General features: G+C 43.1%; 45 protein-coding genes (2 of these 45 cut by a window edge). 29 read left to right on the forward strand and 16 right to left on the reverse strand.

Annotated features, from left to right (window positions below):
- On the forward strand, nucleotides 1-1,282 hold the 3' end of the coding sequence (locus DW862_RS00735) for a response regulator (protein WP_083444151.1). 2,654 nt of this gene lie to the left of the window's left edge; only the last 1,282 of its 3,936 coding nucleotides appear in the window; its start codon lies off the left edge, out of view; its stop codon occupies nucleotides 1,280-1,282.
- 33 nt (nucleotides 1,283-1,315) lie between these two features.
- Here the strand turns inward: DW862_RS00735 and radC are convergent, their stop codons facing one another.
- Nucleotides 1,316-2,011 (reverse strand): DNA repair protein RadC, encoded by a 696-nt coding sequence (radC, locus tag DW862_RS00740; protein ID WP_004299741.1) that lies wholly within the window; start codon nucleotides 2,009-2,011, stop codon nucleotides 1,316-1,318.
- A gap of 144 nt (nucleotides 2,012-2,155) precedes the next feature.
- Between radC and DW862_RS00745 the strand changes: the two genes are divergently transcribed.
- On the forward strand, nucleotides 2,156-4,171 hold the full coding sequence (locus tag DW862_RS00745) for a family 20 glycosylhydrolase (protein ID WP_120067095.1): 2,016 nt from the start codon (nucleotides 2,156-2,158) through the stop codon (nucleotides 4,169-4,171).
- Between the two features lie 123 nt (nucleotides 4,172-4,294).
- Here DW862_RS00745 and DW862_RS00750 read toward each other — a convergent pair whose 3' ends face one another.
- From DW862_RS00750 to pta, 3 genes are all read right to left on the reverse strand, one after another.
- Nucleotides 4,295-5,284, reverse strand: coding sequence for a glycosyltransferase family 2 protein (locus tag DW862_RS00750; RefSeq protein ID WP_087317012.1), 990 nt, complete (start codon nucleotides 5,282-5,284; stop codon nucleotides 4,295-4,297).
- A 101-nt stretch (nucleotides 5,285-5,385) separates the two neighbouring features.
- Nucleotides 5,386-6,585 (reverse strand): acetate kinase, encoded by a 1,200-nt coding sequence (locus DW862_RS00755; RefSeq protein WP_087317015.1) that lies wholly within the window; start codon nucleotides 6,583-6,585, stop codon nucleotides 5,386-5,388.
- A gap of 40 nt (nucleotides 6,586-6,625) precedes the next feature.
- Nucleotides 6,626-7,645, reverse strand: coding sequence for a phosphate acetyltransferase (gene pta / locus DW862_RS00760; RefSeq protein WP_008024419.1), 1,020 nt, complete (start codon nucleotides 7,643-7,645; stop codon nucleotides 6,626-6,628).
- Between the two features lie 197 nt (nucleotides 7,646-7,842).
- On the opposite strand from pta, the gene DW862_RS00765 reads away from it, so the two are divergent.
- The 4 genes from DW862_RS00765 to DW862_RS00780 are packed head-to-tail and all read left to right on the forward strand — an operon-like array spanning nucleotide 7,843 to nucleotide 10,982.
- Entirely contained in the window at nucleotides 7,843-8,286 is a 444-nt protein-coding gene (locus tag DW862_RS00765; protein WP_008024417.1) for a CidA/LrgA family protein, read from the forward strand.
- Entirely contained in the window at nucleotides 8,283-8,978 is a 696-nt protein-coding gene (locus tag DW862_RS00770; protein ID WP_117683201.1) for an LrgB family protein, read from the forward strand. Before DW862_RS00765 ends, DW862_RS00770 begins: the two co-directional genes overlap by 4 nt.
- Before the next feature lie 56 nt (nucleotides 8,979-9,034).
- On the forward strand, nucleotides 9,035-9,952 hold the full coding sequence (locus DW862_RS00775) for a DUF2156 domain-containing protein (protein WP_004305058.1): 918 nt from the start codon (nucleotides 9,035-9,037) through the stop codon (nucleotides 9,950-9,952).
- 13 nt (nucleotides 9,953-9,965) lie between these two features.
- Nucleotides 9,966-10,982, forward strand: a complete 1,017-nt coding sequence (locus DW862_RS00780) for a GNAT family N-acetyltransferase (protein ID WP_120067096.1) — start codon at nucleotides 9,966-9,968, stop codon at nucleotides 10,980-10,982.
- 64 nt (nucleotides 10,983-11,046) lie between these two features.
- Here the strand turns inward: DW862_RS00780 and DW862_RS00785 are convergent, their stop codons facing one another.
- The 8 genes from DW862_RS00785 to folP form a co-directional block, all read right to left on the reverse strand.
- The gene (locus DW862_RS00785; protein ID WP_120067097.1) at nucleotides 11,047-12,342 is read right to left on the reverse strand and encodes a BNR repeat-containing protein; all 1,296 of its coding nucleotides are present in this window, start codon (nucleotides 12,340-12,342) and stop codon (nucleotides 11,047-11,049) included.
- A gap of 14 nt (nucleotides 12,343-12,356) precedes the next feature.
- The gene (locus tag DW862_RS00790) at nucleotides 12,357-13,397 is read right to left on the reverse strand and encodes a glycoside hydrolase family 43 protein (RefSeq protein WP_117809409.1); all 1,041 of its coding nucleotides are present in this window, start codon (nucleotides 13,395-13,397) and stop codon (nucleotides 12,357-12,359) included.
- A 1,065-nt stretch (nucleotides 13,398-14,462) separates the two neighbouring features.
- Nucleotides 14,463-16,412 (reverse strand): glycoside hydrolase family 97 protein, encoded by a 1,950-nt coding sequence (locus DW862_RS00795; protein ID WP_120067146.1) that lies wholly within the window; start codon nucleotides 16,410-16,412, stop codon nucleotides 14,463-14,465.
- 36 nt (nucleotides 16,413-16,448) lie between these two features.
- Nucleotides 16,449-18,914 (reverse strand): alpha-L-arabinofuranosidase C-terminal domain-containing protein, encoded by a 2,466-nt coding sequence (locus DW862_RS00800; protein ID WP_120067098.1) that lies wholly within the window; start codon nucleotides 18,912-18,914, stop codon nucleotides 16,449-16,451.
- Between the two features lie 376 nt (nucleotides 18,915-19,290).
- Entirely contained in the window at nucleotides 19,291-20,268 is a 978-nt protein-coding gene (locus DW862_RS00805) for a glycoside hydrolase family 43 protein (protein ID WP_165861862.1), read from the reverse strand.
- 23 nt (nucleotides 20,269-20,291) lie between these two features.
- Nucleotides 20,292-22,628 carry a beta-galactosidase gene (locus DW862_RS00810; protein ID WP_120067099.1) on the reverse strand — a complete coding sequence of 779 codons (2,337 nt, stop codon included), beginning with the start codon at nucleotides 22,626-22,628 and terminating at the stop codon, nucleotides 20,292-20,294.
- 307 nt (nucleotides 22,629-22,935) lie between these two features.
- Complete coding sequence (gene cdaA, locus DW862_RS00815) at nucleotides 22,936-23,700, reverse strand: diadenylate cyclase CdaA (protein ID WP_004299718.1); 765 nt, start codon at nucleotides 23,698-23,700, stop codon at nucleotides 22,936-22,938.
- Nucleotides 23,701-23,711: 11 nt separating this feature from the next.
- Nucleotides 23,712-24,578, reverse strand: coding sequence for a dihydropteroate synthase (gene folP / locus DW862_RS00820; RefSeq protein WP_181981035.1), 867 nt, complete (start codon nucleotides 24,576-24,578; stop codon nucleotides 23,712-23,714).
- A gap of 117 nt (nucleotides 24,579-24,695) precedes the next feature.
- Here folP and DW862_RS00825 point away from each other — a divergent pair, with 117 nt between their 5' ends.
- Nucleotides 24,696-26,711 carry a HAMP domain-containing sensor histidine kinase gene (locus DW862_RS00825; protein ID WP_120067100.1) on the forward strand — a complete coding sequence of 672 codons (2,016 nt, stop codon included), beginning with the start codon at nucleotides 24,696-24,698 and terminating at the stop codon, nucleotides 26,709-26,711.
- A 77-nt stretch (nucleotides 26,712-26,788) separates the two neighbouring features.
- The gene (gene murF / locus DW862_RS00830) at nucleotides 26,789-28,084 is read left to right on the forward strand and encodes a UDP-N-acetylmuramoyl-tripeptide--D-alanyl-D-alanine ligase (protein ID WP_118196118.1); all 1,296 of its coding nucleotides are present in this window, start codon (nucleotides 26,789-26,791) and stop codon (nucleotides 28,082-28,084) included.
- Between the two features lie 95 nt (nucleotides 28,085-28,179).
- Here the strand turns inward: murF and DW862_RS00835 are convergent, their stop codons facing one another.
- Entirely contained in the window at nucleotides 28,180-28,605 is a 426-nt protein-coding gene (locus tag DW862_RS00835; RefSeq protein ID WP_055235245.1) for a VanZ family protein, read from the reverse strand.
- Between the two features lie 103 nt (nucleotides 28,606-28,708).
- On the opposite strand from DW862_RS00835, the gene DW862_RS00840 reads away from it, so the two are divergent.
- Nucleotides 28,709-30,079, forward strand: a complete 1,371-nt coding sequence (locus DW862_RS00840; RefSeq protein WP_118218317.1) for a sodium-dependent transporter — start codon at nucleotides 28,709-28,711, stop codon at nucleotides 30,077-30,079.
- Entirely contained in the window at nucleotides 30,079-30,999 is a 921-nt protein-coding gene (locus DW862_RS00845; protein WP_120067101.1) for a helix-hairpin-helix domain-containing protein, read from the forward strand. The genes DW862_RS00840 and DW862_RS00845 overlap by 1 nt, the downstream gene beginning before the upstream one ends.
- A gap of 178 nt (nucleotides 31,000-31,177) precedes the next feature.
- Here the strand turns inward: DW862_RS00845 and DW862_RS00850 are convergent, their stop codons facing one another.
- From DW862_RS00850 to DW862_RS00860, 3 genes are read right to left on the reverse strand one after another with little or no spacing between them, the layout of a single operon-like run.
- Complete coding sequence (locus tag DW862_RS00850) at nucleotides 31,178-31,834, reverse strand: ABC transporter ATP-binding protein (protein WP_074707102.1); 657 nt, start codon at nucleotides 31,832-31,834, stop codon at nucleotides 31,178-31,180.
- 8 nt (nucleotides 31,835-31,842) lie between these two features.
- A complete protein-coding gene (locus DW862_RS00855) occupies nucleotides 31,843-32,577 on the reverse strand; it encodes a ThiF family adenylyltransferase (RefSeq protein ID WP_120067102.1) in 735 nt (244 codons plus the stop codon).
- Nucleotides 32,559-34,694, reverse strand: coding sequence for a cation:proton antiporter (locus tag DW862_RS00860; RefSeq protein WP_118407375.1), 2,136 nt, complete (start codon nucleotides 34,692-34,694; stop codon nucleotides 32,559-32,561). Before DW862_RS00860 ends, DW862_RS00855 begins: the two co-directional genes overlap by 19 nt.
- Nucleotides 34,695-35,066: 372 nt before the next feature.
- Between DW862_RS00860 and DW862_RS00865 the strand changes: the two genes are divergently transcribed.
- The 19 genes from DW862_RS00865 to murQ all read left to right on the forward strand — a co-directional run.
- Nucleotides 35,067-35,360 (forward strand): nucleotidyltransferase family protein, encoded by a 294-nt coding sequence (locus DW862_RS00865; RefSeq protein WP_009039799.1) that lies wholly within the window; start codon nucleotides 35,067-35,069, stop codon nucleotides 35,358-35,360.
- Entirely contained in the window at nucleotides 35,344-35,730 is a 387-nt protein-coding gene (locus DW862_RS00870) for a DUF86 domain-containing protein (RefSeq protein ID WP_009039798.1), read from the forward strand. Before DW862_RS00865 ends, DW862_RS00870 begins: the two co-directional genes overlap by 17 nt.
- A 177-nt stretch (nucleotides 35,731-35,907) precedes the next feature.
- Nucleotides 35,908-36,915, forward strand: a complete 1,008-nt coding sequence (locus DW862_RS00875; protein ID WP_008642977.1) for an aspartate-semialdehyde dehydrogenase — start codon at nucleotides 35,908-35,910, stop codon at nucleotides 36,913-36,915.
- 241 nt (nucleotides 36,916-37,156) lie between these two features.
- Nucleotides 37,157-39,994, forward strand: a complete 2,838-nt coding sequence (locus tag DW862_RS00880; protein ID WP_120067103.1) for a TonB-dependent receptor — start codon at nucleotides 37,157-37,159, stop codon at nucleotides 39,992-39,994.
- A 4-nt stretch (nucleotides 39,995-39,998) separates the two neighbouring features.
- On the forward strand, nucleotides 39,999-41,231 hold the full coding sequence (locus DW862_RS00885) for a DUF4876 domain-containing protein (protein ID WP_118407423.1): 1,233 nt from the start codon (nucleotides 39,999-40,001) through the stop codon (nucleotides 41,229-41,231).
- On the forward strand, nucleotides 41,224-42,735 hold the full coding sequence (locus DW862_RS00890; protein WP_074909671.1) for a DUF6850 family outer membrane beta-barrel protein: 1,512 nt from the start codon (nucleotides 41,224-41,226) through the stop codon (nucleotides 42,733-42,735). Before DW862_RS00885 ends, DW862_RS00890 begins: the two co-directional genes overlap by 8 nt.
- Nucleotides 42,736-42,793: 58 nt before the next feature.
- A complete protein-coding gene (locus tag DW862_RS00895; RefSeq protein WP_120067104.1) occupies nucleotides 42,794-44,416 on the forward strand; it encodes a fimbrillin family protein in 1,623 nt (540 codons plus the stop codon).
- Nucleotides 44,417-44,531: 115 nt separating this feature from the next.
- Nucleotides 44,532-45,119, forward strand: a complete 588-nt coding sequence (locus DW862_RS00900) for a hypothetical protein (RefSeq protein ID WP_120067105.1) — start codon at nucleotides 44,532-44,534, stop codon at nucleotides 45,117-45,119.
- On the forward strand, nucleotides 45,106-45,672 hold the full coding sequence (locus DW862_RS00905; RefSeq protein ID WP_008770373.1) for a PepSY-associated TM helix domain-containing protein: 567 nt from the start codon (nucleotides 45,106-45,108) through the stop codon (nucleotides 45,670-45,672). The genes DW862_RS00900 and DW862_RS00905 overlap by 14 nt, the downstream gene beginning before the upstream one ends.
- A 23-nt stretch (nucleotides 45,673-45,695) precedes the next feature.
- On the forward strand, nucleotides 45,696-46,583 hold the full coding sequence (locus DW862_RS00910) for an ABC transporter ATP-binding protein (protein WP_004314891.1): 888 nt from the start codon (nucleotides 45,696-45,698) through the stop codon (nucleotides 46,581-46,583).
- A gap of 70 nt (nucleotides 46,584-46,653) precedes the next feature.
- On the forward strand, nucleotides 46,654-47,322 hold the full coding sequence (locus DW862_RS00915) for a hypothetical protein (protein ID WP_049701735.1): 669 nt from the start codon (nucleotides 46,654-46,656) through the stop codon (nucleotides 47,320-47,322).
- Between the two features lie 41 nt (nucleotides 47,323-47,363).
- Complete coding sequence (locus DW862_RS00920; RefSeq protein WP_087317051.1) at nucleotides 47,364-48,398, forward strand: DUF4857 domain-containing protein; 1,035 nt, start codon at nucleotides 47,364-47,366, stop codon at nucleotides 48,396-48,398.
- A 259-nt stretch (nucleotides 48,399-48,657) separates the two neighbouring features.
- Nucleotides 48,658-49,932, forward strand: a complete 1,275-nt coding sequence (locus tag DW862_RS00925; RefSeq protein ID WP_087321564.1) for a hypothetical protein — start codon at nucleotides 48,658-48,660, stop codon at nucleotides 49,930-49,932.
- Nucleotides 49,933-50,024: 92 nt separating this feature from the next.
- Complete coding sequence (locus tag DW862_RS00930; protein ID WP_120067106.1) at nucleotides 50,025-51,518, forward strand: sodium:solute symporter; 1,494 nt, start codon at nucleotides 50,025-50,027, stop codon at nucleotides 51,516-51,518.
- Nucleotides 51,518-53,983 (forward strand): DUF4922 domain-containing protein, encoded by a 2,466-nt coding sequence (locus DW862_RS00935; protein WP_120067107.1) that lies wholly within the window; start codon nucleotides 51,518-51,520, stop codon nucleotides 53,981-53,983. Before DW862_RS00930 ends, DW862_RS00935 begins: the two co-directional genes overlap by 1 nt.
- Nucleotides 53,980-55,338: a SpoIID/LytB domain-containing protein gene (locus DW862_RS00940; RefSeq protein WP_120067108.1), complete on the forward strand. Its 1,359-nt coding sequence runs from the start codon at nucleotides 53,980-53,982 to the stop codon at nucleotides 55,336-55,338. Before DW862_RS00935 ends, DW862_RS00940 begins: the two co-directional genes overlap by 4 nt.
- 14 nt (nucleotides 55,339-55,352) lie before the next feature.
- The gene (locus DW862_RS00945; RefSeq protein WP_022199305.1) at nucleotides 55,353-56,636 is read left to right on the forward strand and encodes an MFS transporter; all 1,284 of its coding nucleotides are present in this window, start codon (nucleotides 55,353-55,355) and stop codon (nucleotides 56,634-56,636) included.
- 13 nt (nucleotides 56,637-56,649) lie between these two features.
- Entirely contained in the window at nucleotides 56,650-57,486 is an 837-nt protein-coding gene (locus DW862_RS00950; protein ID WP_120067109.1) for an ATPase, read from the forward strand.
- Nucleotides 57,487-57,526: 40 nt separating this feature from the next.
- Nucleotides 57,527-57,671, forward strand: partial view of an N-acetylmuramic acid 6-phosphate etherase gene (gene murQ, locus DW862_RS00955; protein WP_008642957.1) — the 5' portion only. It continues 671 nt past the right edge of the window; the window shows 145 of its 816 coding nt (coding positions 1-145); the start codon lies at nucleotides 57,527-57,529; its stop codon lies beyond the right edge, outside the window.

The following is a 57,671-nucleotide window of genomic DNA, read 5'->3' on the forward strand; positions in this document are numbered from 1 at the left end:
TTTTACGGACGAGGGAGCTGCCCAGGAAGTGCAAATAGATTATCAGCTCGACGACAGCATAAAAGAGGTGGTATTTGACAAGGGTATGTGTACAATCGTAGTCACAAACTTATTGACGAACGCACTGAAACACAGTCCTAAAAACACAACCGTCACTATCCGTACCAGCAAAAATGACTCATACGTCCGTGTTTCCGTTTTGGATCAGGGAGAAGGTATGCAAGAGGAAGACATGGAGAAAGTATTCATCCGTTTCTATCAAGGCAAGCAGGAAATTGGCGGTAGCGGAGTCGGACTTTCATACGCCAAGATGCTGGTAGAATTGCATAAAGGTAAAATCGGAGCCATGAACAACGAAGCGGGAGGAGCCACTTTCTTCTTCGACTTGCCTTTGGGATTGGAGTCAGGCGAAGTCATCTGCCAGCCGAAACCTTACATCAATGAATTGATTACACCGGACGTAGATCATGAGATCAACGCTCCCGAGACACTCGACTTCTCTACGCAGAATTACACAGTGCTATTGGTAGACGACAATCATAACCTGACAGATTTCCTCTCCAAAGAATTGAAATCCTTATTCAAAGCAATTTATATAGCACATGATGGCCGGGAAGCTTTCGAAATAGCGCAAAAGCAAGTTCCGGATATTATAGTGAGCGATGTGATGATGCCGGTTATGAATGGATACGAACTGTGCAAAGCGGTAAAAGAGAATATCGGCATCAGTCATATTCCTGTGATTCTGCTCACGGCACGCAATGATGAACAGAGCCGACTGTATGGGTATAAAATCGGGGCGGACGCTTATCTGGGAAAACCTTTTGAGATAGACACTCTTGTTAAGATTATACAGAACCGGCTATACAACCGGGAGCAAACGAAAGAGCACTATCAACATATAGGCAACTTCCCTCAACCGCTGGAGAGTACTTTCAGCCAGGCGGATGAAACGTTCTTGTTAAAGTTTAACAAGCTCATTTCCGAGAATATCAGCAATCCGTCTTTAGATATTCCTTTTATCTGCAGAGAGATCGGAATGAGTAAAACATCTCTTTACAACAAGTTGAAGGCTATCACCGATATGGGGGCAAATGACTATATCAACAAATTCAGGTTGGAGCAAGCCATTACTCTGATAAAAACCACCGATCTGACATTTACTGAAATATCAGATCAGATAGGTTTCACTACTTTACGTTATTTCAGTACTGCATTCAAACAGTACACAGGCTTGACGCCCACGCAGTATAAAAATGAATGCAGGAGTGAGAATAAATAAGATATTCTCACTTAAATAAGGTAGTATTACTAATTAGAGTAGGCCCTCATCTGCAAAGCTGAAAAATCCGTCTTCACAAACGATGACGTGATCTATCAGACGGATATTCATCGTTTCCGCCGCTTTATGGATATGCTCTGTCAAACTCCTGTCCGGTTGGCTGGGATGAATATTTCCCGAAGGATGGTTATGCACCACCGCGATTTGTGTAGCTCTTTGCAGCAATGCTTCCCGGAGAATGGTGCGCACATCGGTATAAGTTCCGTCTATGCCACCAGTACTTATACGTACCTTATCAATTAGTTTGGTTGCCTGGTTCAATAGGAGCACCCAGAATTCTTCCTGTTCCAAGTCACACATGATCGGTTGGAAAATATCATAGATATCTTTTGAGCAAGTGATTCGAAGTCTCTCTTTGGTTTCTTGCAGCTTTCTTCGTTTGCCTAATTCCAAGGCTGCCATCACTGTAATGCTCTTTGCGGGGCCCATACCTTTGAAAGAGGAATAGTCACACACTTCCCATTTTGCCAATGAATTCAGATTGTTATCACAAGACAGGAGCAGGCGTCTCATCAATTCGACAGCACTTTCTTCCGTATTTCCGGAGCCAATCAATATAGCGAGTAGTTCGGCATCACTCAATGCGGCTGCTCCCTTCTCCATCATTTTTTCCCGTGGGCGGTCTTCCAGTGCCCACTGGTTGATGGATAGTTTGTGTTTACTTTCCATTATTAATCAAATTAAGTCACAAAGATACTCCTATATAACTGAAAAAATGAATTTTGGAAGCTATAAGTCTATTTTTAGAATCCCTTTACTTCCAAATATCGTAGTTTTGCGCTATCAAGATTAATATATAAACATCTAATAAATATGAAAAAGAGAATAAGCATCTTATCCATCTTACTACTATTAGGAATGACAGTATACGCTCAAACGGATATCCCGCAGGTGATTCCCTCCTTACAACATTGGAATGGGGCAAAAGGCAAACTGACACTACCGGAAACAGGAAAGATTATAATCGCTCCGGAAGCAGAAAGCCTGTTGAAAGAAACTGCGGAAATAATGGCAAAAGACTTAAAAGATATGTTCGGCTGGAATTATCAGGTAACCTCCGGAAAACCGAAAAATCATTCTATCTATCTGTCAGTGAAAAAAACGCCTTCATCATTGGGAGAAGAAAGCTATGAACTGGATATACGCAACCATGTAACCATCGAAGCCTCCACCGTAAAAGGAGTATTCTGGGGAACTCGCACACTGTTGCAAATGATCCATAACCAGCCTTTTGGACTCATGAAAGGAAAAGCATTGGATTATCCGCAGTATGCTCACCGCGGACTGATGATTGACGTAGCCAGGAAATTTTTCACAATGGACTATTTGCAGGATTACGTAAAAATTCTCTCGTTCTATAAAATGAATGAACTGCAAATACATCTGAATGATAATGGTTTCGTTGAGTTTTTCGATAATGACTGGAACAAAACATACGCCGCCTTCAGATTGGAAAGCGACCGTTTTCCGGGACTCACATCCAAAGATGGTTCCTACACCAAAGAAGAATTCCGCAACTTCCAGCAAATGGCCGCACGATATGGAATCAATATCATCCCAGAAATTGATGTTCCGGCACACTCACTCGCTTTCACTCATTACAATCCGATACTGGCAGCCGACAAAAAAGAATATGGTATGGATCATCTCGACCTCTATAAAAAAGAGGTATATGATTTCCTTGATACTTTGTTTGACGAATATCTCTCGGGAGATCACCCGGTATTTGTCGGACCGGACGTACATATCGGCACTGATGAGTACAACCTCAAAGAAGCGGAACAATTCCGCTATTTCACTGAATACTATCTGAAGTATATCACCAAATATGGAAAAAATCCGCGATTATGGGGAAGTCTGAAACACATGAAAGGAAATACCCCCGTAAATCTGAAAGGAAAAACGGTCAATGCATGGAATTATAGCTGGCTAGACTTAGAAACCGCACTGCAGGAAGGAGCCAAAGCGATTAATACATGCGATGCATTTCTATATATCGTACCAGCCGTGAATTACTACCATAACTTTCTGGATCATCAATGGATATATGAGAGTTGGTCACCACGAATGATGCAAGAGGGAGAAATGATAGAGCAGTCTACTAATTTATTAGGAGCCATGTTTGCTGTATGGAACGACCGTGTCGGAAATGGAATCAGCCAACAGGATGTACATATACGCACCTTTCCTGCCATGCAGGTTATGAGCGAGAAACTTTGGAAAGGAGAAAACACAAGAAACATACCGTTTGAAACCTTCGAAACGTGGTGCAGGACAACACCGGAAGCACCGGGCGTAAATCTACAGGCCAGCATAGATGACAGAAAAGACCTAACGCTTTCCGGCCAGGAAATTATCCTGCAAGGTAACGACTCGGTTCTTACCTCTATACCCGAAATCGGTTATCCATATAGTGTGGAATTTGAAATCTACGCAGATCCAAAGCCCAATATCAATGCGGTCTTATTCAAAGGTCCCCATTCTGTTTTCACCGCGAACTGGCAAAATACGGGTAAATTCGCATTCTCGCGCGACGGCTATGAATTCATCTTCCATTCCTATCGTTTGCCTGTGGAAAAATGGACAAAGGTTCGTGTAGAGGGAGATGCCAAAGGGACCTCACTTTACATAAACGGAGAGCTACAAGAACGTTTGGAAGGACGAATCGGTGTAGTTTACAATCAGAAAAGCCTGCGTAAAGACAGCATTTGGTATCAGGAAACACTTATCTTCCCATTGAAACAGATAGGCGACAAATTGCTGGGGTTTAAGGGAAGAATAAGAAATGTGATTTGCACTCCACTAAATGAAAAAAGATATAGCCTATAAAAATTTCTTCGATTGCATCCATTACTTTTTTTCCATGAAAGTATAACTTGTCTGACACCCGGGTGTCAGACAACATTCCTTTTAAACAAAAATAGGAATGGTAATAGGCAAATAAAAAATGGATTACTTATAAAAATTCTTTTGGAAAGCCTCAAACTCATCCTTCCCTCTGATACAACGCTGCCACCATGCGCGCCAAAAGCCTGTACCATAGCCGATAAGCTGTATAAATGCGGCGGCAATGGAATAAACGCCAATAGACAGACTTTTATTCTGAATAGTAGAATCAATGCATACGAGTAATGCATAGAGAATGATAGGCGTGAAACTGAAGAGGCAGAAGAGGCTTCCTAATAATAGAAGCGCCACTCCCAATGTAAATACGGCTGGAAGCAAATGCACCAGTTTCAGAGAATCCGGATATTTCTTATAAAGATTAATACGGGCAATGCCGGAGTTATGCACCTGCTTGAAGAATTTTTTCAAGTCAGTCCGACGTTTATGATATACCCAGGCATCAGGAAAAAGACGACAAGTGTACCCATTCTTAAAGATACGGATACTGAAATCAATATCCTCCCCAAAACGCATCTTTGAAAAACCTCCCAAAGCCTCGTACACTGCCCGGCGAACTCCCATATTAAAACTACGGGGATAGAATTTGTCCATCTTCTTTTTTCCGCCACGGATACCTCCGGTCGTGAAGAAAGAGGTCATGGAATAGTTAATTGCCTTCTGAATATCAGTGAAAGAATCGTGTGCACGGTCGGGGCCACCAAAAGCATCGGCAGGAGAAGTGGTGAGCTCCTTCTCTACCGCATCGAAGTAGCCTTCGGGAAGGATGACATCAGAATCCAATATAATAAGGTATTCGCCTTCGCTACGTTCTGCTCCGTAATTACGGGTTTGTCCCGGACCGGAATTGGGTTTAGAGAAATATTTTATATTCAACCGATCTGCATACCGGTCTACTACTCCTTTACAGGGAATGGAAGAACCATCTTCAACAACAACAACCTCAAAACCCTTAAAGTGTTGTACAGTAAGACTTTGCAATAATTCATCCACTTCATCGGGACGATTATAAACGGGAATTATGACGGAGTAACGCATATCAAAAACGGGATATAACTATTTGATATGCAAAGTAAGACAAAAAAAAGATGGACTCGAAATCGAGTCCATCTTTTTTTTGTATATCAGCAATAAAATTATTACTTATTCAGGATATCCATTGTATCCGATGCGATCAACAGTTCTTCATCTGTTGGGATCACTACTACTTTCACTTTAGAAGCAGGAGTAGAAATGATTGCTTCTTCACCGCGAACCTTAGCATTTACTTCGTTATCAAGTTCGATACCCATGAATTCCATATCCTTACAAACTTCACGACGACATTCCATCTGGTTCTCACCTACACCACCAGTAAACAGGATAATATCCACACCGCCCAATGCAGCAGCATAAGCACCGATATATTTCTTAATACGGTAATAGTACATCTTCTCTGCAAGGATAGCTTTCTCATTGCCAGCCGCACAAGCAGCCAAGAGTTCACGCATATCGCTTGATACACCCGAAATGCCCAGTACACCGCTCTTCTTGTTCAACAGATTGGAAACACCGGTTGTGTTCAAGCCTTCTTTTTCCATGATAAATGTTACTGCACCGGCATCAATATCACCGCTACGAGTACCCATCATCAAGCCTTCCAATGGAGTCAAGCCCATAGTAGTATCCATACATTTACCATCTTTGATAGCAGCGATAGAACCACCGTTACCAATGTGGCAAGTGATAATTTTCTGTCCTACCGGATTTACACCCAAGAATTCACATACACGTTTTGACACATAACGATGAGAAGTTCCGTGGAAGCCATAACGACGTACACCATACTTTTCATACAGTTCGTGAGGAATAGCATACATGTAAGCATAATCCGGCATTGTCTGATGGAAAGCCGTATCGAATACACCTACCTGCGGAATGTTAGGAAGAATAGCAGAAACTGCATTTACCCCTTTCAAGTTAGCCGGATTGTGCAACGGAGCCAGATCATTGCAAGCTGTAAAGGCTTCCAATACCTCCTTGTTCAGCAATACAGATTCGCTGAAACGCTCGCCTCCGTGTACCATACGGTGACCTACGGCATTGATTTCATCCAAAGATTTGATAGCGCCATATTCGGGGTGAATCAACGTATTCAGGATAAACTCAACTCCTACTGTATGTTCAGGAATATCTTTTTCCAGAATTTTCTTTTCACCATTCGGCAAAGTCAGTTTCAAGAAAGATCCTTTCAGACCGATTTTTTCGATACCACCTTGCGCAATCACTTCTTTGCTGGTCATATCGAACAATTTATATTTAATAGATGAACTTCCGCAGTTCAATACCAGAATTTTCATGTCGTTGTCAATTTAATACTTACTACCTTATATCTAATACTTATTTATTTGCCTTTGCAGCAATAGCCTGGTTAGCCGTGATAGCAATCATGCGATATACATCTTCGATAGAACAACCACGAGACAAGTCGTTTACCGGACAAGCGATACCCTGAAGGATCGGGCCGACAGCGTCAGCATGTCCCAGACGTTGAACTAACTTATAAGAGATATTACCAACTTCCAGACTCGGAACAATCAATACGTTTGCTTCGCCAGCCACAGGAGAACCCGGAGCCTTGCTTGCACCGACTTCCGGAACAAGAGCAGCATCAGCCTGCATTTCACCATCCAGATCAAGCGTAGGAGCCATCTCCTTTGCAATCTTAGTAGCTTCTACCACTTTATCAACTACTTCGTGTTTTGCAGAACCCTTGGTAGAGAAGCTCAACAGAGCCACTTTCGGATTTTCAATACCGGCAACGGCTTTCGCAGTTTGAGCAGTACAAATAGCAATCTGTGCCAGCTGATTAGCGTCCGGAACCGGAGTTACGGCAACGTCACCCATGACCAAAATGCCATTCTTTCCGTATTCAGGAGCATGAGTCAGAAGCAACATAGCACCGGATACGCAAGTGATTCCCGGAGCAGTCTTGATAATCTGCAAAGCAGGACGCAATACATTACCAGTAGTGTTGCGGGCACCAGCCAACTGACCGTCAGCATCACCGCTCTTAATCATTAAACAACCATAGAACAAAGGATCGCTCGTCAATTTGCGGGCTTCTTCGATAGTCATCCCCTTCTTTTTACGAAGTTCACACAACAACTGCGCATATTCTTCGTGTTTCGGAGAAGTTTCAGGATCAATGATAGTAGCTTTACCGATGTTTCCCAATCCCCATTTTGTAGCAAGTTCATTAATTTCTGCCGGTTTACCCAGTAAAATTAGATCGGCTACTTCGTCTGTCAAAATCATATTGGCAGCTTTCAATGTGCGTTCTTCAGTTCCTTCCGGAAGAACAATACGTTGGCGATTTGCTTTCGCACGCGCCACGATTTGGTTGATTAAATTGAGCATAGATATATTGAATATTATTATAAAACGTCCTTACAATTTGTAATTTGCGGTGCAAAAGTACTCAATTTTGCAATATCCACATTACAATTTCGGCTATTTTTCTCTCCCAAGTCTAAAATATTATAATATTTAACACTGTACTCCTATTTTTCATACCTTTGCAGTGTTTTCAAACAAAATCAATAGGTTATTAGTATATGATACGTCAGTGCGCCATTTTATTTGGCTGTTTGGCTTTGGGTGAATTAATAGTTTATCTTACGGGTATCAAGCTCCCCTCCAGCATCATCGGTATGCTGCTGCTCACCCTCTTTTTAAAATTAGGTTGGATTAAACTACACTGGGTACAGGGATTGTCCGACTTTCTGGTTGCCAACTTAGGATTCTTTTTCGTTCCGCCCGGTGTGGCTCTTATGCTATACTTTGATGTTATTGCGGCAGAGTTCTGGCCGATAGTAACAGCGACCATTGTCAGCACCGCGCTTGTACTTGTCGTTACGGGATGGGTACATCAAATCGTCCGCAAGTTCAGGCTGGCACGTCAGATTAAGCTGGCGCGCAAACTTCATCTGACGGATTTCCATCTGTCGGAGAAACTGCACCTTAAAGATAAAATCAACTTAACGAATAAAGACAAATGAGTTTCTTAGAGAATAATTTCTTCCTGCTGGCTATCACCTTCGGGATTTTCTTCTTTGCCAAATTGCTTCAGAAGAAAACAGGACTGGTATTATTAAATCCTATATTGCTGACCATCGCCCTATTAATCATCTTCCTTAAAATGACAAATATCTCATACGAGACCTATAATAAAGGAGGACATCTGATCGAGTTCTGGCTCCGCCCGGCTGTTGTTGCTTTAGGCGTACCTTTATATCTTCAATTGGAGATGATAAAAAAGCAGTTATTGCCAATCCTTCTGTCTCAACTGGCAGGCTGCATTGTCGGAGTTATTTCAGTAGTGCTGATTGCGAAGTTTATGGGAGCTTCCCAAGAAGTAATCCTGTCTCTGGCTCCCAAATCGGTTACGACTCCGATTGCGATGGAAGTAACCAAAGCCATTGGCGGTATTCCGTCACTGACGGCGGCAGTTGTTGTGGCAGTAGGTTTATTAGGAGCAATCTGTGGTTTTAAGACCATGAAAATCATGCGTGTAGGCAGTCCGATCGCCCAAGGGCTTTCGATGGGGACAGCCGCTCATGCTGTCGGAACTTCCACCGCAATGGATATCAGCAGTAAATATGGAGCATACGCCAGTCTGGGACTGACACTGAATGGAATCTTCACTGCACTACTCACACCTACGCTCCTTCGATTATTAGGTGTCTTGTAAAAACAAAATCTCTTGATTTTCCGTTATATAAAGAGTTAAACGCAAAAAGCAATTTTATGATTCCATTTAAAGATATCACATTAGCAGACAAAGACACAATCACCTCATTCACGATGAAAAGTGATCGCCGCAATTGCGATCTTTCATTCTCCAATCTTTGCAGCTGGAGGTTCTTATATGACACTCAATTCGCAGTGGTCGACAACTTTCTGGTATTCAAGTTCTGGGCGGGAGAACAACTTGCTTATATGATGCCCGTAGGCACAGGAGATTTGAAAGCAGTATTGTGGGAACTGATAGAAGATGCCCGCAAAGAGAACCAGCATTTCTGTATGCTGGGAGTGTGCAGCAATATGCGCGCTGATCTCGAAGCTATCCTTCCGGAACAGTTCACTTTCACAGAAGACCGCGACTATGCGGATTATATTTATTTGAGAAGTGATCTATCTACGCTGAAAGGGAAGAAATTCCAGGCGAAAAGAAATCATATCAACCGGTTCCGCAACACTTATCCGGATTACGAATACACACCGATTACCCCGGACCGTATTCAGGAATGTCTGGATCTGGAAGCAGAGTGGTGTAAAGTGAATAACTGTGACCAACAGGAGGGGACAGGCAACGAACGTCGCGCCCTGATTTATGCTCTCCACAACTTCGAGGCACTCGGACTGACGGGAGGTATCTTGCATGTGAACGGTAAAATTGTCGCATTCACATTCGGTATGCCTATCAATCATGAAACATTCGGCGTACATGTAGAAAAAGCGGATACCAGTATTGAAGGTGCGTATGCCATGATTAATTATGAATTTGCCAACCGGATTCCCGAACAATATATCTATATCAACCGGGAAGAGGATTTAGGTATTGAGGGTTTACGCAAAGCCAAACTGTCTTACCAGCCGGCAACGATTCTGGAAAAATATATGGCTTGCCTCAAAGAGCATCCCATGAATATGGTAAAATGGTAAATCCATTATAAATATGATGATAAAGGAGCAAGTAAAAGCATTGTGGAAAATCTGTTTTGACGATAGTGAAGAATTCGTTGAAATGTACTTCAGACTGCGCTATAAAACAGAGGTGAATGTCGCCATCCAAAGTGGCGATGAGGTAATCTCTGCGCTTCAGATGCTTCCTTATCCGATGACTTTCGGCGGAGAAACAGTGCAGACTTCCTATATTTCAGGAGCCTGTACGCATCCCGATTTCCGAAGCAAAGGGGTTATGAGAGAGCTCTTATCACAGTCTTTCGCCCGGATGCTGCGGAATGGAGTATATTTCAGTACATTGATACCGGCAGAGCCCTGGTTGTTCGACTATTATGCCCGCATGGGATATGCTTCCGTATTCAAGTATTCAACTAAAGAGATCGTTTTGCCGGAGTTTATTCCTGCTAAAGAGATAGCGGTCAGTGTGGTATCAGAGTTTCAGGAAGAGATCTATTCTTATTTGAATAAGAAGCTTTCCGAACGGGCTTGCTGTATTCAGCACACGCTGGAAGACTTTCAGGTTATTATGACTGATCTTGCCATCAGCGGAGGATACTTATTTGTAGCCAGACAAGAAAACGAAATCAAGGGGGTGACTATTATATATAAAGGAGACAAACATATCATTATCAATGAGCTTTGCGCTGAAGATAAAGATGTGGAATATAGCCTATTGCATGCTATCAGGCAACACACCGGATATAAGTGCATGGTTCAACTCTTACCTCCCGAAGATCAACAGCCTCAACATCCGTTGGGCATGGCACGTATCATCAATGCCAAAGAAGTGCTACAAATCTATGCCGCAGCTTTTCCCGAAGATGAAATGCAACTGGAATTATCGGATAAACAACTGTCGGTAAATAACGGTTATTATTATCTGTGTAAAGGGAAGTGCATGTATAGTACCGAGCGACTGCCCGGTACACATATACAGATGAATATTAGTGAACTAACAGGTAGAATACTCCAGCCGTTAAAGCCATATATGAGCTTGATGATGAATTAAGACACGAATTACACCACCTAGGAAGAGTACGAAAAAAAGAGTTGCAGATAATTCCTTCATATCTTTACTTATTTATATTCATATCTGTTTCTAATACATATACCATTTGAGGGTCAATTTCCGCTGTACGTTCACCATCTCCCTGACGGGTGTGTTGCACAAAAAGGTGAAGTTTCCGCTGTTTCTTCCAGAGCTCCGTATCATGGGACGGTTCCCAGGCATCCACGGAAAAGTCGGTCAAATCCGTTATCGTCCATTTACTAATGCCGACGTCGGACGCATGTGCCATTGAGACGCGGCTTCCCCGTTCTTCGTCGCGGAAAATATAAAAGACTTCCCCACCCTCTACCACAATACGCGGACGGGCAATAGGTATCATTTTCGTACCGCCACCCTTCAAGGTAAAAGGTGTTTTGCGATCTGTGATCTGCCGTTGATGCCATACTTTCCCGTCATTCCAGACGATACGATATTGGGGCACGTTACTGTCGGGATCCCGCCAATAAGTGGCTATATACGGATTTCCTTCTGCATCGGCACTCATACTTGTTTGATTAATCAACTCACAGTTTTGAGGCAAACGACAGGCATACTCTGCATTAGACAATTTGATAGGAAGTTCATATTGCTCTCCACTTGATTTATACCAAGTCACTCCATTATCAAACGAACGGGCATAACATATATCATGGTTTGTTTCCACATGCCAGCTTTCGCGCCACACCCACGAAAGATGGATGGTTCCTTTCTCATCGACATACATTTGCCAATAAGCATTCCGTTTATTTTCTCCGTCAATCAGTATATCCTGAATACGAGTCCATTTATGTTCTTTCAGCGAATAACGGTTCATCACCAAGTTACCACGACCGGAAGAACCGGAACGATAAACAAACAGTAAATCTCCTCCGGATAAAGAATAAAACTCCGGATAGGTTACATTTCCTTCATCAATTCCGGTCATCGGTATTTTATCTCCCAGTTCCAGAGAACCAGGAGCAATGCTCCGGCAATAATTCAGTTTATGTCCATGATGATCGAAAGACACGTGTATGTAACCTTCTCCATCCACCATCATACTGATTACATTATGAGCATCCTTTACATTTCCCTGATATTGGGTGCGGTGTAAAGTCCATTGTTTCGAATCCAGTTTCCGTTTTCCAAGTATCAGATAGCCGTCGTTATCGTAATAACTGATATATTGTTCCTCACCGTGCGTCACCAGCGAGTTATTCCGAAAGACCGTCGTATTGACCGAAGTACAGCTATATCCCTTTCCTACTTCCACCAAACGCTGGGAACAGACAAGAGTAGGAACAAGTATTATTCCGCAAAGTAGTAGTAATATCCGTTTCATGCTTATCTTCTTTTTTATTTGTCAAAGATGGAAAGAGTCCATTTTTCATGCCAGGGAATTGTTATCTTTCCGTCTTTTACAAGTACAGGCAGCCATACATAGCGGGAGTCTTCCAAGTCTTTCTTTTTCCAGCGGTCGAACATAGCGATGTATGCGTCCTTCTTTCCGATAACAGGCTGAACGTAAGTACTCTGCGCGTAAAACGTTTTATCCGCATCCGGTCCCGTACAAGGATTACCGATCGTTTTCCACGTTCCCATAATAGAATCGGCCACTGCTATTTCGGCCACATTCGGATCCCAGCCTGTGCAACCGGAGCTTAACATATAGTATTTACCATTATATTTAAACACAGCCGGAGCTTCACGAGACTCTTTGACGAAATTACGAGTAAACCGTCCGCTGGGTTTCAGATAATCATCAGTCAAAAGACTAATATACATGGTTTCATTATTTTCCGAAGAATAGAACTGATAAGCACGTCCGTCATCATCCACAAAAACTGTCTGATCACGGCTCATCGCATTGTTCGGACGGAAACTTCCCTGATAGACGAACGGTCCGACAGGAGAATCGGCAACCGCCACGCCGGCACAAGCCTTACTGTAATCGGCACTTTCCACATGTGCCCACATTACAAACTTACCGGTCTTCTTATTAAAGATGACTTTCGGACGTTCCAACACTTTGGACGGATGCAGGTCATGATTCGGATCGTCTTTGACTGCCGGAAGCACAATTCCTTCAAATTTCCAATTCAGCAAGTCTTTAGAAGAGTAACAACCGACTCCGGTCACGTCTGTACGATAACACTCCCACGTAGCCCAGTCCGGCAAAATCGTTTTTCCTTTCTTGTATTCACCATACCAATAGTAAGTACCATTGTGATAAAGAAGTCCGCCACCATGGGCATTGATCGGATTTCCATCCATATCATTCCACACTTGTCCGGGGATAAACGCCGTGTTCTTCTGTGCCTGCATTGATACAGGCAATAACAACGCACAAACGACTCCTGATAATATACACTTGATTATTCTGCAATGTCTATTCATATTCATGATATTAAATAAGATTTCTTGTTTACAAAGATAGATGATACATTAAATATAAAGGTACACTTATGTGTCAAAAAAGGACTAAAAAACAATCATTCTCCGCTAAATGCACGATATTACAGAGCATTTGCACTTCGATTTTAGCCTGCGTTTACCATATAATACGATAGGGATAGGGATTTCACCTATCAGTTCACTCAATAAAAAGAACCTACCCGATTTCAACACAAAGTGATTTTCTGGTCGAGCAGGTCATTTATATATACACATAAAATGCTTTTCTGATAATCCGGTTTCCTAATCCTATATGGCACTTCTCTATCTATGCTTCTGAAAACATACCTTACCTGCTTCCTTATCCATTACTAACTACCCTCTCTTTCATTAATAACAAACTTTCTTTTGATTATAGGTAAACTTCCTATTACCAGTATGCAAACTTACTTTTCATTAAATGCAATCTATAAATGAAAGTTGCGTTTATAAAAACAAAACTTGCAATTATATAAATGGAAGTTTCATTTATATAATCAAAGCTTGCATTTATAGTTTTCTTATAATGCAAAGAAAGTTTGGGTCCTATACAAAGGAAGTTTGTCCCTTATAGAAAAGAAGTTTTCCTATAATAGTTTGGAAGCCATCTATTAATACTTCTCCTGCCAGCTATAGATAAAAGATTTAGCAGACTAGACAGCTGTAAAAGCCAGGGTAGAAAGGTGAAAGGAAGGTGAAAGCCAGCCCTTCACCCGCTAATGCCGATGAACAGGGCATTGTGAAAGGTGAAGGGTCTTTTCTTGAATATGATTATTTTAGTATACCAGCGTAAGGCAATGTCTGCAACCACAACTAAATGAATTATATCCACGAAACATTTCTCAAATATGATTTCATTCAAAGAATAAAGAAAACAGTCTATATTGTTTATATTCAAGCAATTATTCATAGCACAATTTGTGTAGCATAAAAAGTGCTACATAAATTATGCTATAAATATTGATTCTATCAAACTTTTACCGAATAATCATTGCCACATGATCCCACAACAAACGGTAGAACTATCATCTATTTGTTTACCAATACAGCACCTCCCTGTGGAAGAATCTCCAGCTGCACTTTACCGTTCTCTTTCACTTTCAACGGCACAAGCTGTGGCTCTCCTTTCTTATCATCCTTATACAGGGTAACCGTTTTTCCGGCAAACATTTCTAAATCCAGTTTCAACTTCAATGTTTCTTTTCCTGCATTCACAGCAGCCAGATACCAAGTATCATTGTGACGACGTGCCAACACGACATATTTTCCAGGATATCCGTCAATGAAACACGTCTCATCCCACGTGGTAGGAATCGTTTTCATATAGTCCATGCAAACAGGGGAAACATCTTTCAGGTTGTTGGGGGCAAGTGCAAAGTTCTGTACCGGATTCTGGAATAACACGGTAGTGGCTAATTGAAATATATCAGTAGTGCGACGCGTAGTTCCTCCGTCATTGTTGCGGTTCAGCCGTTTGTTCAGGAAACAACCGCCAAATTCCATGCTGCCCACTGCATTGCGAATAAACGGATGCAGACAAGCATTGAAAGCCTCTTTATCGCAAAAGTGCTGGTTGAATACCATATTCTCGGATGCCAGTACGGCTTCACTACCAACATAATTCAGATACATGCGTTCCCATCCGCGAGGGATTGTACAACCGTGGAAGATCACCATCAGGCCGTGATCGTCGGCATCACTCAAGATATCTTCATACAGGCGCATCGTTTCTTGCTTGTCGCCACCAAAGAAATCGACTTTAATGCCTTTTACTCCAAGACTCTGTAACCATTTCATCTCCCGTTTGCGAATAATGGCGTTGTCCATGTGATTAACCGGTCCTTGCTCAATATCATTCCAATAACCGGAAGAGCTATACCATAAGAAGAGTTCCACGCCTTTACTACGTGCGTATTCTACCAAAGACTTCATGCGGTCGCGACCGATGTTCGTATCCCAGCAGTTATCAATCAACGCATACTCATATCCCATTGCCGCAGCAAAATCAATATATCGCACCTGATCGTCATAGTTGATACTACCATCCTGCCAAAGAATCCAGCTCCATGTGCCGCGTCCGAAACGGTAGTCATATTTTGTTTCATAAAGAGGACGCACGACATCCCACGCAACAGTTGTTTCCACAATCGGTTTCAAAGTTTCGCCAACTGTTATGGTACGCCAGGGAGTAGCTCCCGGCAAGGCAAATGCCGGAGCAACCGTTCCGTTGCCATTATTTTCTTCTGCCATCGGGAAAGCAATCGTATACAGATTACCTTCGCTCACATCGCTTAAACGTGAGCCGCAATATCGACTGTCCACTCCTGTCTCGCTAACCAGCACCCAACCATCGTCACCAATACGGAACAGGCAAGGGAATGTGTAACCATGCCCGTACTGGGAACGGTCACTCATCGGAGCATCTGCCTTGTATTCGTCCTCATAACTGGGTTTTGTACGCTTCCATCCTATCATAGCATCGCTTTGCGGACACAAGAAAGTAGTAGTCTGTTGCGGAAAACGGAAACCGGTTTCTTCGGCAGTCACCGTTACACTTCCTTTTCCATCCTGACGCGGCAGGGTATAACGGAAAGCTACATCATTGTTGCTGACACGAAAGACAACGTCTATTTTCTGTCCTTTCGGATTCTCAAAATGACAGTTCAGCTCGTTTGCCTGATAATGCACTTGTGAGGTTTTAATACGATCCTGATGGTAGACGGTATCAATCGGGGTGACCGTATGCCCTGTCAGTTTCATTCCTTTAGCAAAGTCACCGATATTCGTGTTCATACCCAAAGGTGATTTCTCCAGCATGGTTTTCCCATTATAGGTAATGGAATAACTTGGCTTTTCGGCAGGGGAAGTAAAGACAACCAATTGCAGTTTTTCATTCGGTCCTTTCACGACCACGTCTTGTGCCATCAGCGAAGTCAGACAGCAACCAGCCACCAGTAGAGTGCTTATTATCTTCTTCATATTATTCATGTTATTATGTTCTTCATTTATTTCCTGTTATTTCTCATTTGCCTTTTTTATCCGGATCACCGTAAAAGAGTAGGCAGACAATTGGCAATCAAACTTTTCTGCCACTTCCACTGTATCTTCAACAGGTAGCGGAGTATCTGCCGGTTTGCCGGTCAGTACGGTTCTCTTTGCAGAAGACTGTATCGCACCGATTCCGGAAAGGTCGACATGGGTATTAACCTCTACTGGAAGTAAGTTGACCAACTTCACAATCACATCTCCACTTGCCGAATCGCGGACAATGGAAGAAGCAAAACGTTTCTGCACTTTATCGTCTTTATTATCCAAAGTGATCTTCGACGGCAAATATTCGTTTCCGGCATTCTGTCCGTAGAGTTTCTGCACATAATATCCGGTGGTCGGTTTCACTTCCCGGTTATTGAAGTAAATCAAATCCGGATTCCATTGGGTATGTCCTTCTTTGGCGAGAAGAGGAGCGTAAGAAGTCATGTGTACAACGTCTCCATTGCGTTCCAGGGCAGCAAGATAAAGAGCTTCCGTCAGTGCAGTTTCGATATTCGCTTTTCGTCCCGGGATATGAGTCGCATATTCGCCCAGATATACTTTTGTCTTTTTCGAACGGTCGTATTTATCGTAGAAATCCTGATTGTTCAGGAACCATCCCGGAGTCTGATAATAATGTTCGTCCACCATCGGCACACCCAGTTTGTCGGCCAGTTTCCATCCTTCTACGTAGTCTGTACCTTCATTGAACGGTCCTACTGTACCTACAACGATCATTTCCGGATATTTTTCTTTGATGGCATTAAATATCATTGTAAAACGTTCTTCGAAGATATCGGTGATGAGATCTTCATTTCCGATACCAATGTATTTCAGGTTGAAAGGTTTCGGATGGCCTGCTTCGGCACGTACCTTTCCCCACTTTGTCTTCTTAGCGTCGCCGTTTGCCCATTCTATCAAATCAAGAATATCCTGAATATAAGCACCCATTTCGCTCATAGGGATACCGCCTTGCTGTCCGCCTCTCAAGTCACCGTGACAGGCAGAGTTCTGGCAAGGAACACCGGCAGCCAATACCGGAAGCGGTTCCGCACCAATATCTTCGCAGAATTGAAAATATTCAAAATATCCCAGTCCCATGCTTTGATGATACCCCCAAAGGTTGCGTTGAGCCTTTCTTGCTTCTAACGGACCGACTGTGTTTTTCCATTGATAGATATTCTTCAGACCATCACCATGAGCCACACAGCCACCCGGAAAACGGATGAAACGGGGATGAATGTCAGCTAACACTTGAGCCAGATCCTTGCGGAGTCCGTTCTTGCGTCCTTTAAATGTATGCTGCGGAAACAGGGAAATCATATCCAGATTCAATTCTCCAGCAGATTGGGGAATGATTTCGAGGCGAGTATCTGCGGTTGCTTTGGCAGTAATCACTGCTTTATACGTTTTCCATTGACGGGAAGACACAGTCAGAGGAGTCTCTCCACATATATTTCCTTCTCCATCTACCAAACGAACCTGTAATTTATTTGATTGACCCTGCGGAACCCTCGCAAATATGAAAAAGTCATATTTCTCTCCGACATTCAGCGCGATACCATCAAAGCCTGTATTTTCTAACGCGGCTCCCGGTCGTTCTACATTCAATACGGCATAGTGCGGATTATTGGCATGAATAGGATCGGTAGTAGCAATAGTGAAAGTGGTTTTATCTCCTTTCAATGTCCACGAATGAGTACTATTCCAGTTCTTATCTCCTTCCCTGTCCGAAGGGTCATACTCGAAGTCGCGGTTTTGGATAAGTTCTGCATAGAGTCCTCCGTCTGCCGAATAATTAATATCTTCAAAGAAAGCACCCAACAAGACATCGCTGATGGTCTTGGCACGTTCGGGTTGTACGGTGACCGTTGCTTTTACAGGCTTCAAACCGGCAAAACGTTCTCCATCCTGTACCGGACGTTCTCCATGCAATGAGTTCCGATATTGATTCCAGCCATAATTCTTATTTAATCCATCTACCAAAGTCCACGCTACCCGGTTGATAGTTCCTTTCTGCTCCTCTCCGGCAACTACGGCTTTCACTCTTGTTCCGTTAAAATCGGAAGTAGTACGGGGATATTTCTGGCTGGTCCAGTTTATCAAGTCTTTAGAAGTGGCCTGACCGTATCCATCACGATCATTCAATTTCCAGGTACATATCCATTCGCCAGCGGGCGACTGTTTCAAATAAGGGTCGAGCATTTTCTTCTGTGATCCCCAACGGCTGTAATCACACCGGAGATATCCGTAGTTCCGGCCGACTTCAAACCAGTTTTCCTTATCCATGCTCCAGGCAAAACGAAGCCCGCTACGTCCGTCGTCTCCGGAAGTAGCGAAGGAAAAGAGATAAACCGAATCGGGGGTACTCGTCATTTCTTTGATTGCAGCTAAAGTGACTTGCTGAAACGACAAAAACAAGACAACTAAAAACAGGAATAATTTTCTCATGGTATCTATTGCATTAAGATTATCAATCGCAAAGTTAAGATTTTCATTATTCTAACTGATATATTTCAAGCTATAATTGGTTGTTTTACACTTAAAAATATATAAGAAACAAGTAAACAAGGGTAAAATATACACTTTTTCCAATATCGTATACTATTTTCCTGGATTACACTAGTGAATCCACCTTATCTTAATAACTCAAAAAAGACGAAAGGATGAATGTATTTATCTGGAAATAAAGACTACCCGCTTAAAATTCATTGAATTTGTAGATAAGAGGTGCCCAAATTTCCTTTCAACGAAATCATCTTCGCGACAAGAAGCTGTGGCGAGGATGATTTCTAATTTAGATGGGTTTTGATCTTCCTCCTTTAGATCAGAAACCTTCCGGTTTACCATACGCCTTGAAAAGGCGTTGCAATTCTTTTTGAGTAATCGGAATAACAGTGCCGTGGCGTGGATGGAAATCCATACTGATAGCATAGTCAATCACTTTGAAGTGTTCCAGATCAGCACTTTCCGTAAACTGGTATTTGCCTTTCATATACACATCATACATCAAGATATACTTATCCGAGCCAATCAATGGAAAGATGCCCGCACCCTCTACTGCATCCTTCGTCTGCTGCTTATAGTCATCTGATTCCGTCCACTGCCCGGAGGTCAGAGAGGAAGTAGTAGCCTTCTTAATGCCATTTCCATTCCCTTCCGTTTTATAGAATAGGTGATAAAGCCCGTCTTTATAAATGATGTCTCCGTCAATACATGACTTTTCGTTTTTCGGAAGAAACAGCGGTTTCGGTTCTCCTTCTATATCGGTGAAATCCTTGTTAGCATAAGCATAATAAATGATGTCCGGACCATTGCCATGTTGCATGGACCAATAGATCATGTATTTTCCGGCTTCCTTGTCATAAATCGTTTGTGGCGCCCACACACGTTTCAGGTTTTCCTGATCGGGATATTTCTTCTGGATATTCACGATATTGGAAGTCCAGTGTACAAGGTCTTTCGATTTCAGCAATACCATGGCGCGATTAGAACTCCATCCATTGGCAGATACCATGTCTGTAACTACCATATAAAACGTCTTCCCGTCTTCACAACGTAAAATATGAGGATCGCGCACTCCGCCTGTTGAACTAATCACACGGGAATCAAGTACCGGTTGATTTCCATTCAAGGCTTTATAATTATATCCATCGAGACTAACAGCCATCCTGACGGCTTCTTCACTCATGCGATTGCCGGTGAAATAAACAAACAGGTAGGCAGATTGTTGGCAATATCCAGTCAACACTCCTACGAAGAGGAGTGCGAAAAGGATTATATTTTTCTTTATATCTATTATCATTTCAATACTTGTACATCAATAGTTTAGTAATTAAAGTCGGCAGATTTCACATACACCCGATATTCTTTAATCATGCCCGGATATTCTTTCTCGGCACGGGGCAGATAGCGGAAGCCAGTCACTGTTTCCACTTTACTCAAGTCAATCACCAATTGATGAGGATAAGGGACATTATCCACAGTCATCCAGAAAGTAGATTCCTGCAAATCGAATATTTTATCGGCTGTACGGTTGCCGCTGCGTGTTTCTTCACTATCGGCATAACGAATCTTCCAATGCTCACGAGATACCGGTTTGCCATCAGCTCCCAGGACATCGAACTCTGCCACTGCTGCGATGTTATCATTTGCTTGCGGAGAAAGCGCTTCCAAACAGAAATAACGTCCTTTCGCCGGAGCAGCAAATCGTACTTCCTGCCAGCCGTTGCCCGGAGTGAAAGCACCTTCGTGTGTTACTTTCTCACCTGCCAGTTTCAGTTTTTCTCCATCCTTGCGGTGTGTTTCGGGAGCTTTTTCACGAAGCATATCAAGAATAGGTTTCTTCAAGCCTTTGATAGAGGCTTTGGCAGGACCTTTCAGATCCAACACAAGAATTTCATTCTCTCCTTCTTTCAGCCAGCAACCCGGCATAAAGAGGGTCTGTTGTGGACCGATTTCCCAAAAACGTCCCATTGCATGACCGTTCACCCAAACCATACCTTTACCCCATGTGCTCATATCCAGAAATGTATCTCCTACTTTATCCAGTTTAAAAGTGCTCTTGTAGTAAGCAGGCATAGCCGGTAGTATTTTTGTATCGTTATATTTCTTGTCTTTAATAAAAGAATAATCTACTGGAAAGTTGTACACAGTCCAGTTTTTCAATTCCTTAACCTGATTACCCGAAACTAGTTCCACCTTTTCTGTAATACCTTTGCGGTCGTGAATGGATTTGTCAAAGTTGACACGTCCCATTGCTTCCACCAGAATATCCAGTTGCGTACCTTTCTTCAAAGCAGGCAAAGTCGTAGTAAATTCTCCTTTACGACGGTCCAAACGCGCCAGAAGTTTGCCGTCGGCATAGATTTGCGCCCAGTCGTGCACTTCCGTAATCTTCAAAACGGTTCCTGCGGGGGTTGCTTCAGGCAATGTGGTCCGATACAGAATAGTTCCCCATCCCTGATTGAATTGTTCCATCGGTTGAATATCCACTGTTTGTTTGGCTTCCGGCAAATTCGAGAATAGCGGAGCCACTTTATTAAAATGAATTTCGGGAATCTCAAGAACAGGCAAAGCGGCGGGGATTTCAGGCAATGATTCACTGGCCGGAAGATAGTTTTTCAATAAATTGCGAAGCAAGAAAAACTTTTCGGTCGTCCATCCGGCTTCACTGATCGGAGCGTCATAATCATACGAACTGCACATAGCGGAATAAGCAGGGTTGTTTGCACCTCCCCAATGACCGAAAGTCGTTCCTCCGTGAGTCATATAGAGACTGAAAGAAATATTCCGGTCGAGCATATCCTTGATGCCCTGTACCATATCTTTTGCAGGACGTGTTTCGTGTTTCCACCCCCAATGGTCGAACCATCCGCTCCAGAACTCACTACACATCAATGGAGTTTCGGGACGAAACTCTTTCAGTTTCTTAAACTGCTGGTCGATATTAGCCCCAGTTCCGAAATTCACAGTCCAAATCAGGTCGTCAAGTGCGTTATTGGTAAAGTTACTGCTCCAGTCACATTGAAACAGAGGTACATCGGTGAAACCGGATTCACGAACCAAATCACGCACGGCAGAAACGTATGGTTTATCGGTTCCGTAAGAGCCATACTCGTTCTCCACCTGAACCATGATAATGTTTCCTCCTTTATTCACTTGCAACGGAGCCAGTTGCTTACCGACTTCTTTCATAAAAATGCCTACCCGTTCCATATAATAAGGATCAAGCGTGCGCAAAGCTACGTCTTTTTTCTTTAACAGCCACCAGGGAAGTCCCCCCATCTCCCATTCCGCACACACATACGGACCGGGACGGACAATGACGTACATTCCATGTTGCTGCGCAAGTTTACAGAAAGCGGCAATATCTTTCTGCCCAGAGAAGTCGAACTTTCCTTCTTCCTGTTCGTGGATATTCCAGAAAATATAAATGCAAATCGTATTCATTCCCAATGCTTTGCACATCTCTATGCGATGACTCCAGTAAGCCTGTGGGATACGGGTGTAATGCAACTCCGCCGCCTTCACCACAAATGGTTTTCCATCAAGCAGGAATGTGTTCTTGCCCGCCTCAAATTTGTGGGCAGTGGTTTGCGCCTGTGCACTACTAAAGAGAATAACTGTAAAAAGTACCAGTAAAGCAATGATTTTGTTTTTCATGGTTTATTCAAAAATAGAATTTTAATAGTATACGGCAAAGGTAGGCGATTCACCTAAAAAGGAGGGGATAATTATCATTCAAAAAGGGTTAGAAATAAAGCAAAATAGCGCCAATTGACGCTATTTTGCTTTATTTCATTTATTCCCGATCGCAGATATACCTGGCAGAAACATAACCATTAGTCACAAAAGGATTATCCATATCTATTGTTATTGCCCTAAAGATAATAAATAAAACACCAATGGTCAAATAATGATAGTCATAAAACAACCCTCATTATTTGACCATTGGCTTATCACTATAAAATCAGTTTTCTTTTGTCAGCAGACTTTCCAATTCTTCCGCGTTCAGACGAAGATAAAATTGCCCGCGATAGGCTACGGAGATACCGCCTGTTTCTTCCGAAACAATAATAGCATGAGCATCCGACTGTTGAGAGATTCCCATTGCTGCGCGATGTCGCAAGCCCAGTTCTTTCGGTATATTCAAATCATGGGATACAGGAAGAATACATCCTGCCGCCTTGATACGTTTTTTGCTGATTACCATTGCGCCATCGTGCAACGGACTATTCTTGAAGAATATATTTTCGATTAAACGTTGGTTGATCGCCGCATCAATCAGCTCGCCCGTACGGACGACTTCGTCTAAAGGAACGTTATGCTCAATGACAATCAATGCACCGACTTTTTGCTTCCCCATATTCAAACAAGCCATTACCACCGGCATGATATCGTCATGCTTCAACGACTCTTTTTTCGAACCGTTAAAGAGACGGGCCAGTGCGCTGACATGTCGGTGAGATCCCAAAGTCAAGAGAAAACGGCGTATCTCATCCTGAAAAAGAACAATCAACGCGATCACACCCACATTCATCAATGTGTCGAAAATAGAGCCCAACAATTTCATTTCCAGCACTTGCGTCACCACCAGCCAGATCAGGATAAAAACCAGAATTCCGGTGAACACCTTGATAGAACCGGAAGCTTTCATCAATTTGTAGGTATAGTACAAAACAAAAGCTACCAGCAGAATATCGATAAAATCTTTTATGCCAAACTCAAAAAACATGCACCCTCCTCTTATTTGTCATATCCACTCTCTATTTTTAATTTCTCTGTGATCCGGACAGCTTCCACCGCTTCACGCACATCATGCACCCGCAGGATATGCGCTCCTTTCATTAACGCAACAGTGTCCAATACGGTTGTCCCGTTCAATGAATCTTGCGGGGTTCCTCCCAACAATTTATAAATCATTGATTTCCGTGAAACTCCCACTAAAACAGGAAGTTCGAAGATATGAAACTCTTCCAGATGTGCCAATAGTTCATAATTATGTTCCAGTGTTTTTCCGAATCCGAATCCCGGATCGAGAATGATATCTTTCACTCCCAAGTCGCGAAGTTGCTGCACTTTACGGGCGAAATACAGGAAAACATCTTTTATCAGATGATCATAAGACGGTTCTTTCTGCATATTTTGGGGAGTTCCCTGCATGTGCATCATTATATAAGGTACTCCCAAGTCGGCTACTGTCTGAAACATCCGGTGATCCATTTCACCGGCAGCTATGTCATTAATAATAGCCACTCCATATTCTTTCACACATTCTTCCGCCACATCAGCCCGGAAAGTATCAACGGAAATAATGGCTTCGGGATGATTACGATTCAGGATCTCCAAACCGGTGCGCAGTCTTCGCATCTCTTCTTCAGCAGAAATATGTTCGGCATTCGGTCGTGAAGAATAGGCTCCTATATCAATTATTGAAGCACCTTCATCAAGTATCTGCCGGGCCCGGGCAGCAATGTCTTCTTCAGTCTGCATCCGGCTGCCGGAATAAAAAGAATCGGGAGTAACATTTAAAATTCCCATCACCTGCGGAGTAGCAAGATCGAGCAACCGCCCTTTTACATTTATATAAATAGGAGATATAGGTTTCATCATTGACAACATTCCTTTTAGATCGCCTACAAATGTAGATAAAAAAAGCAAGTATTCGTACTAAAAAGAAGAAATAAACGTATATTTGCAAACTATAGAAGAACCCGAAAAATTCATACCATGAGCCGATTAACCCTATTTCGCGTAGGATTTCTTTTCCTCATTTTGTTCTTTACCACTACTGCTAAAGCTCAAAAAGAGGCTGAAACTTTCAATGTTGACTCTACTCTCTATGAATATTATCAACGTTGTCAAGAATACTTGTTAGAGCCTGTTGTACTTAATATGTCCGACACTTTATTCCGAATGGCCGGCGAACGGCAGGACGAACGAATGCAGGCAGTAGCCATAGCTACTCAACTGGATTATTATTATTTCCAGGGAACCAATGAAGACAGCGTAATCCACTATACCAACAAAGTAAAAGAATTCGCCAAGGCCACTCATCAGCCTAAATACTATTACTTCGCATGGGCGAACAGATTAATCACCTATTACCTAAAAACAAGCAGAACAAACATAGCACTTTATGAAGTGCAAAACATGTTAAAAGAAGCTCAAGAAGAGGATGATAAGACCGGCCTCTCCCGTTGCTATAACATCATGTCGCAAATCTACACCATCAAAAGATTCGATTCGATGGCGTTCGAGTGGCGATTGAAAGAAATCGAGCTGACTGAAAAATACAAGATCGAAAACTACAACATCTCCCAGACTTATGCCCAGATAGCCAACTATTACATCAACCAGAAAAAGCAAAAAGAAGCATTGGCTGCTGTGGAAAAAGCCATTGCAACTGCCAATTCCTCTACGCAACAAATATCTGCCAAGTTGGAATTCGTAAACTACTACAGCAAGTTCGGCGACTTTCAAGCTGCCGAAAAATTACTGAAGGAGTGTCAGGCAGCATTTGAACAGGACAAAAGACTGGAGTCTATCAAAAAGAGACTGTATAATATAGAATGTTTATACTACCAGCAGACCAAACAATATCAGAAAGCGCTGGAAGCCGCAAAGATGCAGGAAAAAGAAGAACGCCGTTTAAGCGAAAGCATACTTAGCAGCAGCCATTATCGCACACAGGGAGAAATCTACCAAAAGATGGGGAATATGAACCTGGCGGTCAAATATCTGCAAATGTACATCAACGCGGATGACTCTTTGAAAATAGCCAATGAGCAAGTGGCCAGCAGTGAATTTGCCACCTTATTAAATGTAGAAAAGCTCAATGCCGAAAAGAAAGAACTCATGCTTCAGGCACAAGAGAAGGAGTTGCATAATAAAACAACCTTGATTATTTCATTGATTATTTTATTAGGTATCTTATTCATATTCCTTTATAGAGAAAACTTCCTGAAACGCAAACTGAAAGTTTCGGAAGCCGAACTTAAAACAAGGAATGAAGAACTTATGGTATCGAGGGAAGAATTGCGTAAAGCCAAAGATATAGCGGAGGCAAGCAGCCGGATGAAAACAACGTTTATCCAAAGCATGACGCACGAAATCCGCACACCGCTCAACTCTATCGTAGGCTTCTCGCAGGTATTAAGCGACCATTACAGCAACAGTCCGGAAACACAAGAGTTTGTCAATATCATCAAAAGCAACAGCAACGACTTGCTTCGACTGGTGACTGATGTGCTCACGCTGTCCGAACTGGATCAATATGAACAACTGCCCACTGACGCCGAAACAGACCTTCATGCAATCTGTCAACTTGCATCTGAAGTTGCCAAAGATAACACGCAGAAAGATGTGGAGGTTTTATTCGAACCTGAAAGAGAAAGCCTGCTCATACGCAGTAATTCGGAACGTATATCACAAGTATTGAACAACCTGGCACATAATGCCGCTAAATTTACGACTCGTGGCAGTATTCGCATCGCTTATTCCGTATTGGAAGCAGAAAAGAAAATTGAAATCAGCGTCACCGATACAGGAACAGGCATCCCGAAAGACCAACAGGAAGCAGTATTTGAACGTTTCTACAAAATGAACTCTTTCACGCAGGGCACCGGGCTCGGACTTCCGATATGCCGGAGTATTGCCGAAAAGTTAGGAGGCAGCCTCCGGATCGACACTTCTTACACAGAAGGATGCCGGATGATCCTGACTCTTCCTTTGATATATGCCTAAGCAAAAAACTGTCCGAACTCCCATTAAATCCGAAAGAATAGCCTATCTTTGCAACGTTTTAAATAAAAGATCAGGTTATGAAACTTTCTGCTCTTTACCAGATTTTTCTGGATTGCCAATCAGTAACTACTGATAGCCGGAACTGCCCAGACGGTTCTTTGTTTATCGCCTTGAAAGGTGAGTCGTTCAACGGTAATGCATTTGCCAAATTAGCGCTGGACTCCGGATGCGCGTTTGCCATTATCGATGAAATACAGTATGCCGTAGAAGGCGATCAACGATATATACTTGTAGACGACTGCCTGCAAACCATGCAGCAGCTTGCCAACTATCATCGCCGCCAACTCGGAACGCGAGTGATCGGCATTACGGGCACTAATGGAAAGACAACCACCAAAGAGTTAATTTCCAGCGTTCTCTGCCAAGCCCACAATGTACTTTATACTTTAGGTAATCTCAACAACCACATCGGCGTACCGACTACCCTGCTACGGTTAAAACCGGAACATGACCTTGCCGTCATTGAGATGGGCGCCAACCATCCGGGGGAAATCAAGTTTCTTTGCGGAATAGCCGAACCGGATTATGGGATTATCACTAACGTAGGCAAAGCTCATCTGGAGGGATTCGGTTCTTTCGAAGGAGTTATCAAAACCAAAGGAGAGCTTTATGATTTCCTCCGCAAGAAAGATGCCATCACCTTTATCCATCACGATAACCCCTATTTGATGAATATCTCACAGGGATTGAACCTGATTTCTTATGGAACAGAAGATGATCTCTATGTCAATGGCCGGATTACCGGCAATTCGCCTTATCTTGCTTTCGAATGGAAAGCCGGTAAAGACGGTGAACTCCATCAAGTCTGTACACAGTTGATCGGAGAATATAATTTCCCGAATGCCCTGGCTGCAATCACTATCGGACGTTTCTTCGGAGTGGAAGCAAAGAAGATCGATGAAGCTCTGGCAGAGTATACGCCACAGAACAACCGTTCCCAACTTAAAAAGACGGAAGATAACACGCTTATCATTGACGCATACAACGCAAACCCAACCAGCATGATGGCTGCCTTGCAAAACTTCCAGAACATGACAGTCCCTCACAAGATGCTCATATTAGGAGATATGCGCGAACTAGGTGCTGATAGCCCGGCCGAGCATCAGAAAATCGTTGACTACATCAAAGAAAGTGATTTTGAGAAAGTATGGCTCGTGGGAGAACAGTTTGCCACAAGTGAACATTCTTTTAAAACTTATGCAGATGTGCAGGAAGTTATAAAGGATTTGCAAGAAGATAAACCCAAAGGATATACCATTCTTATTAAAGGTTCCAATGGGATCAAGCTTAGTTCAACGGTAGAATTTCTATAAAGCCGGAATGGTAAACTTCAAATGATAAACGGTGAATAATGGTTGACTATATCATATCCATTATTCACCGTTTATTATTTGCCATCGTTCACGGCTCATCGTTCACCTTTGTTGTTCATAGGTTGCCTTTTACTATTTATTTTCATCCTCGGCCGTACGACATAATAGGCCACTAAACTAGCCAGAATCGCCCCTGTTGTATTGGCCGCAAAATCCAACCAGTCACCACCCCGGTAAGTAGTACAGTATTCCTGCAGCAACTCTACACAACCGCTGAAAAGCACCGGACAAAGGAACGCACCTACCCACGCATGCCACATGGGAGCATGATCCCTGCGATGTGCACGCAAAAACTCCAGCCACAACATCCCCGACATACCGAAATACATACAAACATGAACCAGTTTGTCTAAATTGGGAATTTCATTCAAATCCGTCTTAGGCGGTTTAAAGAACGACAGATAAATCACTGTCAAAATGATAAAAAGCGAGATAGGATATTTCTTAATATAAGATAGCATATCTAAATAATATTACAATTTTCGTGCAAATATAAGTATCATTTTCTATATTTGCACTTTAACTCGCATATTTTATAACGATTTGTAAGATAAAACAAGATTTATGGCAAAAATTGATAGAGCGAACTTCGGCAGCAAATTAGGGGTCATACTCGCTTCTGCCGGCTCTGCAGTTGGGTTGGGTAATATATGGAGGTTTCCATACGAAACAGGAAACCATGGAGGTGCCGCTTTTATACTGATCTATTTAGGTTGCATCTTTCTCTTGGGACTGCCTATTATGATTGCCGAGTTCCTGATAGGACGCCGATCAAGAGCCAACACTGCAAGAGCGTATCAAACATTAGCTCCGGGAACGCATTGGCGTTGGGTAGGACGCATGGGAGTATTAGCAGGTTTCCTGATACTTAGTTATTATGCAGTAGTAGCAGGATGGACACTTGAATATATTTTTGAGGCTGCCACCAATGGCTTTGCCGGAAAAAACTCCGGAGAGTTTATCTCTTCTTTCCAACAATTCTCCAGTAGCCCGTGGCGACCGGTCGTATGGCTAGTAGCATTTTTATTGATTACTCATTTCATTATCGTGAAAGGAGTAGAAAAGGGGATTGAAAAGTCTTCTAAGATCATGATGCCTACCTTGTTTATCATTATCCTTATACTGGTAGTTTGTTCGGTCACTCTGCCGGGAGCTGGTGCAGGTATTGAATTCCTGCTCAAACCCGACTTTAGCAAAGTGGACGGAAATGTGTTTTTAAGTGCTATGGGACAGGCTTTCTTCTCTTTGAGTCTGGGTATGGGATGCCTTTGCACCTACGCCTCTTATTTCAGTAAAGAAACCAACCTGACTAAAACAGCTTTCAGTGTAGGAATCATTGATACTTTTGTGGCAATACTAGCCGGATTTATCATCTTCCCGGCAGCCTTTTCGGTTGGCATACAACCGGATTCAGGTCCCAGTCTGATCTTTATCACGCTGCCTAATGTATTCCAACAGGCATTTGGCGGAGTTCCCGTACTAGCATACATATTCTCTGTAATGTTCTACGCATTGTTGGCGATGGCTGCTTTAACTTCTACCATTTCTTTGCATGAAGTAGTAACCGCTTATCTTCACGAGGAGTTCAATCTTTCCCGTGGAAAAGCAGCAAGGTTAGTCACCGGCGGTTGTGTCTTTCTCGGAATATTCTGTTCATTATCATTGGGAGTCATGAAAGGATTCACCGTTTTCGGACTGGGAATGTTCGATCTCTTCGACTTCGTAACAGCTAAAATCATGTTACCGCTTGGCGGACTGTGTATCTCCCTCTTTACCGGATGGTATCTGGATAAAAAGATTGTATGGTCAGAGATTACCAATGACGGCTCGTTAAAGATACCGGTATACAAGCTTATCATCTTTATATTAAAATATATCGCACCAATCGCCATCTCACTGATATTTATCAATGAACTGGGACTAATCAAGCTATAATGTGGAAAGACTTCCTTTATTATACTAAAACCGAACGACAAGGCATTATCGTCCTTGTCGTTCTTATTTTAGGAGTATATGCAGCTCCTGAACTCTTTGCCTTTTTCACTCGTACCGAAGATACCGACTGCACAGAGAATAAGAAATCCGATCAAGAATATAATGACTTTGTTGCCTCTCTCCGGGAAACAAAACCTCACAACAGGTTCGGTCATTCTTTTCCATCAACTCCTCAAAGGGAAATCAAGCTTACGATGTTTGATCCGAACACCGCGGACTCCACTACTTTCCTCTCGCTCGGATTACCATCCTGGATGATAAAGAATATCCTGCACTATCGCCATAAACAAGGCAAATTCCGCCATCCGGAGGATTTTCGAAAGATATACGGACTCACAGAAGAACACTACCAGACTCTTCATCCTTATATCCAAATTACAGAAAATTTCAGTTCGAAAGATAAAGATACAATACGGTTATTAACCGTACAAAGCATACAACGGGACACACTTGTGAAATACCTCCCGGGAACTGTCGTCAGCCTCAACTCTGCTGATACCACCGAACTTAAAAAGATTCCGGGAGTCGGAAGCACTATTGCCCGGATGATCGTAAATTACCGCGAACGGCTGGGAGGCTTTTGCCGGATAGAGCAGTTACAGGAGATTCATCTAAAAGCAGAAAGGCTCCGCCCGTGGTTTTCTATTGACACCCATCAGATACACCGTATCAATTTAAACAAAGCCGGTATGGAACGAATGATGCGTCATCCATACATAAACTACTATCAAGCGAAGGTCATCATAGAATATCGGAAAAAGAAAGGAATCTTAAAAAGTCTGAAGCAATTATCCCTTTATGAGGAGTTCACTCCTATTGATCTTGAACGGATCGAGCCTTACATTTGTTATAATAAATAAAAAAAGATGCATTCCTATCACACCAGACAAGAATGCATCACACACAAACAAAACAAACACTCTACTATCATCTTCACAGACTTCCGTAGAGAAGCGACTATAAATATATAGCTAAAAGATAGAACACTTGCAAGGCTCTACCTTTTTGGTATACATTTTTAGAAGTTAGGTTCTCTAATTAATATTTTTTAATCATACCATCCACCATATGGACTGTCCGGTCCGTGATTTTGGCAAGTCCCTCGTCATGCGTCACAATGACAAAAGTCTGCCCCAGACGGTCCCTCAAATCGAAGAACAGTTGATGTAAATCTTCTTTATTATGTGTATCCAGACTACCGGATGGTTCGTCTGCCAGAATAACTGCCGGGTCGTTAATCAAAGCCCGCGCTACCGCTACCCGTTGTTTCTCACCTCCCGACAGTTCATTCGGTTTATGAGAAGCCCGGTCAACCAGCCCCATGAAATCCAGAATCTTCATGGCACGGTCATTTGCCTCTTTGGAAGAAACGCCTGCAATGAGAGCGGGAATCATCACATTTTCCAATGCCGTAAACTCCGGCAACAGTTGATGAAACTGGAAAACAAAACCGATATTCTTATTACGGAATGCAGATAGTTCTTTCTCTTTCATCCGGCTTACTACTGTTCCGTCAATCTGCACCGTACCCGCGTCCGGTTCATCGAGAGTGCCCATGATTTGCAACAAAGTCGTTTTACCGGCACCGCTCGGACCTACGATACTGACAATTTCTCCTTTATTGATTTCCAGATCAATGCCTTTCAACACTTGTAATGAGCCGAAACTCTTCGTTATACCTTCTAGTTTTATCATAATAGCCTTTATAATCGTTTAATGACATATTCAGCCAGATAGCACCCAAACACGGCCGGCATATAACTGACTGTTCCACACGTCGATTTCTTATTCTGTTCATCATCCGTCAGCAACACGGCTTTCGGGTCGGCTTGTTCCGTACTGAACACTACCGGAAGTTTCCGTTTCATTCCCATCTTCTGCAAGCGTTTCCGTACCGCCTTGCTCAAACCGCAATGATACGTGTCCCAAAGATCGGCAAAACGAACTTGGGTGATGTCACTCTTCGCTCCTGCCCCCATACTGGAAACAATCTTTATACGACGTTTCATCGCCTCATAAATCAGAAAGCATTTCGGACTGATTGTATCAATAGCATCTACTATAAAATCATATTGATTGGCATCCAGCAGTTCCGGTATATTCTCATCTTTCAGGTAGACGGGCAGAACGGTCAATTCGATATCCGGATTTATATCTTTATAACGGGCAGCCAATACTTCCGCTTTCGACATTCCCAGTGTGGAATGCATGGCCGGCAACTGACGATTCATATTGGTAGGCTGCACTGTATCGGCATCTACAATCGTCATCCGTCCGACTCCTGCGCGGCAGATCATCTCGGCGGCGTAAGCTCCCACTCCACCCAATCCCACGACCAATACGTGCGCGTTCCGGATGCGTTCCATCTTTTCCTCTCCTAACAGGAGTGCTGTTCTCTGTTGCCAGTCGTATCTTTCCATCAGTTTTTCTTTAACCATTTATAGAACCATTTACCCACTTTCTCATAATGTTGAGACTCATTATGTCCACGCGGGTCAGAGAATGACACAATTTCCTGCGGTTCTCCAAACTGATCGGGATAGATGATAATCAAACTATTATTAGAGAAATATTTTCCCAGTTGCGCCGGCAGACGTTCAAAAGAGGTATCGTAAGAGATAGACCCGCGACGGGCAGAAACAACCACCAGCAAGTGGTCATAATTCACCTGTCCTGTCAATAACAGAAGATCTTCCCACTCTTCCAGAATGGAAAATTCTGTCGGGGTACCTGCATGTCTTTTCTTCACCAGTTGCTGAAGGCGCATCAATGTACGCTCATTGGCAAAGAAATGCACCCGACAGCCGAGGATGCTTCCCATACGGCAGAAATGTTCCACCCACTTTGAGAAACCCGATTCATATTCAGCCTTTGGCGGAACGGCAATATTAATTCGGCGCAGGGTGTTAACCGGCATCAGGAATTTGGCAATCATCACTTCACGATGCGTACCTTTCAATAGGCTTTCAGCCAGATGTCCGAAGAAAGAGTCGACAATATTGGCCTTCCGGTGCAGGCCGATCACAACATCCGTAGCTTCATATTCTTTGATCGTATGGATAATCCCCGAAGCAATATTCAAATCATAACGGCTCACCATCGTGACAGGCACATCGGCGGCAGCAGCAATCATGGCAGCCTTCTCCAGGTTACGTTTACCCTGCTGCTCTTTCTTCTCCGAACTGTTATTGTCATTAATCACATTCAATGCAACCAATGCATTCTTTTGCTTGGCATCCTTTATTACCAAAGCCAGATTAACTAAATCTTCAATCGTCTCCGGATTGGCGACCGGAATCAGGATCTGTTCCTTATTTATCTGTTTAGCTTCTTCTTCCGCTTGCACATTTTCATCCAGAGCGAAACGGCGGGCCGAACGTTCGGTCACCAAAGAACTGATGACGCAAGTGAAAAGTATCATCACTACCGTACCGTTCAATACATCATCATTCAACAAGCGTTCTCCATTCTCCATAATAATTTCGTGGCCGATCAGTACTGCTGCCAGTGTAGCCGCAGCCTGCGCATTACTCAAGCCGAATATCATGCTCCGTTCATTCGACTGCATCCGGTATATCTTCTGCGTAATCCAGGCAGCCAACCATTTACTAAAAGTCGCCACCACCGTCATTACAATAGCCACCTTCAATGCTTCACCTCCGGTAAACAGGCTCCTTACATCAATAATCATCCCGACGCCAATCAGGAAATAAGGAATAAACAAGGCATTTCCCACAAACTCCAGGCGGTTCATCAAAGGAGATACATGAGGAATCAAACGATTCAACACCAAGCCTGCCAGGAAAGCGCCTAAAATTCCTTCCATTCCCACGAATTCCATCAACCCTCCTCCAAGGAAAACCATTGCCAGTACAAACACAAACTGCATCACGCTGTCATCATACTTCCGGAAGAACCAACGTCCGATGCGGGGAAAGAAGAAAACAATCAGGAATCCGAGAAAAGCCACTTTTGCCACAAGAAACACCCAGAACCAACCATCAACAGTGCCTTTAAACATACCACCTATGACGGCAAGAATAATCAAAGCAAGGGTAACGGTGACAGCCGTCCCCCCAATGGTTATATTAACGCTGCGCAAACGCGACAATCCATAACGGCTAATAATAGGATAGGCTATTAAAGTATGGGAAGCGTACATACTTGCCAATAACACCGCCGTGAGAAAGCCATAACCCAGCATACTCATACTACTCCATATTCCCAACGCCATCGGAATCAGAAAGGTGAGCCAGCCGAACACAACACTTTTCGTCCGGTTTTTCTTAAAGTCCTCCATATCCATTTCGAGTCCGGCAAGAAACATGATATAATATAATCCCACTTTGCCGAAGAGTTCGAAACTGCTGTCACGGTCGAGCACATGAAAGCCGTGTTCGCCAATCAATACACCCGCCAGAATCATGCCTATAATATGAGGTATATGAAGACGTCCGAGGATCATCGGAGCAAAGAGAATGATAATCAATACCAAAAAGAATACCCAAGTCGGGTCGGTAATCGGTAAGGTTAAATTAAAATCAAACAGGTTCATAGGCTGTGGCTTTAGGAATTCAATGCAAAGGAACAAAAAAGTTTGCAGAATCACAATGAATGTCCAGACGTATTATTCAGTAGTCAAGTAGTAAGTAGTTAAGTAGTAAATTACTGAATTAACCACTTGCAACTTTCCGTATTATCTTTATACAGGTCCTTCACAGGAATACAACGAGTGTATATATTACCAATCGTATTCTCCGTTGCGTAAAAAAACAAGAAAAAGATAATAATAGAATAACAAGCGGGAAAATATCCCACATCGCTCTTTGACATACTAGAAATGAAAACTATTGCCCTCAAAGCGTTGTTATTCTCTATGAAATTTTGTAACTTTGCAGAAAGTAATCTATGAAAGGAGAATTGCCCTATGAAGACAACTGATGAAATTCTGGAATTGCTACGCCAATTTAAGAGTGTTGCTGGTGAGAAGTACGGTATTGAGCAACTTGCTCTTTTCGGCTCCGCCGCACGGGGCGAACAGCGAGAAGATAGCGATATTGACATCTGTGTGAAGTTGCACAAAACCACCTTCCGCACCTATATGGCTATCAAGGAGGAACTTGAACATCTTTTTCATATTAAGGTAGATTTATTAACCCTGCACGAGAATATGCGTCAGTTGTTCCGGCAAAATATTGAACGCGATGCGATCTATATCTAATGAACAAATAGCGGATATGCTCCGCTTTGTGGAACGTCAGACTGTATTTGTTCTTGAAACTACGGCTGACGTTAAAACTTATCATGACTTCCTCACCAATATGAGCGGCATGGTGCTTTTCAACTCCACCTGCATGTGTCTGCAAACAATCGGTGAAACAATTCGCCAAGTGGATGAACTTACTGCTGGTAATCTTTTTGCTCGTTACCCGTCGACCCCATGGAAGCAAATCATCGGAATGCGTAATATTATCTCGCATGAGTATCTTTCGGTAGATACAGAACTGGTATTTGACATTACCCGCGAAGAACTCGCCCCCTTACTGACTGATCTCCGCCGTGTGCTTGCCGACATCGACAACGCTACATAACACTCCGTCCAACAACCACACTTGATTATACGCGTAAGGTTAAAGAAATCCACCGAAAAACTGAAATATTTCTCTCAAAAGCGATGTTTATATGCTAAATTGTTATAATTTTGCAGCCAAATCTTTTCTATTCGACAGGAAAGAAATTCAATATTCACAATTTAACAAAAGAAAAAGATGAAAGTAGCTATTGTTGGCGTAAGCGGAGCCGTAGGACAAGAATTCCTGCGCGTGCTCGATGAGAGAAACTTCCCGATGGACGAGTTAGTTTTGTTCGGTTCTAAACGTAGTGCCGGAACAACTTACACTTTCCGCGGTAAACAGATCGAGGTGAAACTCTTACAACACAACGATGACTTTAAAGGGGTAGACATTGCTTTCACTTCTGCCGGTGCAGGAACATCCAAGGAATTCGAAAAAATAATCACCAAGTATGGTGCTGTGATGATCGACAACTCCAGCGCATTCCGTATGGATGCCGATGTACCTTTGGTTGTGCCTGAAGTAAATGCCGAAGATGCATTGGAACGTCCGCGTGGCGTTATTGCCAACCCGAATTGTACGACTATCCAGATGGTAGTTGCACTGAAAGCCATCGAAAAGCTTTCTCATATAAAAACCGTGCACGTGTCTACCTATCAAGCAGCAAGTGGTGCGGGTGCTGCTGCTATGGACGAATTGTACGAACAATATCGCCAGGTATTGGCAAACGAGCCTGTGACTGTAGAGAAGTTTGCCTATCAGTTGGCTTTCAACCTGATTCCGCAGATTGACGTATTCACAGAAAACGGTTATACGAAAGAGGAAATGAAAATGTACAATGAAACACGTAAGATCATGCATTCTGACGTAAAGGTTAGTGCAACTTGTGTACGTGTTCCTGCATTACGCGCTCACTCTGAAAGTATCTGGATAGAAACAGAACGTCCGATTTCCGTAGAAGAAGCTCGTGAAGCATTCGCTAACGGTGAAGGGCTGGTTCTTCAGGACAATCCGGCAGAAAAAGAATACCCGATGCCGCTGTTCTTGGCAGGTAAAGATCCGGTATACGTAGGCCGTATCCGCAAAGACCTGACAAACGAAAACGGATTGACTTTCTGGATTGTAGGTGACCAGATCAAGAAAGGCGCTGCCCTGAATGCTGTTCAGATTGCCGAATATCTGATTAAAGTAAAAAATATCTAATACAATAGACTGGATATAATATCCGGTCAATGACAGATAAGCCAAATAAATCAACCGGCTTGCAATGTGATAGTGATCGCAATGCAAGCCGTTTTTTTATTTTCTAAATTACCTATTAAAGAAAAGGTACCTATTATTAGGTAAAATATCCCCAGTTGCAGGTATTAAGATTTGTGAAAACAACTATTTATAGTGATTGATATAAACTTGGTTTTTATCGAATTTTGCACAAAACTTATCTATGAAATATTGTCTTTTTAACATAGCATTCTGGGGGCTGCTATTTTTCAATTTATTTGAGGCCACAGCTAATTCAAACATCTATACAATCTCGGGACGTGTGACCGAGCCCAAAACGAATTCCCCCTTGCCCGGTGCTTCCATTCTCATTAAAGGCACCTATTTATGGGCTGTATCCAATCAGAAAGGCGAATTCACGATACAAGGAGTGCAGGAGGGAAAATATAATCTGGAAGTTTCTTTTCTGGGTTATGTACCGGCAACAATTCCGGTAAATGTGCACAGTAATATCAAAAACCTACATATAGAACTCAAAGAAAACACGCTTGCACTGGATGATGTAGTCGTTACTGCACAAGCGCCCAAGAATGAGTTAAACACTACGCTCACCATCGGTAATAATGCGCTGGAACATTTGCAGGTATCCAACATGAGCGATATCTCCGCTCTTCTTCCGGGAGGAAAGACAAAAGTGCCGGATCTTACCACTAATAATATCTTCTCATTACGCGACGGAGGGTCGACAGTCGGTAATGCAGCCTTTGGGACAGCCGTTGAAGTGGATGGGGTACGTATTGGCAATAATGGCTCATTTGGCAATATGAACGGAGTGGATACCCGTAATATCACCGTGGCGGATATTGAATCGGTTGAAGTCATCACCGGAGTACCTTCGGCTGAATACGGGGACTTGAATAGCGGAATGGTCAAGATTCACACCCGGAAAGGGAAAACACCCTGGAACATATTATTGTCCATCAATCCCCGCACCGAACAGGTTTCCTTCTCCAAAGGATTGGATTTAGGAAACGACAAAGGCGTTATCAATATAAACGGAGAATGGACAAAGGCTACCCAAAAGTTGGTATCTCCCTATTCGTCTTATACGAGAAGGGGATTCTCTGCCGGATATAGCAACACTTTCAGCAAAGTGTTCAGATTCGATATCGGTGTTACAGGTAATATCGGAGGAATGAATACCAAAGATGACCCGGATGCCTATTCGGGAGAATACAACAAAGTGAGGGATAACGTATTCCGGGCAAACACTTCACTGGCCTGGCTGCTCAATAAATCGTGGATCACCAACCTCAAGTTCGACGCATCGGTATACTACAATGACAACAACTCCCATGCACATACTTTCTATTCGTATGCATCGGAACAGCCGGCTGTTCATGCCACGCAGGAAGGATATTTTATGGCAAGCAAACTGCCATATACCTACTTCGCGGATCAGATCATCGACTCCAAAGAACTGGATTATGCCGCATCGTTAAAGTATGAATGGAACAGACGGTTCAGGACTGTAAACAGCAACCTGAAAGCGGGTGTTCAGTGGAAAGCAACAGGGAATGTGGGTGAAGGAGAATATTACAAAGACCCTTCACTGGCTCCGAACGGTTATCGCCCCCGCCCTTACACCGCTTATCCATATATGCATAACGTTTCGCTTTATGCAGAAGAGAGTCTGTCGTTACCAGTGGGAAACACGATGCTTAGACTGATGGCGGGAGTGCGTTGGGAACATTTGTTTATCAAGGGAACGAACTATAAAAACCTGAATACTCTTTCACCGCGTTTCAATGCCAGATGGCAGTTGAACGAACATATCGCTATCCGTGGCGGTTGGGGAATCACTGAAAAGCTTCCCTCTTTCTATACCTTGTACCCCAAACAGGAATACCGGGACATACAGACATTCGGGTTTTCCTATAATAACAATGAATCATCTTATATCTATTACAGCCAGCCCTACACATTACTGCACAATGAGAATCTACGCTGGCAACGGAATCAGAATTCGGAATTGGGCATTGACGTCCATATAGCCCGGACCAGGATTTCGCTAGTCGGTTATTTCAACCGTACCAAGTTACCGTATAAATACACGAGTTCCTATAACCCGTTCTCTTACGATGTTCTCCAATTACCAGAGGGATTCACTATGCCGGCCAATCCGCAAATCAATGTGGATAATCAGACAGGAATGGTGTACATACGTGACAATGCATCGAGCTACTGGACTCCTATGGACGTAAAGGTGACCGACCAGACTTTTGTCAAGTCAACCTCTCCCGATAATGGAATGGACGTCATTCGCCGCGGAGCGGAAATGATTGTTGATTTTCCGGAAATAACTCCTATCCGTACGCAATTCCGGTTAGATGCCTCCTATGCTTATACTAAATATATCGACAATTCTTTGTCTTATTATTATCAGAACGGATGGTCGCACACCAGTCTTGCCAACCGCTCCTACCAATATGTAGGTATCTATGCCAATGGCGACAACTTATCGACGACTGCCAACGGTAAACGTACCCACTCATTGGATGCCAATATCACAGCCATCACCCGTATTCCGAAAGCCAGGCTGATTATTTCATGCAGACTGGAGGCTTCGCTTGTGAAGCGTTCGCAGAATATCTCCGAATATAAGGGAAAAGAATACGCGTTCAACGTAAGTGAAAGCAGCAATGCCCAAACGGGTGGAAGCATTTATAACGGCGACTCTTATACGGCTATCTGGCCGGTGGCATATCTCGACCTGAACAATGAGATGCATCCTTTCACGTCAGCCGAAGCCGAGAATCCGGAATTCTCTTATCTGATACGCAAATCGGGCAATGCCTACACATTTGCAGCGGATGGATATGATCCTTATTTCTCCGCCAATATCAACATAACCAAAGAGATTGGCGACCATGTGTCTCTTTCTCTCAACGCTATCAATTTCACCAATTCACGGCCGTATGTAAAATCTCATGCAACCGGTGTGAGCGCGCTCTTTACCCCGGATTTCTATTATGGACTTACTTGCCGTATTAAATTTTAAAGATATGAAGCAGTCTATCTACATATTATTACTAACAGTGACCGGCCTCCTTGCAGGATGCACGGATCTTGATAAAGAGAATCCGTACGACGATCAGTTGCACAGCCTGCAAGTGACTGCCGTATACCCGGATGGATACTCGGAATATCTCCGGGAAGGAGTGACCGTAAAGATTGAAGACGTCGACCGTGGAAATTCTTATAAGGCTAAAACCGACAAGAACGGAGTGGCGCAATTCTCTCTGACTAAAGGTATATATCGCGTGCAGGTCAGCGACAAGGACGGACAGGATATTTTCAACGGACTGGCCGATAATGTGAAACTGACCAGCGGAAACATGGCGTTCAACCTCCCGCTCATCCATTCCAGAGCCGGAGCTATTATTATTAAGGAGATTTATTGCGGAGGATGTACAAAGTTGCCGCTGGAGGGAAACTACCAGTCCGACAAATATATAATCCTGCATAATAACGATTCGGAAGTGCAATATCTCGATAGTTTATGTTTCGGAGCGCTCGATCCTTACAACTCACAAGCTACCAATGTATGGGTAACGCAGGATGAAATAACCGGAGCAACCATCTTCCGGGATTTTGCTCCCATCGTTCAGTGCATCTGGCAGTTTGGCGGTACCGGCAAGACTTTCCCGCTTCAACCGGGAGAAGATGCAGTGATTGCCATCAATGGGGCAGTTGACCATGCAGCGCAATACCCGCAATCTGTCAATCTGAACAAACCGGGATACTTTGTCTGCTACAATAACGTTTATTTTCCGAATACACAGTATCATCCGGCTCCGGGGGATCAAATCACACCGGATCATTATCTGAACGTGGTATTGAAAACCGGACAGGCGAATGCTTACTCGTTCTCTATCTTTTCTCCTGCTACGGTTATCTTTAAAGCTAAGGATACCACGATACAGGACTTTGTTCTAAAAGAGGGAAGTGTGATACAAAAACCGGGAAGTACCACCGACCGGGTGATAGCAGTTCCGCTCGATTGGGTGATTGATGGAGCGGAAGTGTACTACGGTGGTTCCTCCAACAACAAGAAACGTATATCTCCTTCCATCGACGCAGGATATGTCACTCAAAGTGCGACATACAACGGACGCAGCTTATATCGACATGTGGACGAAGAAGCTACGCAGGAAGCAGGTTATGAAGTATTGATGGACACCAACAACTCTTCTACCGATTTTTATGAAAGAGAAAAACAATCTTTGCATGAGTGAGATGAAAAAAATATGTATAACAGGTCTTTGGTTACTATGTATAGTGTACGGTGTTTCGGCACAGACTTACGACATTATAGAACGGCGTAATTCCTGGAATGCCGGAGAAAATGTCACAGGTATCAGGATGGATAGCATCTCTTCTTCCTATGCCGAACTGTATGGTAAGAATAACCATGGTGATTTCTACCACTCTTACGAAGCGGAGAAATCATGGAATGCCGGAGCAATAGCCAAGTCTATCACTCATCTGAAAGGGTATTCGCTGACTGGTTCTTTCTCATTCAATCATACTTCCGGTAAGGACATGAGTGGTTCCATGTTTATCCAGCCGGGATTTTATCCGGTAGACATTCTGGAGTTCACTCCCGGACGCAAAAACCTGCAACGGTACGCTTTCATGGGCGGTATTGCATCAGATATTGCACCTAACTGGCGATTGGGAGGAAAGATTGACTTTGCCGCCTCCAACTATTCCAAACGGAAAGACTTGCGACATACCAATTACCGGCTGGATTTGAAAGTAGCCCCCAGTGTGATGTATCACTCGGGCGATCTAGCCATCGGTTTTTCTTATATGTTCAGCAAAAACAGCGAATCGGTCAAGGCGGAAGTAATCGGGACTACCGAAAACTCCTACAACGCCTTCTTGGACAAAGGACTGATGTATGGAGCTTATGAAGCATGGGACGGCAGCGGGATTCATCTAAGCGAATCGGGAATCAACGGCTTTCCGATCAAAGAACTGTCTAACGGGGGAGCACTGCAACTTCAATGGAAGAGATTTTATGGAGATATCGAATATACCTATTCTTCGGGGTCTGCCGGTGAAAGAGATGCTATCTGGTTCAAATTCCCCACTCACCGGATTGCCTCTCATTTGAGTTATCATTTCAAACAGGGAAAGAAAGAGCATTTTCTACGATTGAACCTGCAATGGTCACATTTGGTCAACAACGAGAATGTGATTAATAAGGAGACTGTTAACGGAATAACGACGACTTATATCAACGGCTCCAACCGCATTTTCGAAAGAGATGCTTTCTCGGTCCATCCCGAATATGAATTTATAAGTCCTCGTACAGAAGTTCGTTTGGGAACACATATTTCAACTTTCAAACGACTGACTACCCAGATGTATCCGTATGTAGCGTCGGAAAAGATGCTTTGTACGCAGACGTATGTATCCAGCGTGTTTCATATAGGGAAATTTGACTTAAAGGCAGCCGCTTCCTTTGCCATAGGAAACTCTACCGAGAAAAGCAGAGTCATTACAACAGATACGGAGCCGGGTGATCCTCCTTATCGCCTGACAGATTATTATAATCTGCAGAATGAATATGCTACTGCTCCACAAGCAACGCTTCGTCTCGGTTTACGCTATCATTTCAACCATGGGATCTATGCTGAAGTACAGGGAAGTTATACACGCGGTTTCAACCTTCACTATATAGATGGTTCGAGCCGTTGGAATGAGACTATCAAGTTAGGATATACTTTTTGAGGACCGGGATATGCTTTTTGAAAACAATGAATATATATATAAACTAAATTATTAAGCAATGAAAAAAAGTTTAACATTTATCTTTGCAGCAGCACTTCTGGTATCTTGCCAGCAGGAAGAGAACGAAACGCTGACACCTGCCAACAGTCGTATTACTATCTCGCCTGTTATCACACGCGCTACCGAAGTTAACTTTGAGACCGGAGATAAAATTGGCGTTACAATCATCCAAAACGATGACTTCGTATATGCGGAAAATAAACAGATGACATTCAATGACGGAGTATTTGCAGGTGACTTGCTTTGGTATCCGGAAGGAAATGACAAATCGCAGATAGTAGCATACTATCCTTATAGAGAAGGTAATACTCCTACTTCTTTTTCTGTAGAAGCCGATCAGACCACCGGATATGGGGCATCAGACCTTATGGCAGCAAGCAATAAAGATGTACTTCCTACTGCAAATACTATAACAATGAACTTTAAGCATCTGCTTACCAAACTGGTCATTAATGTAACAAAGGAAGTAGAAGCCAACATAACATCCATTGCATTGAAAGGCTCTATCCCGACTGCAACTCTTGATCTGGCTGCCCTTACAGTTACTGCTGACGCGAATGTCGCAGCTACAAACATTACGGCACAGGTTGTTGAAGCGAACAAAACTTACCGCGCCCTCATCGTTCCCCAAACGGTAGCTTTGACGCTCGAAGTAGCAACTTCTGATGGCAAGACCTTGTCGCAGAAACTCACATCTACTACTTTAGCGCAAGGAGGACAATACAGCGTAAACATCCGTGTATTGCCTGACGATATAGAGGTTAAACTTATCGGTGACATCGAAAACTGGACAGATGAAGGTGAAATCGGAGCAGACAATGAGATTCCTTTCGAAGAACATCTCGATGAGAACTATTTCTTATACGATAATGTAAAATATAACACGGTAACTTTGGCGAACGGTACAACGTGGATGGCTGAACCGCTTATCTATCTTCCGAAAGGATATACTCCTTCTACCGATCCTACTGCTGATAGCCATGTTTGGTACCCGTATGAAATCAAAGCTGACGGTGCAACCGTAGCCACAACAGAGGAAAGTGCTATCAAAGAATTAGGTTATCTATATGATTTCCAAGTTGCACTGGGCGGTAAGGAAATTACTGAAAGTAATCTGAACTCTTTTGAAGGAGCGCAAGGTATTTGTCCGAAAGGTTGGCACATACCAACACGTCTGGAATACTTTAATCTGGTAGGAAAAACAACGAATGATGTCGACGGCAAGGTACCGGCTAATGGTGATAAAGCTCTTTTCTATGATGCAGTTTATGACGGTGCCAAAATATCATCACTGAATAATGCAGGATTCAATTACCAATTCTCCGGCGTTCGTATGGCAACAAGCCTTACAGGTGCCGGCAGCTATCAAAAAACGGCAATAGCAGAAGATGCCAATATTCAAACTGCATGGCACGGAAAACCGGCAATGAATTATCTTATGACTTCGACTGCCTTCAAGCCCGTATACAATAGCACCAGCGGACTACTTACCAATATACAGTTCTTTGGATTAATGAGTACAATCAATGCAAAGTATTCGGAAGGCAGATTATCATTATCTTATGTCAGCATTAAAGCCGGTATGCAACTCCGTTGCGTAAGGGATCAAGCTGCCAACTAAAGGAGTAGTATTTGTTTCAAGCATGGTTGAAACTCCCCGCCCGTAAGGCGAACTATTAAAAGCTATAAACAAACGAAAAACAGATTACAAACTATATAAAAACGAAGCAATAACAATGAAAACAAAAAAGCTAACAATCGCAATTGCCCTTATGGCAATGACTTTTATCGGAACTTCATGTGGTAACAAACAACAGAAAAGCGCATCAGAAGTGACTACAGAGCAGTCTGCATCTTCCGCTTTGGAAATTGATTCTCTCCTTGCCAATGCCGAAAACCTTGCAGGACAAGAAGTAACTATTGAAGGCGTTTGCACACATACCTGCAAACATGGTGCAAAGAAAATCTTCCTGATGGGCAGTGACGATACCCAAGTGATCCGTGTAGAAGCCGGAACATTGGGAGCCTTCGACCCTAAATGCGTGAACTCTATCGTCCGTGTTACCGGAACATTGAAAGAACAACGCATCGACGAAGCCTACCTCCAAAACTGGGAAGCACAACTCAAAGCACAAGCTGCCGAAAAACACGGAACCGGTGAAGCCGGATGCGACTCTGAAAAGAAAGCGCGTAGCGAAACAGCCAACAGTCCCGAAGCCCGCATCGCAGACTTCCGCGCAAAAATAGCCGACCGCAAAGCAGAAACAGGAAAAGAGTATTTATCTTTCTATTTTATGGAAGCCAACTCGTATGAAGTGGAGTAGTACTGTCCGTAAATGGAGTCGGCTCATACACCGTGACCTGTCATTTTTCTTTTCCGGAATGGTATTGATATATGCCATTTCCGGAATTGTAATGAATCACCGTGACACGATTAATCCGAACTTCTCCATCACACGGAAAGAATATAAAATAGCGGAAAAGCTACCGGACAAAGCAGGAATGAGTAAAGAGAAAGTACTTACTCTACTGGAACCGTTGGGAGAAACCGGCAACTATACCAAATTTTACTTCCCGAAAACGGACGTAATGAAAGTCTTCCTGAAAGGCGGCTCCAACCTCCTGATAAACGTGAAGACAGGAGAAGCGGTATATGAATCCGTCACCCGTCGCCCGCTTATCGGAGCGATGTCCCGTTTACATTACAATCCGGGACAATGGTGGACTTACTTCGCGGATATTTTCGCTATCGCCCTTATTATCATTACTCTTTCCGGCATCATCATGCTGAAAGGGAACAAGGGCATTATCGGCAGAGGAGGAATAGAACTCATTGTTGGAATCTTAATTCCCATTCTTTTCCTTTTCTTCTTTTGAATCGAAATAACAGATAAAATCAAATGGAACAAATTATCGAATGTAACAACCTGACGCACTACTACGGTAAACGGTTGATTTACGAAAACCTTAGTTTCACAGTGCCCAAAGGACGTATCCTGGGACTATTGGGAAAGAACGGTACGGGCAAAACCACCACTATCAATATCTTGAGCGGTTACCTGAAACCCCGTTCGGGAGAATGTCGCATCTTCGGACAGGAGATACAGACCATGGCACCGGCTCTGCGCCGCCATATCGGACTGCTCATCGAAGGTCATGTGCAATACCAATTCATGACCATCACCGAAATAGAAAAATTCTACGCAGCCTTCTACCCCGGCCAGTGGAAAAAAGAAGCGTACTACGAACTGATGAATAAATTGAAAGTAGCTACCGGACAGCGCATCTCACGTATGTCCTGCGGACAGCGCTCTCAAGTAGCTCTCGGACTGATTCTCGCACAAAACCCGGAACTTCTGGTACTGGACGACTTCTCGCTCGGACTCGATCCCGGCTACCGCCGCCTGTTTGTGGACTATCTCCGCGACTATGCCCGTTCGGAAGGTAAAACCGTCTTTCTGACCTCGCATATCATTCAGGATATGGAACGTCTCGTTGACGACTGTATTATTATGGACTACGGAAAGATACTGATTCAGAAACCAATCGCCGAATTACTGGAAAAAGGACGCCGCTACACCTTCACCATTCCCGAAGGTTACGAGCTTCCTGCATCGGATGATTTCTACCATCCTTCCATCATGCGGAACCAGTTGGAGACTTTCTCCTTCCTGCAACCGGCAGAAACAGAAGCCAAACTGAAATCAATGTCAGTGCCCTATACAGACTTGCACTGTGAGCAAGTCAATTTGGAAGATGCCTTTATCGGCCTCACCGGGAAATACTGATTAAATTAAGAATAAGAGTTGGCAACTCGTAACCCATAAATCATCATTCATAAATCATAAATCCTCAAGAATGTACGCTATATTTTATAAAGAATGGATAAAGACACGGTGGTATTTTCTGCTTGCCGTGCTCGCCACACTTGGTTTTACAGGCTACTGTATGCTCCGCATCAACCGGGTGGTAGAAATGAAAGGGGCTGCCCATGTATGGGAAGTCATGCTGCAACGGGATGTCATCTTCATTGATATGTTGCAATATATCCCTCTGATTGCCGGAATCCTGATGGCAATCGTGCAATTTGTCCCCGAGATGCAACGCAAATGTTTGAAACTGACCCTCCATCTGCCTTATCCGGAACTGAAAATGACGGGCAATATGTTACTCTCCGGGCTCATACTGCTTCTTGTCTGCTTCGCTTCCAATTTCTTGTTGATGGAGGTATATCTGAACGGAATCCTTGCCCATGAGCTCAAAAACCACATACTGCTTACCGCTTTAACGTGGTATCTCGCCGGCATCTCCGGCTATCTACTCGTCGCATGGATTTGCCTCGAACCGGCATGGAAACGCCGTATCCTGAATCTCATTATCGCAGTATTGTTACTCCGAATCTTCTTCCTGTCGCCTACACCGGAAGCATACAACAAGTTTCTCCCTTATTTAGTGGTCTATACTTTGTTGACAGCCTCTTTCTCGTGGCTCTCTATCGTACGGTTCAAGGCCGGAAAACAGGATTAACCAATAAAAAAATTAAAGATTTAAAATTAAAAGATTGAGAAATGAGACGTTTCAGTACCATACTATTATATGTAACCATCGCTTTTCTGCTTCTTTGGCAGTTGCCCTGGTGCTACAATTTCTTTGTCGTAAAGCCAGAAAAGACTCCCTTTACCCTGTATAGTTTCGTAATTGGCGATTTCGCCCAGATGGGACAAGAAGAAGGGAAAGGAACCGTGCGCCGCGACCTTGCAGGAAACATTTATTCGGAAGCTGCTTTCGACAGCATCCTGCCTATGTTTTATTTCCGTCAGTTGATGTCTGATGAGCGTTTTCCGGATACCATTCAAGGAATCGCAATGACTCCTAAAATGGTGCAGACAGAAAACTTCAACTTCCGCAGTGTGCCTTCGGATATAAACGCACCTTCTATCGGGCTTTACCCACTGATGGAATCTATGTCAGGACGTGTGGACCTGAAAATGCCGGATGACGTATTCCGTATCACCTCCAAAGGGATCGAATTTATCGACATGGCTACCAACAGCGTGAAGGAAGACAAAAGCCTTCAGTTTACCGAAGCTATGACTAAGAAGGATTTTCGTTTTCCGGCAACGGAAATCGTAGGAAATCCGACGGTGAAAAAGGAGTATGACGAAGGTTATCTTCTGTTGGATGCCGACCGTCGTCTGTTTCATCTGAAACAGGTGAAAGGACGCCCGTATGTCCGTGCCATCACCTTGCCTGAAGGCCTGACATTAGAACATCTGTATCTGACCGAGTTCAGAAATAAAAAGACGCTTGCTTTTATGACCGATGCCAACAACGCTTTCTATGTGTTGCAGAACCGGACGTATGAAATCGTAAAAACAGGAATCCCAGCATTTGATCCGGAAACGGATGCGCTCACCATCATCGGTAATATGTTCGACTGGACAGTCCGTGTGACAACTCCGGCTTCAGATAACTATTACGCATTGGACGCCAACGATTATTCGTTGATAAAGAAGTTGGAGAACGAATCGAACGTTCATTCCATGCCAGGTATTACGTTCACATCTTACACAGATAAATATGTAATGCCACGCTTCGAATAATGTTTCAATAATTGAATGTAACATGGGTGAGGGGTTATCAAAAGTCAATAAATTAAATGTGACTTTTGATAACCCCTCACTGTTTCCTTTCCACGCATTTAGAGAAAACAAAAGGATTTACAATTATTTCTTCAATAAGTATGTTTTTTCCCAGCAAAAGGTTTACCTTTGCCGACTCATCAACTATTTAAACCGCAATTGCTTCTGCATTATACTCAAACAAATACGGTAAAACGAAATAACTCAAACTAAAAACCGTATGAAAGTTTACCAAGCATTTGCTTTCCTAAGTATCTTCATCATATTGTTCTATAATTGTTCGCTCCCTGCTGATGACGAAGAAAAGGGAGATTTAAAAGGAGAAGACACTATCACACCCGAACTTCCCTGGGAAGGAGAGATGGACAAATTCACCATCAATTCTAAAGAAGGAATCCATCTAAATGATCCGCAGGAAGACGCCGGAACAGCATATATCACCATTCCTTCTACCTCTATAAAAAACACCCGTTGGGAATTTGGAGTTCACCTCGCCTTTAATCCCTCCGCCAACAATTATGCACGATTTTATCTGACTTCTTCCTCAAACATTCTTTCCGGTAATTTAAACGGCTATTACATTCAGATTGGAGGAGCTAAAGATAATGTAGCTCTTTATCGTCAGAACGGAGAGCAGTCTAAACTACTGGCTTCGGGAAGAGAACTGATGAAAGGCGACTCATCACCGAAACTATATATAAAAGTAGAACGTGACAATAACGGTTACTGGACTTTTTGGACACGGCTTGAATCCGAGAATGAATACGTAAAAGAAAAACAGATAAAAGATACCGATATACAGACTTCCCGCTACTGCGGTATATACTGCATTTACACCAAAACCCGTTGTAAAGGATTCACGTTCCATCACATACAGTTGTCTAATGACGTAGAAACGAACACATCACCCGACGAAACACCCGATAACCCCGATACGGACCTTCCAGATAATCCGGACACTCCCGAACTACCGAGAGATGTGAGAGGTATGCTTCTTTTCAATGAAATAATGTATAACAATGCCACTGATGGTGCAGAATATGTAGAAATCTATAATCCAACTGAACAGGCAGTCATTTTACCCGCACTTTATCTATATAAAATGCATGAAGACGGGACAATATACAATACTACTATCCTTCAAAATGAGAGTCCTTCTACTCCCCTAGCCATTCCTTCCAAAACTTATCTTTGTTTCACGAAATACTTCAACAGAGTTGTTCAGAAACATAAAGTTGGTGGAGAAAATATAATAATTATACCGAACTTCCCGGCACTGAACAATAATGGTGGGTATCTGGCACTTTCGAGTAGTAAAGAGACTGCACCAGGACATACTTTTGACACTTGTTGTTTTAGAGATGAAATGCACACCATTGACAAAATAACCGGCATTTCGCTTGAAAAGAAATCTCCGGAGTTGTCCTCGCTCAATAAAAACTGGCGTTCGTCCAAACACGCGACCGGAGGCACACCGGGAATAAAAAATAGGTAGGAGTATACATATATATGATAAATTCCCTACTTTTGTAGACAAAGAAAAACTAATTCGGATCATTCATCCTCAAACGAATTTAAATAGCAGATATGAGTCCAGCCGTTATATCTATCACTATTGTGGCATACTTTATAATCCTGTTCACTATCTCTTATATAGCAGGACGCAAAGCCGACAATGAGGGATTCTTTGTCGGAAACCGTAAATCGGCATGGTATGTTGTTGCCTTTGCCATGATTGGTTCCACCATTTCCGGAGTCACTTTCGTTTCCGTTCCGGGTATGGTACAGGCAAGTAGCTTTTCTTACCTGCAAATGGTGCTGGGATTCATAGTAGGACAAATTATCATTGCGTTTGTACTCGTTCCTCTCTTTTATCGTATGAACCTGGTTTCCATATATGAATATCTGGAGAACAGGTTCGGAAGCTCTTCCTACAAGACGGGAGCCTGGTTCTTTTTTATTTCAAAGATGCTAGGGGCTGCCGTTCGATTATTCCTGGTATGCCTGACGCTACAACTGCTGATCTTCGAACCTTTCCATCTTCCTTTCCTGTTGAATGTCATACTTACCGTATTTATAGTATGGCTCTACACTTTCCGCGGTGGAGTGAAATCATTGATATGGACGGATGTTCTAAAAACATTCTGCCTGGTAGTGTCGGTTGTACTTTGCATCTATTATATTGCTTCCAGCTTGCATCTGAATTTCAGTGGTTTGGTTAGTACGATTTCAGACAGTGACTTTTCCAAGACATTCTTTTTTGACGATGTTAATGACAAACGATATTTCTTCAAGCAGTTCCTGGCAGGAGTGTTCACTGTCATTGCTATGAACGGACTCGACCAGGATATGATGCAACGCAATCTTAGCTGCAAGAATTTCCGGGATTCACAGAAGAATATGATTACAAGCGGTATCTCACAATTCTTTGTCATTCTGCTTTTTCTGATGCTGGGAGTACTGTTATATACGTTTACAGCACAGCAAGGCATTGGGAATCCGAAAAAAAGCGACGAGTTGTTTCCGATGATTGCTACCGGAAATTATTTTCCCGGCATAGTCGGAATATTATTCATTATCGGACTGATAGCCTCCGCCTATTCTGCAGCCGGTTCTGCCTTGACGGCACTGACCACTTCCTTTACTGTAGATATTTTACATGCACAGAAAAAAGGAGAGGCGGCACTTAGCCAAATACGCAAACATGTACATATCGGTATGGCAGTTGTGATGGGAGCAGTCATTTTCGTATTCAATTTGCTGAACAACACCAGTGTGATTGATGCGATTTACACATTGGCCAGTTATACGTATGGCCCTATCTTAGGACTGTTCGCTTTCGGCATCTTCACCAAGAAACAAGTTTATGATAAATATATTCCGTTAGTAGCTATCGCTTCTCCTATTCTTTGCTATATCCTGCAAAGAAATTCGGAAGCATGGCTCAACGGTTACCAAATTAGCTACGAGTTGTTGATAATCAATGCCCTGTTCACATTCCTTGGACTTTGTTTGTTCATCAAAAGACAAGACAAAGAAACATCTTACACAACTCATACTACAAAACAAGAAGTAAAATAATGAAAACAACAATCAACTGTTTTCTTCCTTTCAGCCGGTTGGAAGAAACTGTGCAAACAGTTAAGGAGTTACGTGCATCGACGCTGGTAGACAAAATTTATTTATTGGCATCGCCAATTACCAATGTCTGTATTCCCGGATGCGAACTCATCTCTGTAGAAAAAATGCAGTCTACACAAGCGATGCGGGCTATTGCAGAACATTCTGATAAAACATATACCTTGCTCTATACCAAACACACTGCACTAAAAATAGGCATGTTCGCTCTTGAAAGAATGGTTCAAGTAATGGAAATGACCCAAGCTGCCATGGTATATGCAGACCATTACCAACAGATAGACGGTGTGCAAAAAACAGCTCCAGTCATTGATTACCAACCCGGTAGCCTGCGTGACGACTTCAATTTCGGCTCGGTTCTACTGTTCAATGCCAACACATTCAAGGAAGTTATAGAAAATACGGAAGAGGAATATCAATATGCAGGTTTGTATGATTTGAGACTCAAAATATCCCAAAAGAGCAAACTGGTACATATCAACGAATATCTATATACCGAAGTAGAAAGTGACAAGCGGAAAAGCGGTGAGAAGCAGTTCGATTATGTAGACCCTAAAAATCGTCAGGTACAGATCGAAATGGAACAGGCATGCACCAACCATTTGCAGGAAATTGGCGGATATCTTTATCCTATCTTCCGTCCCGTAGACTTTTCTTCTCACACTTTTGAATATGAAGCTTCTGTCATTATACCCGTACGCAACCGTATTCGCACAGTCAAAGATGCCGTACGCTCGGCACTGAACCAGCAAACGACCTTTCCGTTCAATGTCATTGTCATCGACAATCATTCGACAGACGGGACCAGTGAAGTTCTCCATGAACTTAGTTCGGACAAGCGACTGATTCACGTCATTCCCGAAAGAGATGACCTCGGTATAGGCGGATGTTGGAACATAGGTATCCATCACGAGAAATGCGGAAAGTTTGCCGTCCAACTTGATAGCGATGACGTGTATAAAGACGAACATAGCCTGCAAATCATCATTGATACTTTCTATAAACAGAAATGTGCAATGGTAATCGGCACTTATATGATGACTAACTTTGATATGCAGGAAATTGCCCCCGGCATCATCGATCATAAGGAATGGACGCCCGACAACGGACGAAATAATGCATTACGTATCAACGGCCTAGGAGCTCCTCGTGCATTCTACACGCCCATTCTTCGGGAAATCAAAGTCCCGAACACAAGCTATGGAGAAGATTATGCCCTTGGATTGAAAATTTCACACGATTATCAGATAGGCAGAATATACGACGTGATTTACCTTTGCCGCCGTTGGGAAGGCAACTCGGATGCTGCACTGCCTGTTGAGAAAATCAACCAGAATAATCTATATAAAGACCGACTTCGTACGTGGGAATTGGAACAGCGCATCCTGCAACAAGAAACGACATTAGAGAAAATTCAGCAAAGAATCGAACAGTTATTCCAAAAGCAAACTCTTTCTTGGGAACTAGCCAAAGAGAATTACCAGGCATTGGAACAGTATCGGTCACGAACAAAAGAAATATCCAAGTGGTTTGGTAACAATTGTTTAAGTGCGAAACTATTCTTTAATCCGAAACGTATTCTTTCGGCTACCGCACAGACAGATACTGCCTCCATTCACTCACGGCCTTGCTTCCTCTGCCAAACAAACCGACCGCAGGAACAAGAGTTCATCAGTTATAGGAATTATCAGATACTGGTTAATCCCTATCCCATATTTAAACACCACTTTACAATTGTAGATAAGGAACACAAGTCGCAATCCATCGTCGGGCGTTTTAAAGATATGATAGAACTCACCGACATTATGGAAGAATACTTCCTTTTGTATAATGGACCGGAATGTGGAGCTTCCGCTCCCGATCATGCCCATTTTCAAGCTTGCAGTAAAGAGGAAAGTATACAGGGAGCCTATTACGATCGCATGGAATTAATAGATAACGACAAGGTGCAAATTAGTTATAAAGATTTCCCGTGCAGTTTCATCAGGATTCAGGCGGAAAATAAGAAAACAATGTCGAAAACCTTCCATCTGATTTACGACATCTTAGCTACCAATAATAACGGAAAAGAACCAATGATGAATATTCTTGCCTGGTATGGTTTGGAACGCACCAAAGAGGATTTTAGAGAGCGCTACGAAGAAGAATTTGAATCAGTGGCCGAACACCCTTACAATTGTATTATCTTCTTACGCAGCAAACATCGTCCTGACTGCTATTACGCAAAAGGAGACGAACAAATTCTCATCAGTCCTGCTATTGCTGAAATGAACGGCATATTCCCTATAGTACGTGAAGAGGATATGGAGAAACTGACTCCTGAAAAGGTATATGATATCTATCGGGAAGTATCTATATCCAAAGAAAAACTGCAAAAAATACTAGAACGTATTAAAGCTGTATTATGACTCAACCTCAAATAACAGTTGGTATCCTTTCCGGAAAAGAGATTGAATTCTCTTTCCCGGTGAAATTTAGTTCTTCTGTCGGAACGGAAATTTCCGGGACACAGAAAGTTATTTATCAGGATGGGAAGATTCTTTGGCAAGGGAAAGAGTACGACGAATTATCCTTCATTCCTCCACAAAATGCACATGCTTTCTTTGAACTGAAAGATGTGACCATCGGAATCAACTTCCATTGGGAACGCAAAGAAGTCCAGAAATTCAAAGGGGAATTAAAGATTATCATCGAAGAAGAACAACTAACTGCCATCAATGTGATTTCCATTGAAGAATATCTTACCAGTGTAATTTCATCAGAGATGAGCGCAACAGCTTCTTTAGAACTACTAAAGGCTCACGCCGTCATCTCCCGAAGCTGGCTACTCGAAAAAAATAAAGAATTAAGAATGAAGAATGAAGAATTTAAAAGAACTTTGCAAAAAGACAGCGCAGCCAATTCTTCATTCTTCATTCCTAATTCTTCATTTATTAAGTGGTATGACCATGAAGCACATAGAAATTTCGATGTATGTGCCGACGATCATTGCCAGCGTTATCAGGGAATTACACGAGCCTCAACACCACAAGCCATCGAAGCAGTCTCCGCCACGCGGGGGGAAGTGCTGATGTATAAAGGAGCAATTTGTGATGCCCGTTTCTCTAAATGTTGTGGCGGAGCTTTTGAAGAGTTCCAAAATTGTTGGGAAAACGTAAAGCATCCTTATCTAATCAGACAACGGGATAGCAAGACTGAAAAACAACTTCCCGATTTGAACATAGAGGCGGAAGCTGATAAATGGATACGTACCTCACCTGTTGCTTTTTGTAATACGCAGGATAAGAAAATTCTAAGCCAAGTACTAAACAACTACGATCAGGAAACAGCAGACTTCTATCGTTGGAAAGTCAGTTATTCGCAGCAGGAGCTTTCAGAACTGATTCATCAACGTTCAGGGATTGATTTCGGACAAATTCTGGATTTAATTCCTATAGAACGTGGAACGTCGGGACGTCTTGTCCGATTGAAGATTGTAGGAACCTTGCGGACGCTTATTATCGGGAAAGAACTGGAAATACGCCGTACCTTATCTACTTCTCATCTGTATAGTTCCGCCTTCGTAGTAGACAAAGAATATGAAGAAAAGAAACATAAAGAGGATAAAATCCCTTCCCGATTCATCCTTACCGGAGCCGGATGGGGACATGGAGTAGGACTTTGCCAGATTGGTGCTGCCGTAATGGGAGAGCAAGGTTACAAATATGAAGAAATACTGTCTCACTATTACCCCGGCAGTACGCTCGAAAAACAATATCAATAAAAAAGAATAATACCATGACAACACCCACTACAAAAAGAAATCCCTGGAGCTGGATACCCACCCTCTACTTCGCAGAAGGGCTGCCATACGTAGCGGTAATGACGATTGCTGTTATCATGTACAAGCGTTTGGGATTATCCAATACGGAAATAGCCTTATATACTTCCTGGCTCTATCTTCCCTGGACTATCAAACCGCTATGGAGTCCTTTCGTCGACCTGGTGAAAACGAAACGCGCCTGGATTATTGCCATGCAAGGTTTCATCGCTGCCGGATTTGCAGGAATAGCCTTCTTTATTCCGACTGCTCATTATGTACAGTTGACTCTCGCCTTTTTCTGGTTGTTGGCGTTCAGTTCCGCTACGCATGACATCGCTGCAGACGGTTTCTATATGCTCGGGCTCAATAATAAAGAACAATCTTTCTTTGTCGGTATTCGAAATACGTTTTACCGGCTTGCCAATATTTTCGGGCAGGGAATTCTAGTCATGCTGGCAGGATGGCTGGAAACATCACAGAACAATATTCCCTTGGCATGGAGTATTACATTCTACCTCCTTGCCGGATTATTTCTGGCTCTTACTATCTATCATCGACTTATCCTCCCCCATCCTGATTCGGACATTAAACGTCCCGGACTCACACCGGGTAAGTTGTTGGGAGATTTTCTCCTGACCTTTGTCACATTCTTTCAGAAAAAGAACCTCGGTCTCATGTTCTTTTTCCTCCTCACCTATCGGTTGGGAGAATCACAGTTAGCCAAAATAGCTTCTCCTTTCCTGCTCGACACGACCGATAAAGGTGGACTGGGTTTATCCACAGCAACTGTCGGAATGATCTACGGTACCATAGGTGTCATAGCTTTATTGCTCGGTGGAATCATTAGTGGTTTCCTCGTTTCCCGTGACGGATTCAAGAAATGGATATTACCCATGGCATTAGCCATCAACATTCCCGATCTATTATATGTATGGATGGCTGCCGCCACCCCGGACAATCCTATATTTATAGCCATTTGTGTAGCGATCGAACAGTTGGGGTATGGTTTCGGCTTTACCGCTTATATGCTATATCTGATTTATATAGCAGAAGGTGAACATAAAACGGCACACTATGCTATCGGAACCGGATTTATGGCACTGGGCATGATGATTCCCGGTATGCCTGCCGGATGGATACAGGAACATCTCGGATACACAAACTTCTTTATCTGGGTTTGTATTTGTACCCTGCCCGGTATCGTCGCCTCATTAATGATTCGCAACCGACTGGAGGATTCTTTCGGAAAGAAACAATAAAAAACTCAAAGATATGATACTCATTGCAGATAGTGGTTCTACCAAAACCGACTGGTGCATCGTTTTCAACGGCACCCCAATCAAACGAATGGGAACGAAGGGAATTAATCCCTTCTTCCAATCAGAAGAAGAGATTCAACAAGAGCTGACACATTCCCTCCTGCCACAACTACCGGAAGGAACAATCAACTCCGTCTTTTTTTATGGTGCAGGATGCACTCCCGAGAAGGCTCCCATCCTCCGGCGGGCTATTGCCGACAGCCTGCCCGTCATCGGGAATATCAAAGCCTACTCGGATATGCTTGCCGCTGCCCGCGGACTATGCGGACATGAAGCAGGGATTGCCTGCATCCTCGGCACAGGTTCCAATTCCTGTTTCTATAACGGTGAAGAGATTGTCAACAACATCTCCCCTCTTGGATTCATCCTGGGAGATGAAGGAAGCGGCGCAGTCTTAGGAAAACTACTGGTAGGCGATGTACTGAAAAATCAGCTTCCACCTGCCATCAAAGAAGCTTTCTTAAAACAGTTCGACCTGACGGCTCCCGAAATCATCGACCGTGTTTATCGCCAGCCTTTCCCGAACCGTTTTCTGGCTAGTCTCTCTCCCTTCCTTGCACAGCACTTGGAAGAACCGGCTATCCGTTCACTAGTACTCAACAGCTTTATCGCTTTTCTCCGCAGAAACGTGATGCAATATGATTATAAGCAATATCCGGTACATTTTATTGGTTCCGTAGCTCACTGTTACAAGGAGATTTTGCAGGAGGCTGCGCAAACAACAGGTATTCAGATCGGTAAGATTCTTCAAAGTCCGATGGAAGGGCTGATTCAATACCATCAACAATAATTCTTTTACCTATTGTAATTTATAACCAGTAATTATAAAAATGCAGATAACCGAACAACCGTCACTTTACGATCATCTGGAAAAGAAATCTGTGCGAGAGATCTTAGAAGATATCAACCAGGAAGATCAGAAAGTAGCGTTAGCCGTACAAAAGGCTATTCCACAAATTGAAGAGCTTGTCAATC

Source organism: Bacteroides sp. AM37-9, assembly GCF_003603455.1.
Classification (GTDB): Bacteria; Bacteroidota; Bacteroidia; order Bacteroidales; family Bacteroidaceae; genus Bacteroides; species Bacteroides xylanisolvens.

What these genes read in the sequence shown, in the direction of transcription:
- radC (WP_004299741.1), bottom strand. Translation starts at nt 2,011, where the DNA reads ATGGAAAGTAAACACAAACTATCCATCAACCAGTGGGCACTGGAAGAC.
- DW862_RS00745 (WP_120067095.1), top strand. Translation starts at nt 2,156, where the DNA reads ATGAAAAAGAGAATAAGCATCTTATCCATCTTACTACTATTAGGAATG.
- DW862_RS00750 (WP_087317012.1), bottom strand. Translation starts at nt 5,284, where the DNA reads ATGCGTTACTCCGTCATAATTCCCGTTTATAATCGTCCCGATGAAGTG.
- DW862_RS00755 (WP_087317015.1), bottom strand. Translation starts at nt 6,585, where the DNA reads ATGAAAATTCTGGTATTGAACTGCGGAAGTTCATCTATTAAATATAAA.
- pta (WP_008024419.1), bottom strand. Translation starts at nt 7,645, where the DNA reads ATGCTCAATTTAATCAACCAAATCGTGGCGCGTGCGAAAGCAAATCGC.
- DW862_RS00765 (WP_008024417.1), top strand. Translation starts at nt 7,843, where the DNA reads ATGATACGTCAGTGCGCCATTTTATTTGGCTGTTTGGCTTTGGGTGAA.
- DW862_RS00770 (WP_117683201.1), top strand. Translation starts at nt 8,283, where the DNA reads ATGAGTTTCTTAGAGAATAATTTCTTCCTGCTGGCTATCACCTTCGGG.
- DW862_RS00775 (WP_004305058.1), top strand. Translation starts at nt 9,035, where the DNA reads ATGATTCCATTTAAAGATATCACATTAGCAGACAAAGACACAATCACC.
- DW862_RS00780 (WP_120067096.1), top strand. Translation starts at nt 9,966, where the DNA reads ATGATGATAAAGGAGCAAGTAAAAGCATTGTGGAAAATCTGTTTTGAC.
- DW862_RS00785 (WP_120067097.1), bottom strand. Translation starts at nt 12,342, where the DNA reads ATGAAACGGATATTACTACTACTTTGCGGAATAATACTTGTTCCTACT.
- DW862_RS00790 (WP_117809409.1), bottom strand. Translation starts at nt 13,397, where the DNA reads ATGAATAGACATTGCAGAATAATCAAGTGTATATTATCAGGAGTCGTT.
- DW862_RS00795 (WP_120067146.1), bottom strand. Translation starts at nt 16,412, where the DNA reads ATGAAGAAGATAATAAGCACTCTACTGGTGGCTGGTTGCTGTCTGACT.
- DW862_RS00800 (WP_120067098.1), bottom strand. Translation starts at nt 18,914, where the DNA reads ATGAGAAAATTATTCCTGTTTTTAGTTGTCTTGTTTTTGTCGTTTCAG.
- DW862_RS00805 (WP_165861862.1), bottom strand. Translation starts at nt 20,268, where the DNA reads ATGATAATAGATATAAAGAAAAATATAATCCTTTTCGCACTCCTCTTC.
- DW862_RS00810 (WP_120067099.1), bottom strand. Translation starts at nt 22,628, where the DNA reads ATGAAAAACAAAATCATTGCTTTACTGGTACTTTTTACAGTTATTCTC.
- cdaA (WP_004299718.1), bottom strand. Translation starts at nt 23,700, where the DNA reads ATGTTTTTTGAGTTTGGCATAAAAGATTTTATCGATATTCTGCTGGTA.
- folP (WP_181981035.1), bottom strand. Translation starts at nt 24,578, where the DNA reads ATGATGAAACCTATATCTCCTATTTATATAAATGTAAAAGGGCGGTTG.
- DW862_RS00825 (WP_120067100.1), top strand. Translation starts at nt 24,696, where the DNA reads ATGAGCCGATTAACCCTATTTCGCGTAGGATTTCTTTTCCTCATTTTG.
- murF (WP_118196118.1), top strand. Translation starts at nt 26,789, where the DNA reads ATGAAACTTTCTGCTCTTTACCAGATTTTTCTGGATTGCCAATCAGTA.
- DW862_RS00835 (WP_055235245.1), bottom strand. Translation starts at nt 28,605, where the DNA reads ATGCTATCTTATATTAAGAAATATCCTATCTCGCTTTTTATCATTTTG.
- DW862_RS00840 (WP_118218317.1), top strand. Translation starts at nt 28,709, where the DNA reads ATGGCAAAAATTGATAGAGCGAACTTCGGCAGCAAATTAGGGGTCATA.
- DW862_RS00845 (WP_120067101.1), top strand. Translation starts at nt 30,079, where the DNA reads ATGTGGAAAGACTTCCTTTATTATACTAAAACCGAACGACAAGGCATT.
- DW862_RS00850 (WP_074707102.1), bottom strand. Translation starts at nt 31,834, where the DNA reads ATGATAAAACTAGAAGGTATAACGAAGAGTTTCGGCTCATTACAAGTG.
- DW862_RS00855 (WP_120067102.1), bottom strand. Translation starts at nt 32,577, where the DNA reads ATGGTTAAAGAAAAACTGATGGAAAGATACGACTGGCAACAGAGAACA.
- DW862_RS00860 (WP_118407375.1), bottom strand. Translation starts at nt 34,694, where the DNA reads ATGAACCTGTTTGATTTTAATTTAACCTTACCGATTACCGACCCGACT.
- DW862_RS00865 (WP_009039799.1), top strand. Translation starts at nt 35,067, where the DNA reads ATGAAGACAACTGATGAAATTCTGGAATTGCTACGCCAATTTAAGAGT.
- DW862_RS00870 (WP_009039798.1), top strand. Translation starts at nt 35,344, where the DNA reads ATGCGATCTATATCTAATGAACAAATAGCGGATATGCTCCGCTTTGTG.
- DW862_RS00875 (WP_008642977.1), top strand. Translation starts at nt 35,908, where the DNA reads ATGAAAGTAGCTATTGTTGGCGTAAGCGGAGCCGTAGGACAAGAATTC.
- DW862_RS00880 (WP_120067103.1), top strand. Translation starts at nt 37,157, where the DNA reads ATGAAATATTGTCTTTTTAACATAGCATTCTGGGGGCTGCTATTTTTC.
- DW862_RS00885 (WP_118407423.1), top strand. Translation starts at nt 39,999, where the DNA reads ATGAAGCAGTCTATCTACATATTATTACTAACAGTGACCGGCCTCCTT.
- DW862_RS00890 (WP_074909671.1), top strand. Translation starts at nt 41,224, where the DNA reads ATGAGTGAGATGAAAAAAATATGTATAACAGGTCTTTGGTTACTATGT.
- DW862_RS00895 (WP_120067104.1), top strand. Translation starts at nt 42,794, where the DNA reads ATGAAAAAAAGTTTAACATTTATCTTTGCAGCAGCACTTCTGGTATCT.
- DW862_RS00900 (WP_120067105.1), top strand. Translation starts at nt 44,532, where the DNA reads ATGAAAACAAAAAAGCTAACAATCGCAATTGCCCTTATGGCAATGACT.
- DW862_RS00905 (WP_008770373.1), top strand. Translation starts at nt 45,106, where the DNA reads ATGAAGTGGAGTAGTACTGTCCGTAAATGGAGTCGGCTCATACACCGT.
- DW862_RS00910 (WP_004314891.1), top strand. Translation starts at nt 45,696, where the DNA reads ATGGAACAAATTATCGAATGTAACAACCTGACGCACTACTACGGTAAA.
- DW862_RS00915 (WP_049701735.1), top strand. Translation starts at nt 46,654, where the DNA reads ATGTACGCTATATTTTATAAAGAATGGATAAAGACACGGTGGTATTTT.
- DW862_RS00920 (WP_087317051.1), top strand. Translation starts at nt 47,364, where the DNA reads ATGAGACGTTTCAGTACCATACTATTATATGTAACCATCGCTTTTCTG.
- DW862_RS00925 (WP_087321564.1), top strand. Translation starts at nt 48,658, where the DNA reads ATGAAAGTTTACCAAGCATTTGCTTTCCTAAGTATCTTCATCATATTG.
- DW862_RS00930 (WP_120067106.1), top strand. Translation starts at nt 50,025, where the DNA reads ATGAGTCCAGCCGTTATATCTATCACTATTGTGGCATACTTTATAATC.
- DW862_RS00935 (WP_120067107.1), top strand. Translation starts at nt 51,518, where the DNA reads ATGAAAACAACAATCAACTGTTTTCTTCCTTTCAGCCGGTTGGAAGAA.
- DW862_RS00940 (WP_120067108.1), top strand. Translation starts at nt 53,980, where the DNA reads ATGACTCAACCTCAAATAACAGTTGGTATCCTTTCCGGAAAAGAGATT.
- DW862_RS00945 (WP_022199305.1), top strand. Translation starts at nt 55,353, where the DNA reads ATGACAACACCCACTACAAAAAGAAATCCCTGGAGCTGGATACCCACC.
- DW862_RS00950 (WP_120067109.1), top strand. Translation starts at nt 56,650, where the DNA reads ATGATACTCATTGCAGATAGTGGTTCTACCAAAACCGACTGGTGCATC.